The 57,671-nt window shown below is 65.8% G+C and carries 47 protein-coding genes (1 of these 47 cut by a window edge); 33 read left to right on the forward strand and 14 right to left on the reverse strand.

Going from position 1 to position 57,671, the window contains the following annotated elements; all coding sequences use genetic code 11:
- From alr to F3J19_RS20610, 3 genes are all read left to right on the forward strand, one after another.
- Nucleotides 1-287: the end of an alanine racemase gene (gene alr, locus F3J19_RS20600; protein WP_167045179.1), read on the forward strand. 784 nt of this gene lie to the left of the window's left edge; 287 of the gene's 1,071 nt are visible here — the last part of the coding sequence; the start codon falls outside the window, past its left edge; its stop codon occupies nucleotides 285-287.
- A 3-nt stretch (nucleotides 288-290) separates the two neighbouring features.
- On the forward strand, nucleotides 291-1,667 hold the full coding sequence (gene radA, locus F3J19_RS20605) for a DNA repair protein RadA (protein ID WP_167045182.1): 1,377 nt from the start codon (nucleotides 291-293) through the stop codon (nucleotides 1,665-1,667).
- Nucleotides 1,668-1,821: 154 nt separating this feature from the next.
- Nucleotides 1,822-2,100 carry a DUF2866 domain-containing protein gene (locus F3J19_RS20610; protein ID WP_167045185.1) on the forward strand — a complete coding sequence of 93 codons (279 nt, stop codon included), beginning with the start codon at nucleotides 1,822-1,824 and terminating at the stop codon, nucleotides 2,098-2,100.
- A 197-nt stretch (nucleotides 2,101-2,297) separates the two neighbouring features.
- Here the strand turns inward: F3J19_RS20610 and F3J19_RS20615 are convergent, their stop codons facing one another.
- Nucleotides 2,298-3,359 carry a CaiB/BaiF CoA-transferase family protein gene (locus tag F3J19_RS20615; protein WP_167045385.1) on the reverse strand — a complete coding sequence of 354 codons (1,062 nt, stop codon included), beginning with the start codon at nucleotides 3,357-3,359 and terminating at the stop codon, nucleotides 2,298-2,300.
- A gap of 102 nt (nucleotides 3,360-3,461) precedes the next feature.
- Entirely contained in the window at nucleotides 3,462-5,420 is a 1,959-nt protein-coding gene (locus tag F3J19_RS20620; protein WP_167045188.1) for an ATP-binding cassette domain-containing protein, read from the reverse strand.
- A 280-nt stretch (nucleotides 5,421-5,700) separates the two neighbouring features.
- Between F3J19_RS20620 and F3J19_RS20625 the strand changes: the two genes are divergently transcribed.
- Nucleotides 5,701-6,180, forward strand: coding sequence for a glutathione peroxidase (locus F3J19_RS20625; protein WP_167045191.1), 480 nt, complete (start codon nucleotides 5,701-5,703; stop codon nucleotides 6,178-6,180).
- 122 nt (nucleotides 6,181-6,302) lie between these two features.
- Here F3J19_RS20625 and cls read toward each other — a convergent pair whose 3' ends face one another.
- The 6 genes from cls to dapC all read right to left on the reverse strand — a co-directional run bounded on the left by cls (nucleotide 6,303) and on the right by dapC (nucleotide 12,701).
- Nucleotides 6,303-7,793 carry a cardiolipin synthase gene (gene cls / locus F3J19_RS20630; protein ID WP_167045194.1) on the reverse strand — a complete coding sequence of 497 codons (1,491 nt, stop codon included), beginning with the start codon at nucleotides 7,791-7,793 and terminating at the stop codon, nucleotides 6,303-6,305.
- A gap of 225 nt (nucleotides 7,794-8,018) precedes the next feature.
- On the reverse strand, nucleotides 8,019-8,903 hold the full coding sequence (prmB, locus tag F3J19_RS20635) for a 50S ribosomal protein L3 N(5)-glutamine methyltransferase (protein ID WP_167045197.1): 885 nt from the start codon (nucleotides 8,901-8,903) through the stop codon (nucleotides 8,019-8,021).
- Between the two features lie 13 nt (nucleotides 8,904-8,916).
- Nucleotides 8,917-10,056, reverse strand: coding sequence for a succinyl-diaminopimelate desuccinylase (gene dapE / locus F3J19_RS20640; RefSeq protein ID WP_167045200.1), 1,140 nt, complete (start codon nucleotides 10,054-10,056; stop codon nucleotides 8,917-8,919).
- 174 nt (nucleotides 10,057-10,230) lie between these two features.
- On the reverse strand, nucleotides 10,231-10,596 hold the full coding sequence (locus F3J19_RS20645) for an ArsC family reductase (RefSeq protein ID WP_167045203.1): 366 nt from the start codon (nucleotides 10,594-10,596) through the stop codon (nucleotides 10,231-10,233).
- On the reverse strand, nucleotides 10,596-11,423 hold the full coding sequence (dapD, locus tag F3J19_RS20650; RefSeq protein WP_167045225.1) for a 2,3,4,5-tetrahydropyridine-2,6-dicarboxylate N-succinyltransferase: 828 nt from the start codon (nucleotides 11,421-11,423) through the stop codon (nucleotides 10,596-10,598). The genes F3J19_RS20645 and dapD overlap by 1 nt, the downstream gene beginning before the upstream one ends.
- 57 nt (nucleotides 11,424-11,480) lie before the next feature.
- Nucleotides 11,481-12,701: a succinyldiaminopimelate transaminase gene (gene dapC / locus F3J19_RS20655; protein WP_167045228.1), complete on the reverse strand. Its 1,221-nt coding sequence runs from the start codon at nucleotides 12,699-12,701 to the stop codon at nucleotides 11,481-11,483.
- A 369-nt stretch (nucleotides 12,702-13,070) separates the two neighbouring features.
- On the opposite strand from dapC, the gene F3J19_RS20660 reads away from it, so the two are divergent.
- The 5 genes from F3J19_RS20660 (at nucleotide 13,071) to def (ending at nucleotide 22,088) form a co-directional block, all read left to right on the forward strand.
- Nucleotides 13,071-14,006 carry a DMT family transporter gene (locus F3J19_RS20660; protein ID WP_167045231.1) on the forward strand — a complete coding sequence of 312 codons (936 nt, stop codon included), beginning with the start codon at nucleotides 13,071-13,073 and terminating at the stop codon, nucleotides 14,004-14,006.
- A 261-nt stretch (nucleotides 14,007-14,267) separates the two neighbouring features.
- Nucleotides 14,268-17,786, forward strand: a complete 3,519-nt coding sequence (gene smc / locus F3J19_RS20665) for a chromosome segregation protein SMC (protein ID WP_167045234.1) — start codon at nucleotides 14,268-14,270, stop codon at nucleotides 17,784-17,786.
- Nucleotides 17,787-17,899: 113 nt separating this feature from the next.
- Nucleotides 17,900-19,204, forward strand: coding sequence for a cell division protein ZipA C-terminal FtsZ-binding domain-containing protein (locus tag F3J19_RS20670; protein ID WP_167045237.1), 1,305 nt, complete (start codon nucleotides 17,900-17,902; stop codon nucleotides 19,202-19,204).
- Nucleotides 19,205-19,476: 272 nt separating this feature from the next.
- Nucleotides 19,477-21,555, forward strand: a complete 2,079-nt coding sequence (gene ligA, locus F3J19_RS20675; RefSeq protein ID WP_167045240.1) for an NAD-dependent DNA ligase LigA — start codon at nucleotides 19,477-19,479, stop codon at nucleotides 21,553-21,555.
- On the forward strand, nucleotides 21,555-22,088 hold the full coding sequence (gene def, locus F3J19_RS20680; protein WP_167045243.1) for a peptide deformylase: 534 nt from the start codon (nucleotides 21,555-21,557) through the stop codon (nucleotides 22,086-22,088). The genes ligA and def overlap by 1 nt, the downstream gene beginning before the upstream one ends.
- Nucleotides 22,089-22,201: 113 nt before the next feature.
- Here the strand turns inward: def and F3J19_RS33105 are convergent, their stop codons facing one another.
- The 3 genes from F3J19_RS33105 to map all read right to left on the reverse strand — a co-directional run bounded on the left by F3J19_RS33105 (nucleotide 22,202) and on the right by map (nucleotide 28,031).
- Nucleotides 22,202-23,401, reverse strand: a complete 1,200-nt coding sequence (locus F3J19_RS33105; protein ID WP_167045246.1) for a pseudouridine synthase — start codon at nucleotides 23,399-23,401, stop codon at nucleotides 22,202-22,204.
- 1,212 nt (nucleotides 23,402-24,613) lie between these two features.
- Entirely contained in the window at nucleotides 24,614-27,193 is a 2,580-nt protein-coding gene (locus tag F3J19_RS20690) for a [protein-PII] uridylyltransferase (RefSeq protein ID WP_167045249.1), read from the reverse strand.
- Nucleotides 27,194-27,221: 28 nt separating this feature from the next.
- Nucleotides 27,222-28,031 (reverse strand): type I methionyl aminopeptidase, encoded by an 810-nt coding sequence (gene map / locus F3J19_RS20695; RefSeq protein WP_167045252.1) that lies wholly within the window; start codon nucleotides 28,029-28,031, stop codon nucleotides 27,222-27,224.
- 439 nt (nucleotides 28,032-28,470) lie between these two features.
- On the opposite strand from map, the gene rpsB reads away from it, so the two are divergent.
- From rpsB to F3J19_RS20775, 16 genes are all read left to right on the forward strand, one after another.
- A complete protein-coding gene (gene rpsB, locus F3J19_RS20700; RefSeq protein WP_167045255.1) occupies nucleotides 28,471-29,223 on the forward strand; it encodes a 30S ribosomal protein S2 in 753 nt (250 codons plus the stop codon).
- A gap of 217 nt (nucleotides 29,224-29,440) precedes the next feature.
- Nucleotides 29,441-30,322 carry a translation elongation factor Ts gene (gene tsf, locus F3J19_RS20705; protein ID WP_167045388.1) on the forward strand — a complete coding sequence of 294 codons (882 nt, stop codon included), beginning with the start codon at nucleotides 29,441-29,443 and terminating at the stop codon, nucleotides 30,320-30,322.
- A 221-nt stretch (nucleotides 30,323-30,543) separates the two neighbouring features.
- Complete coding sequence (pyrH, locus tag F3J19_RS20710) at nucleotides 30,544-31,257, forward strand: UMP kinase (protein WP_074764243.1); 714 nt, start codon at nucleotides 30,544-30,546, stop codon at nucleotides 31,255-31,257.
- 98 nt (nucleotides 31,258-31,355) lie between these two features.
- The gene (gene frr / locus F3J19_RS20715; protein WP_013089702.1) at nucleotides 31,356-31,916 is read left to right on the forward strand and encodes a ribosome recycling factor; all 561 of its coding nucleotides are present in this window, start codon (nucleotides 31,356-31,358) and stop codon (nucleotides 31,914-31,916) included.
- 62 nt (nucleotides 31,917-31,978) lie between these two features.
- Nucleotides 31,979-32,761: a polyprenyl diphosphate synthase gene (gene uppS / locus F3J19_RS20720; RefSeq protein ID WP_167045258.1), complete on the forward strand. Its 783-nt coding sequence runs from the start codon at nucleotides 31,979-31,981 to the stop codon at nucleotides 32,759-32,761.
- Nucleotides 32,755-33,576 carry a phosphatidate cytidylyltransferase gene (locus F3J19_RS20725; protein WP_167045261.1) on the forward strand — a complete coding sequence of 274 codons (822 nt, stop codon included), beginning with the start codon at nucleotides 32,755-32,757 and terminating at the stop codon, nucleotides 33,574-33,576. The genes uppS and F3J19_RS20725 overlap by 7 nt, the downstream gene beginning before the upstream one ends.
- Nucleotides 33,577-33,586: 10 nt before the next feature.
- Entirely contained in the window at nucleotides 33,587-34,792 is a 1,206-nt protein-coding gene (locus F3J19_RS20730; protein WP_167045264.1) for a 1-deoxy-D-xylulose-5-phosphate reductoisomerase, read from the forward strand.
- A 7-nt stretch (nucleotides 34,793-34,799) separates the two neighbouring features.
- On the forward strand, nucleotides 34,800-36,194 hold the full coding sequence (gene rseP / locus F3J19_RS20735; protein WP_167045267.1) for an RIP metalloprotease RseP: 1,395 nt from the start codon (nucleotides 34,800-34,802) through the stop codon (nucleotides 36,192-36,194).
- A gap of 67 nt (nucleotides 36,195-36,261) precedes the next feature.
- On the forward strand, nucleotides 36,262-38,583 hold the full coding sequence (gene bamA / locus F3J19_RS20740) for an outer membrane protein assembly factor BamA (protein WP_167045270.1): 2,322 nt from the start codon (nucleotides 36,262-36,264) through the stop codon (nucleotides 38,581-38,583).
- A gap of 76 nt (nucleotides 38,584-38,659) precedes the next feature.
- On the forward strand, nucleotides 38,660-39,181 hold the full coding sequence (locus F3J19_RS20745) for an OmpH family outer membrane protein (RefSeq protein ID WP_205193092.1): 522 nt from the start codon (nucleotides 38,660-38,662) through the stop codon (nucleotides 39,179-39,181).
- Between the two features lie 87 nt (nucleotides 39,182-39,268).
- Nucleotides 39,269-40,369, forward strand: a complete 1,101-nt coding sequence (gene lpxD, locus F3J19_RS20750) for a UDP-3-O-(3-hydroxymyristoyl)glucosamine N-acyltransferase (RefSeq protein WP_167045276.1) — start codon at nucleotides 39,269-39,271, stop codon at nucleotides 40,367-40,369.
- A gap of 197 nt (nucleotides 40,370-40,566) precedes the next feature.
- On the forward strand, nucleotides 40,567-41,031 hold the full coding sequence (gene fabZ, locus F3J19_RS20755) for a 3-hydroxyacyl-ACP dehydratase FabZ (RefSeq protein ID WP_006048683.1): 465 nt from the start codon (nucleotides 40,567-40,569) through the stop codon (nucleotides 41,029-41,031).
- 91 nt (nucleotides 41,032-41,122) lie between these two features.
- Entirely contained in the window at nucleotides 41,123-41,911 is a 789-nt protein-coding gene (gene lpxA, locus F3J19_RS20760; protein WP_167045279.1) for an acyl-ACP--UDP-N-acetylglucosamine O-acyltransferase, read from the forward strand.
- A 3-nt stretch (nucleotides 41,912-41,914) separates the two neighbouring features.
- A complete protein-coding gene (gene lpxB / locus F3J19_RS20765) occupies nucleotides 41,915-43,084 on the forward strand; it encodes a lipid-A-disaccharide synthase (protein WP_167045282.1) in 1,170 nt (389 codons plus the stop codon).
- Entirely contained in the window at nucleotides 43,081-43,749 is a 669-nt protein-coding gene (rnhB, locus tag F3J19_RS20770) for a ribonuclease HII (protein ID WP_167045285.1), read from the forward strand. Before lpxB ends, rnhB begins: the two co-directional genes overlap by 4 nt.
- A gap of 263 nt (nucleotides 43,750-44,012) precedes the next feature.
- Nucleotides 44,013-44,801 carry an RNA methyltransferase gene (locus F3J19_RS20775; RefSeq protein WP_167045288.1) on the forward strand — a complete coding sequence of 263 codons (789 nt, stop codon included), beginning with the start codon at nucleotides 44,013-44,015 and terminating at the stop codon, nucleotides 44,799-44,801.
- A 70-nt stretch (nucleotides 44,802-44,871) separates the two neighbouring features.
- Here F3J19_RS20775 and F3J19_RS20780 read toward each other — a convergent pair whose 3' ends face one another.
- The gene (locus tag F3J19_RS20780; protein WP_167045291.1) at nucleotides 44,872-45,687 is read right to left on the reverse strand and encodes a pyruvate, water dikinase regulatory protein; all 816 of its coding nucleotides are present in this window, start codon (nucleotides 45,685-45,687) and stop codon (nucleotides 44,872-44,874) included.
- A gap of 552 nt (nucleotides 45,688-46,239) precedes the next feature.
- Here F3J19_RS20780 and ppsA point away from each other — a divergent pair.
- From ppsA to F3J19_RS20795, 3 genes are all read left to right on the forward strand, one after another.
- Nucleotides 46,240-48,642, forward strand: coding sequence for a phosphoenolpyruvate synthase (gene ppsA / locus F3J19_RS20785; RefSeq protein ID WP_167045294.1), 2,403 nt, complete (start codon nucleotides 46,240-46,242; stop codon nucleotides 48,640-48,642).
- Between the two features lie 184 nt (nucleotides 48,643-48,826).
- Nucleotides 48,827-49,282, forward strand: a complete 456-nt coding sequence (locus F3J19_RS20790) for an NfeD family protein (protein ID WP_167045297.1) — start codon at nucleotides 48,827-48,829, stop codon at nucleotides 49,280-49,282.
- A gap of 150 nt (nucleotides 49,283-49,432) precedes the next feature.
- A complete protein-coding gene (locus F3J19_RS20795; RefSeq protein ID WP_167045299.1) occupies nucleotides 49,433-50,365 on the forward strand; it encodes an SPFH domain-containing protein in 933 nt (310 codons plus the stop codon).
- A gap of 264 nt (nucleotides 50,366-50,629) precedes the next feature.
- Here F3J19_RS20795 and smpB read toward each other — a convergent pair whose 3' ends face one another.
- The gene (gene smpB, locus F3J19_RS20800) at nucleotides 50,630-51,070 is read right to left on the reverse strand and encodes an SsrA-binding protein SmpB (RefSeq protein ID WP_167045315.1); all 441 of its coding nucleotides are present in this window, start codon (nucleotides 51,068-51,070) and stop codon (nucleotides 50,630-50,632) included.
- Between the two features lie 100 nt (nucleotides 51,071-51,170).
- Here smpB and F3J19_RS20805 point away from each other — a divergent pair, with 100 nt between their 5' ends.
- Nucleotides 51,171-51,608 (forward strand): type II toxin-antitoxin system RatA family toxin, encoded by a 438-nt coding sequence (locus F3J19_RS20805; protein WP_167045318.1) that lies wholly within the window; start codon nucleotides 51,171-51,173, stop codon nucleotides 51,606-51,608.
- Nucleotides 51,605-51,937, forward strand: a complete 333-nt coding sequence (locus tag F3J19_RS20810) for an RnfH family protein (protein WP_167045321.1) — start codon at nucleotides 51,605-51,607, stop codon at nucleotides 51,935-51,937. The genes F3J19_RS20805 and F3J19_RS20810 overlap by 4 nt, the downstream gene beginning before the upstream one ends.
- 84 nt (nucleotides 51,938-52,021) lie before the next feature.
- Here F3J19_RS20810 and F3J19_RS20815 read toward each other — a convergent pair whose 3' ends face one another.
- A complete protein-coding gene (locus F3J19_RS20815) occupies nucleotides 52,022-52,999 on the reverse strand; it encodes a DMT family transporter (RefSeq protein WP_167045323.1) in 978 nt (325 codons plus the stop codon).
- A gap of 406 nt (nucleotides 53,000-53,405) precedes the next feature.
- On the opposite strand from F3J19_RS20815, the gene guaB reads away from it, so the two are divergent.
- The 3 genes from guaB to guaA all read left to right on the forward strand — a co-directional run bounded on the left by guaB (nucleotide 53,406) and on the right by guaA (nucleotide 57,457).
- Nucleotides 53,406-54,866, forward strand: coding sequence for an IMP dehydrogenase (gene guaB, locus F3J19_RS20820; RefSeq protein WP_167045326.1), 1,461 nt, complete (start codon nucleotides 53,406-53,408; stop codon nucleotides 54,864-54,866).
- A gap of 6 nt (nucleotides 54,867-54,872) precedes the next feature.
- Nucleotides 54,873-55,637, forward strand: coding sequence for a hypothetical protein (locus tag F3J19_RS20825; protein WP_167045329.1), 765 nt, complete (start codon nucleotides 54,873-54,875; stop codon nucleotides 55,635-55,637).
- Nucleotides 55,638-55,873: 236 nt separating this feature from the next.
- Entirely contained in the window at nucleotides 55,874-57,457 is a 1,584-nt protein-coding gene (guaA, locus tag F3J19_RS20830) for a glutamine-hydrolyzing GMP synthase (protein ID WP_167045332.1), read from the forward strand.
- Nucleotides 57,458-57,671 lie beyond the last annotated feature (214 nt).

A 57,671-nucleotide genomic window follows, 5' to 3' on the forward strand; every position in this document is an offset into this window, starting at 1 on the left:
CCATGCGTATCGGCGTGGTCGCGTGCGGTTACGCGGACGGCTATCCGCGCGTCGCGCCGGAAGGCACGCCGGTGATCGTCGACGGCGTGCGCACGCGGATCGTCGGGCGCGTCTCGATGGACATGCTGACGGTCGACCTCACGCCGGTGCCGACCGCCAACATTGGCTCGCGCGTCGAGCTGTGGGGCACCGCCTTGCCGATCGACGACGTCGCGCAGGCCTGCGGCACGATCGGCTACGAGCTCATGTGCGCGGTCGCGCAGCGTGTGCCGGTCCGTGCGGAGTAACGCGTGGCGAAAGCAAAGACGTTGTACATCTGTAGCGAGTGCGGCGGGCAATCGCCGAAGTGGTCGGGCCAATGCCCGTCGTGTCAGGCGTGGAACACGCTCGTCGAATCGGTGGCCGAGGGGCCGGCCACGCATCGTTTCCAGTCGCTCGCGAAGAGCACGCCGGTGCGCCGTCTCGCGGACATCGAAGCATCCGACGTGCCGCGCTTCACGACCGGCGTCAGCGAATTCGACCGCGTGCTCGGCGGCGGTCTCGTGCCGGGCGGCGTGGTGCTGATCGGCGGCGATCCGGGCATCGGCAAATCGACGCTGCTGCTGCAAGCGCTCGCGGAAATCGCCGCGCACAAACGCGCACTGTATATCAGCGGCGAAGAGTCCGGCGCGCAGATCGCGTTGCGCGCGCAACGGCTCTCGCTGCTCGAACCGGGTTCGACCGCGAGCGAGCTGCAACTGCTCGCGGAAATCCAGCTCGAAAAGATTCAGGCGACGATCGCCGAGCAGCGTCCCGACGTCGCCGTGATCGACTCGATCCAGACCGTCTATTCGGATGCCTTGGCATCGGCACCGGGCTCGGTCGCGCAGGTGCGCGAATGCGCGGCGCAACTGACGCGCATCGCCAAGCAGTCGGGCACGACGATCATCATGGTCGGCCACGTGACCAAGGAAGGCGCGCTCGCGGGCCCGCGCGTGCTCGAACATATCGTCGATACGGTGCTGTACTTCGAGGGCGACACGCACTCGTCGTATCGCCTCGTGCGCGCGATCAAGAACCGCTTCGGCGCGGTCAACGAACTCGGCGTGTTCGCGATGACCGAGCGCGGCTTGCGCGGCGTCGCGAATCCGTCGGCGTTGTTCCTGTCGCAGCACGAGCAGTCGGTGCCGGGCTCGTGCGTGCTGGTCACGCAGGAAGGCACGCGGCCGCTGCTGGTCGAGGTGCAGGCGCTCGTCGATGCGGCTAACGCGCCGAATCCGCGGCGTCTCGCGGTCGGCCTCGAGCAGAACCGTCTCGCGATGCTGCTCGCGGTGCTGCACCGGCATGCGGGCATCGCCTGTTTCGATCAGGACGTGTTCCTCAACGCGGTGGGCGGCGTGAAGATCACCGAGCCCGCCGCCGACCTCGCGGTGCTGCTCGCGATCCATTCGTCGATGCGCAACAAGCCGCTGCCGAAGGGGCTCGTCGTGTTCGGCGAAGTGGGCCTCGCCGGTGAGATCCGGCCGTCGCCGCGCGGCCAGGAGCGTCTGAAGGAAGCGGCCAAGCTCGGTTTCTCGGTCGCGGTGATACCGAAGGCCAACGCGCCGAAACAGCCGATCGAAGGCTTACAGGTCGTTGCGGTCGAACGGATCGAACAGGCCATCGATCGGGTCCGCACGCTCGAATAAACAGGGACTTGCGGCGCGCGGGCGCCGTGGGTGCGCCTTGCATGCCGTAATGCACGGTAAATATCTCGTTCCTGGCTGTAACCTGGCCGCCACGCCTTTTTTCTAAGCTGTAAGGGTCTATGTCTCTTCTGATGCCCGAAAAAAGGATCGCGCTTTGAAACAGTCACATGAAACCGCAGCAGAGCGTTCTATCCAGGTGCGTGGTTGCCGGGTCTCCGCACCGATTCACCAGCCTTGGGGCGGCGCCTGCCGGATCGTCGAATGGATCGACACGGCGGGGCAGATATCGCGGCGGGTGGTGGCCGAGGACGTGACGCCCGCCGAGGTGCGCGCCACGATCAGCCGCCATGTGGAAGGCCGCAAGCATCTGCTGTACGACGACGAGAAGTCGCCGCGTCAGACGCTGCCGAGACAGACGGTGGTGCGGCGTTGAGCGTGGGGTCTGCACGCCTCTTTTGCACGTTTGTATTTCAAGCTTGTTTTCCGCGCCTTGCCTGATGCGTTTGTTCTCGTCATGCGACGGCCGCCGAGGTCCATCGTATTGCGGTATTGCGGTATTGCGGTATTGCGCGAGGCCGCGCATTTGATTCTCGTGGAATCCGTCGCGCAGCCGCCGTGGCGGCATCCGCGCTAACCCGCGAAGTTCTCCCCATCGCTGTCGTTCAGGCCATCGCTTGCCGCCGCATACGCCTGCGGATCGAACAGCGGATGCCGCGCGGCCTCGGCCGCCGTCAACACCGGCGACACGCAGCAGTCGAGCGCTTCGAGCGACTGCATCCATTCCGCTAGCGTGCGCGTGCCGATCACGGCGCCCAGTTCCTCTGTGAGCGCAAGCGCATCCGGACCACCGATCGCCTGACCCAGACTCCAGTGACGCGTCGCCCATTCGGGCCGGTCGAGCGCCATGCACAGCGTTTCCCAGAACTTCAGTTCGAGCGCGCCGACCGCGAGCCAGCGGCCATCGCGTGTGCGATACAGGTTGTAGCAGGGCACGCCGCCGTTGAGCAGGCCGGCGCCGGCGGCGGGCGCCGCGCCCTCGTTGGCGAGCGAGACTTGCGCGATGACGTTGTGCGCATACGAAGCGTGCGTCATCGAGACATCGACGAAGCGGCCTTCGCCGCCGCGCGCCACCTGCCAGAGCGCGGCGAGAATCTGCGTGACGGCGGCGAGTGCGCCGCCGAGCAGGTCGGCGATCTGGAAGTTGGGCAGGATCGGCGTGCCGTCGCGCGCGGCGAGCTGATCGAGCACGCCCGCATAGCTGATGTAATTCAGATCGTGGCCGGCGTGCTGCGCGAACGGACCGCTCGCGCCATAGCCGCTGATCGCGCAATAGACGAGCCGCGGATTCGCCGCGCGCAGCGTCTCGTAGCCGAGGCCGAGACGCTCCATCACGCCGGGCCGGAAGCTCTCGATCAGCACGTCCGCGTCGGCCGCGAGGGCGCGCAGCACATGGCGCCCCGCCTCCGATTTGAGGTCGAGGCGCGTTTCGCGCTTGCCGCGATTGACCATCCGGTAGAACGCGCCGGGCCGTCCCGCGACGCGGTCAGCCGACGATTGCAGCATCGTGCGGGTCGGGTCGCCCGCGCCGGGCGCTTCGATTTTCAGCACGTCGGCGCCGAGTTCGGCGAGCCGCAGCGCGGCCACCGGGCCGGGCAGCAGACGCGTGAGGTCGAGCACGCGCAGTCCTTGCAGCGCCGGGGCCGCCGCCGATGTGGACGATAAGGTGGACGATGAGGTTGCGAATGACAAGGCCAGGCTCCCATCGATGCCGGCGCGGCCCGGCGCTGCGTGCCGCTAGCCGATCTGTTCGAGTTCCTCGTGCGTCTCGAGCCATTCGGCTTCGAGCGTGTCGAGGCGCGCATTCACATCTGCCTGACGGCGGATCGAGTCCGTCAGCTTGCTCTTCTGCTCGGGCTCGTAACTCGCGGGATCGGCGACGAAGGCGTCGAGCGTCGTTTTCTCCGCGTTGAGCGTGTCCATTTCCTTTTCGATCTTCGCGATACGGCTTTGTAGCGGTTTTTTCAGATGCGCCAGCTTCTGCCGCGTTTCCGCTTCGAGACGGCGCTGTTCCTTGCGATTGACGTTGCCGTCGGCATTGCCTGCCGCGCCGTTGGACGCCGCCTCGGCCGCGCCCGAGGCATTCGCCTTCAGCGCCGCGCGCTGCTCGGCCGCATGCTGCAAGAGCCAGTCGCGATAGTCGTCGAGATCGCCGTCGAACTCCTGCAGACGGTGCTTCGCGACCAGCATGAACTGGTCGGTCGTCGCGCGCAGCAGATGGCGGTCGTGCGAGACCAGAATCAGCGTGCCTTCGAATTGCGCGAGCGCCATCGTCAGCGCGTGGCGCGTTTCGAGGTCGAGGTGGTTGGTCGGCTCGTCGAGCAGCAGCAGGTTCGGCTTCTGCCAGATGATCAGCGCGAGCGCGAGGCGCGCTTTTTCGCCGCCAGAGAACGGCGCGATCTTCGCGGTCGCCATGTCGCCGGAAAAATTGAAGCTGCCGAGGAAGTCGCGCAGTTCCTGCTCGCGCGTATCGGGCGCGAGGCGCGCGAGATGCTGCAACGGCGTGTCGTCGGGGCGCAGCGTTTCGAGCTGATGCTGCGCGAAGTAGCCGATGCGCAAGCCCTTGCCTTCGCGCACGTGGCCGGAGAGCGATTCGAGCGTGCCCGCGAGCGTCTTGATGAGCGTCGACTTGCCCTGGCCGTTCGCACCGAGCAGACCGATGCGCTGACCGTTCTGGATCGACAGCATGACGCGCTCGACGATCGGAATCTCGCTGCCGTCTTCGGCGCGATAGCCGCAGCGCACGTCTTCCATGACCATCATCGGATTCGGCGCGGAGTCGGGCGTGCGGAATTCGAACGTGAACGGCGAGGCGACGTGCGCGGGCGCGATCCGCTCCATCTTCTCCAGCGCTTTCACGCGGCTTTGCGCCTGGCGCGCCTTGGTGGCCTGCGCCTTGAAGCGGTTGATATAGCTCTGCAGATGCGCGACCGTGCGCTGCTGCTTTTCGTACGCGCTCTGTTGCAGCGCGATCTGCTGCGCGCGCAGCACTTCGAATTGCGAGTAGTTGCCGCCATAGCGCTTGATCTGCTGGTTTTCCAGATGCAGCGTGACGTTGCAGACCGAATCGAGAAACTCGCGGTCGTGCGAGATCACGATCAGCGTGCCGGCATAGCGGTTGAGCCAGTCTTCGAGCCAGACGATCGCGTCGAGGTCGAGGTGGTTGGTCGGTTCGTCGAGCAGCAGCAGGTCGGAGCGGCACATCAGCGCCTGCGCGAGATTGAGCCGCATGCGCCAGCCGCCCGAGAAGCTGCTGACCGGCTCGCGCGTCTGGTCGAGCGTGAAGCCGAGGCCGAGCAGCAGCGCTTCGGCGCGTGCCGGCGCGGTGTAGCCGTCGGCGTCGGCGAACGCCGCGTGCGCTTCGGCTTCGGCCGCGCCGTCGTGGGCCGCCGAGGCGGCGGCGATGCGCGCTTCGATGTCGCGCAGCGCGGCGTCGCCGTCGAGCGCGTAGGCGAGCGCGGTCTTGTCGACGGCGGGCGTTTCCTGCGCGACGTGCGCGATGCGCCAGGTCGGCGGGATCGAGAAATCGCCGCCGTCCGCGTGCAGCTCGCCGAGCAGCACGGCGAACAGCGTCGATTTGCCCGCGCCGTTCGCGCCGACGAGCCCGGCTTTTTCACCGGGGTTCAGCGTGAACGTGGTGTTGTCGAAAAGCGGCTTGGTGCCGCGCGCGAGGCTGAACTGATTGAAGCGGATCACGACGTGGCCGGCTGAAGAAAACCGCTATTTTAGACTGCCCCGCGTGGCACCGGGCGCATGGCCGCGACGATTCGCGGCGGCGGGGCTTGCCAATGGGGCTCGCCTCGTGCCGCGGTGTGCCGCCGGGCGGCGGCCGCGTATCGCTGTGCGTTGCCGCGTATTGCCGCGCCGCCTCGCGCGGTTCGTCTCGTGTCATGCGCGGCGCAGCCGGCATCGGCCATCCGGCCGACTGTATTCGCGTGTCTTTTGGCATAGACTGACGGCTTTCACGGGAGAGCACATGACATCGATCTATTCGTTTTCGGCGCGCACGCTCGGCGGTGAGGAAGCGAGTCTCGCGACGTATGAGGGTAAGGTTCTGCTGATCGTCAACACCGCGAGCGAGTGCGGCTTCACGCCGCAATACGCGGGCCTGCAGAAGCTCTACGACACCTACGCGGCACGCGGGCTCGCGGTGCTCGGCTTCCCCTGCAACCAGTTCGGCAAGCAGGAGCCGGGCGATGCCGCGCAGATCGGCAGCTTCTGCGAGAAGAACTACAGCGTGACGTTCCCGATGTTCGACAAGATCGAGGTGAACGGCGCCAACGCGCATCCGCTGTTCCGCTATCTGACCGGCGAAGCGCCCGGGCTGCTTGGCCTCGAGGCGATCAAGTGGAATTTCACGAAGTTTCTGATCGGCCGCGACGGCAACGTCGTGAAGCGCTATGCGCCGCTGACCAAGCCCGAGACGATGACCGAGGATATCGAAGCGCTGCTGTGAGCGTGCCGTCGCGCGCTGAGGGTTTGATTTGCGGTTTGATTCGCGGCTCGATTGGCTACTTGATTCGCTGCTCGATTCGCTGCTCGATTCGCGCGGCTTGAGCGTCGCTGGGCACGAGAGGGCTACAGGATCGGCGAAAAGAGTCGCGCCACGTGCATCAGCATGCGCCGCAGCGGGCCGGCCTGACGGTACTCGCTGCGATCGATTTCGCGCGACTCGGCGAAGTCGTCGAGCAGCATCGTTTCGACTTCGAGCGCGAAGCCGCGGTCCACGGTCAGCACCATGATCTCGAAGTTGAGGCGAAACGAGCGGTTGTCGAGATTGGCGCTGCCGATCGCGGCGGCCGCGCTGTCGATCAGCACGACCTTCTGATGCAGGAAGCCGGGCTGATAGCGGAAGATGCGGATGCCCGCGCGCAGCGAGTCGTACGCGTACAGCTTCGAGGCGGCGAACACGACGAGATGATCGCGCCGGCTCGGAATCAGGATGCGCACGTCGACGCCGCGCAGCACCGCGAGCCGCAGTGCGGAGAACACCGCTTCGTCGGGCACGAGATAGGGCGTCGTGATCCAGATCCGCTCGCGCGCCGCGTTGATCGCCTCGACGAAAAAGAGCGAACAGGTTTCCTGCTTGTCGGCGGGGCCGCTCGGCATCACGAGGCAGTGCATGCCGCTCGCGGCGGAGTCGGTGTCAGGGGCCGGCTGGTTCGGGGCGTCGCTTGATACGGCGGCGGGCACGCCGGCCGGCACGTCGAAATCGGGCAGTTGCTGCGTGGCCCAATACCAGTCCTCGATAAAGACGAACTGGATGCTCGCGACCGCCGGGCCGCGCACCTCGATGTGCGTATCGCGCCACGGCGAGAGCGGCGGTTTCGCGCCGAGGTATTCGACGCCGACGTTATGACCGCCGACAAACGCGCGCTCGCCGTCCACCGACACGATCTTGCGGTGATTGCGGAAGTTCAGTTGCAGCCGGTTGACGAAGCGGCGATTCGTCGCGAACGGATGCACCTCGACGCCGGCCGCGCGCAGCGCCGCGATGTAGCGATGCGGCAGATCGAAGCTGCCGATGCTGTCGTACAGGAAATAGACGCGCACGCCTTGTTGCGCCTTCGCGATCAGCGCGTCCTTGAGCATGTCGCCGAGCGCGTCGTCGCGCACGATGAAGAATTGCACGATCACGTAGCGGCGCGCGTTTTCGATCGCCGTGAAGATCGCCTCGAAGGTCGCCGTGCCGTTGACGAGCGTGCGTACGCTGTTGCCCGGCAGAAACGGCATGCCGCCCAGACGCGTGAGCGACTGCACGAGCCGCGCGCCGAGTTGCTGCGTCGGCACGCCCGCCGACGACGACTGCGAGTCCCATATCCGCGGATGCGCGCGCGTGCGCAGCAGTTCGTTCTCGACGCGGCGCGCGTCCGCGTAGCCGGCGAACTTGCTGCGGCCGAGAAACAGGTAGGGGATGAGCGTCAGATACGGCATCGCGACCAGCGACACGGCCCACGCAATCGCGCCTTGCGAGGTGCGCGTGTGGAGAATCGCATGGCAGGCCGCGATGATGCCGAGAATATGGGCAAGGGCAACCAGCGGGCCGACGTGAAGCAGGTCGAATTGCATAAGCTCGCGAATAGTGGGCGAAGCGCTGCGTTTCAGGGCGCGGGAGTGGGTAGCGAGCCCGCTCCGTGATATGCCGCGAATAGGCCGGGCAACGCTTTCAGGCCGGCGTGCCGCGCCATGCGGCGCACCGTGGCGGCAAACCGTTGCCAGCTTGCCTGAAAACCCCGCATGAAACCAGGCTCGGGGCGAGGCTCCGAGCGATGCCAGGCCGACATCATGTCAGGCTCAGACCGGCAAGTCGCAGGCCTGGATCAGGAACACGTTGTCGTCGCCGGCGCTGGTCGGCAGCCATACGAGATCGAGCCCGCCGAATGCCGCCTCGACGTGCTCGCGCTCATTGCCGATCTCGACCACGAGCACGCCGTCGTCGGTCAGCCAGTGGCGTGCCTCGGCGATGATCCGGCGCACGATGTCCATGCCGTCCGCGCCGCCCGCGAGCGCCATTTCTGGCTCGTGCCTGTACTCGGCGGGCAGCGCTTGCATCGAGGTGGCGTTCACGTACGGCGGGTTGCTGATGATCACATCGTAGCGGCGCTCGGCGAGCGGCGCGTACAGATCGCCTTCGAACAGCGCGATGCGCTCGTCGAGGTGGTAGTCCGCCACATTGCGCCTCGCGACTTCGAGCGCGGGCGCGGACAGGTCGACCGCATCGACGTCGGCGTTCGGAAACGCGTGCGCGGCGAGAATCGCGAGGCAGCCGGAGCCGGTGCACAGTTCGAGCACCGCGCCGACCTGCTCGGGGTCTTCCACGTACGGTTGCAGGCCGTCCTGCAGCAGCTCGCCGATGAACGAGCGCGGCACGATCACGCGCTCGTCGACGTGGAAGCGATAGCCGTGCATCCACGCTTCCTGCGTGATGTAGGCGGCCGGCACGCGTTCGGCGGCGCGCCGCTCGATCACCTTGAGCAGCGCGTCGATTTCGGCCGTGGTCAGACGTGCATCGAGGAACGGATCGAGCAGATCGAGCGGCAGATGCAGCGTGTGCAGCACCAGATAAGCGGCTTCGTCGTAGGCATTGGCCGAGCCGTGGCCGAACGACAGTTTGGCCTCGTTAAAGCGCGACACCGCGTAGCGCAGCAGGTCGCGAACGGTGGAAAACGGCAGCGTCATCGTAGGTCCCTCGTTACGCGATCAGTTGTTCGAGCACGCGGCGATACACGTTCTTCAGCGGCTCGATATGGGCGAGTTCGATATGTTCGTCGATCTTGTGGATGCTCGCGTTGAGCGGCCCGAACTCGATCACCTGCTTGCAGATACGCGCGATGAAGCGGCCGTCCGAGGTGCCGCCGGTGGTCGAGAGCTCGGGGTCCACGCCGGTTTCGTCCTTGATCGCCTGCGCGAGCGCGTTCGACAGATCGCCGCGCGGCGTGAGGAACGGCAGGCCGCTCACGGTCCAGTGCAGATCGTAGTCGAGGTCGTGTTTGTCGAGAATCGCATGCACGCGTTGTTGCAGTCCCTCGACGGTGCTGGCGGTCGAGAAGCGGAAGTTGAACATCACGTCCGCATGGCCGGGAATCACGTTGGTCGCACCGGCGCCGCTGTGGACGTTCGAGACCTGCCAGGTGGTCGGCGGGAAGTATTCGTTGCCCTCGTCCCAGTGCTCGGCGACGAGTTCGGCAAGCGCGGGCGCGAGCAGATGCACGGGGTTTTTCGCCAGATGCGGATAGGCGATATGACCTTGCACGCCCTTGACGACGAGCTTGCCCGACATCGAGCCGCGTCGGCCGTTCTTGACCGTGTCGCCGAAACGCACGCTCGACGTCGGCTCGCCGACGATGCAGTAGTCCATGCGCTCGCCGCGTTCCTGCAGCGCTTCGACCACCTTGACGGTGCCGTCGGTGGCGGGGCCTTCCTCGTCGCTTGTGATGAGGAAGGCGATCGAGCCGCGGTGTGCAGGATGCGCCGCGACGAATTCCTCGCTCGCGACCACGAAGCCCGCGATCGACGCTTTCATGTCCGCCGCGCCGCGGCCGTACAGCTTGCCGTCGCGCTGGGTCGGCTCGAACGGCGCCGAGTGCCACTGTTCGAGCGGGCCGGTCGGCACGACGTCGGTATGGCCGGCGAACGCGAGCAGCTTGCCCCCGCTGCCGTCGACGCCGCGCTTGACGGCCCACAGGTTGGTCACGCCGTTGGATTCGATCGTCTCGTGCTCGAAGCCGAGCGCGGCGAGGCGCTCGATCAGAAGACGCTGGCAATGCTGGTCGTCGGGCGTGACGGAAGCGCGGGCGATCAGTTGTTCGGTAAGGGCGAGGGTGCCGGACATGGATTCAGTGCAAACCACTTTGAAATGAAAAAATGCCGGCTGGCGGTGTTTCACCGCAGCCGGCAACAGCCTTGGAACGACGCGGCGCGCGGCCGCGCGTTCGACTACCGGGTGCCCGGTTGTGCCTGGACATGGCGCGTGAGCCTCGGGTAGCCGAGGCAAGCGCCAGCACATTCAGGCAAACAGCGCCGCGTAGTCGTCCGCCGAAAAGCCGAGCGATTTCACGCGCCCGTTGACGACGAGCACGGGCCGCTTGATGACCGACGGCTTGTGGATCATCAAGGTAATGGCGCCCGGCTGCGTTTCCGCAGCCGCCTTCATGTCGTCGGACAGGCCGCGCCACGTCGTGCCGCGGCGGTTCAGCAGCGCGTCGAGCTTGACGTCCTTGAGCCAGTCCTGCACGAGCGGCTCGGTGACGCCGGCCTTCTTGAAGTCGTGAAACTCGAACTCGACGCCGTGCTCTTCGAGCCACACGCGCGCTTTCTTCACGGTGTCGCAGTTCGGAATGCCGTAGACGACGGTTTTGTTGCCGCGCGCCATCAGTCGCCTCGCAGCAACTCGTTCAGGCCGACCTTGGCGCGCGTCCTGGCGTCGACCTTCTTGACGATGACCGCGCAGTACAGGCTGTGCGTGCCGTCCTTCGACGGCAGGTTGCCCGCCACCACGACCGAGCCCGCCGGAATGCGGCCGTACGTGACTTCGCCGGTTTCGCGGTCGTAAATCTTGGTCGACTGGCCGAGGTACACGCCCATCGAGATCACCGAGTTTTCCTCGACGATCACGCCTTCGACGACTTCCGAGCGCGCGCCGATAAAGCAGTTGTCTTCGATGATGACCGGGTTCGCCTGCAGCGGCTCGAGCACGCCGCCGATGCCGACGCCGCCCGACAGGTGCACGTTCTTGCCGATCTGCGCGCACGAGCCGACGGTGGCCCACGTGTCGACCATCGTGCCTTCGTCGACGTAGGCGCCGATGTTGGTGTACGACGGCATCAGCACGACGTTCTTCGCGATGAACGAGCCGCGGCGCGCGATCGCGGGCGGCACCACGCGAAAGCCGGCGGCCGCGAAGTCTTCAGCGGTGTAGTTCGCGAACTTCGAGGGCACCTTGTCGTAGAACTGCGAGTAGCCGCCGGCCGGCATCGGCGCGTTGTCTTCGAGGCGGAACGACAGCAGCACGGCCTTCTTCAGCCACTGGTTGACGACCCAGTCGCCGTCCTTCTTTTCGGCGACGCGCAGCGCGCCTTTATCGAGTTGCTCGATCGCGTGGGCGACGGCTTCGCGCACTTCAGTGGGCGCGGCTTTCGGCGACAGCTCGGCGCGGTTGTCCCAGGCGGTGTCGATGATCTGCTGAAGTTGTTGCGACATAGGCGTGATTTTCTGAAGGGTTGAAGTCTGAAGAAGGGGATGCGGCTCAGGCTGCACTCAGTGGCCGCCGAGCGACCGGCAAAATTCGACGATCCGCTGCGCGCCTTCGGTGCATTCGTCGACATCGGCAACGAGCGCGAGGCGCACGAAATTGCGGCCGGGGTTCACGCCGTGCGCGGTGCGCGCAAGGAACGAGCCCGGCAGGACCGTCACATTATAGTCGGCGTAGAGGCGCCGGGCGAACTCGGTGTCCGAGAGGCCGGTGCGCTCGACGTTGGCCCACAGGTAGAACGCGGCGTCGGGCAGGCGCACGTCGAGCGCCTCGGCGAGCATCGGCGTAACCGTGGTGAACTTCTGCAGGTATTTCGCGCGGTTCTCGCGCACGTGCGTCTCGTCGTTCCAGGCGGCGACGCTCGCGCTCTGGAACACGGTCGAGAGCGCCGCGCCGTGGTACGTGCGATACAGCAGGAAGGCCTTGAGAATCTGCGCGTCGCCGGCGACGAAGCCCGAGCGCATGCCCGGCACGTTCGAGCGCTTCGACAGGCTCGACAGCATGATGAGGCGCTCGAAGCCGCGGCCGAGCCGGTGGGCCGCTTCGAGGCCGCCGAGCGGCGGTTTTGCTTCGTCGAAATAGATTTCCGAGTAGCACTCGTCCGAGGCGATCACGAAGCCGTAGCGGTCCGACAGCGCGAACAGCTCGCGCCAGTCGTCGAGCGTGAGCACGGCGCCGGTCGGATTGCCGGGCGAGCAGACGTAGAGCAGTTGCGTGTGGGCCCAGACCTCGGCGGGCACCGTCGAGTAGTCGCAGGCGAAGTTGCGCGCCGGGTCGCTGTTGACGAAATACGGCTGCGCGCCGCCGAGCAGCGCCGCGCCTTCGTAGATTTGATAGAACGGGTTCGGACAGAGTACGATCGCAGGCTCTCCGCTGGCATCGCGGCGCGGATTCAGCACCGTCTGCGCGAGCGCGAACAGCGCCTCGCGCGAGCCCGACACCGGCAGCACTTCGGTGGCCGGATCGAGCGGCGGCAGGTGATAGCGCCGCGCGACCCATTGCGCGATCGACTCGCGCAGCGGCGCCGAGCCGAGCGTGGCCGGATAGGCGGCGAGGCCGCCGAGCGAATTCACGACGGCCTCGCGGATCAGCGCGGGCGTCGGATGTTTCGGCTCGCCGATGCCGAAGCTGATGTGCGCGAGGCCGGCCGGCGGCGTGACGTCCTTGAAAAGCGCGCGCAGCTTTTCGAACGGATAGGTCTGAAGGGAGTCGAGTAGCGGATTCACGAGCGGGTCGGGCCTGGGCGAAGATGAACGCGGACGGATGGAAAGCCGGGCACGCGCGCCGGAAGACGGGCAGCGCATGAAAAAACGTGTTTCATGCACCCGGCGAGCAGGCCGCGATGGACAGCGACGGCGAAGCGCCGATTATAGCGTGGCATGTCGGCGGCGCGGCGGCCGGCGGGCAAAGCGGGGCGCTCACGGGCGCGGACGGTTTGCGCCGCAACAGGAACGTCGCGAACCCCTTACGGTTCGCGCAACAGAACACGCAGGAACAGCCATGTACGCAGCAATCGCAGCAATGCACGCAGCCATTCACGAGGCCGCCGGACGAAACCGGCGCGCCGCCAGCCGAATCACCCGGAGCCCCGCCGTATGAGCAACTGGCTTCGCAACGGCTGGCCGACCCTCGCGATCATGCTGGGCGCGTCGGTATGGGGCATGGTCTGGTATCCGCTGCGCATGCTGGCCGCGCTCGGCGTGACCGGCAGCGCCGCGAGCGCGCTCACGAGCGGCGCCGGCTGCCTGTTCGTGTTGCTCGTGCGGCGCCGCGCGCTGAAAACGGTGCGCTGGCACTGGCTGCTGCCCGCGCTCGCACTTGCCGCGGGCATCACGAATCTCGGCTTCGTCTGGGGCGCGATCCACGGCCAGGTGATGCGCGTGCTGCTGCTGTTTTATCTGACGCCCGCGTGGACCGCGCTGTTCGCGCACTTCATCCTGCATGAGCGGCTCACGTGGCCGGGCGCGGCGCTCGCCGCGCTGTCGCTCGCCGGGGCGATGGCGATGCTGTGGTCGCCGCGGCTCGGCATTCCGCTGCCCGGCAATCCTGCCGAATGGGCGGGCCTCGCGGGCGGCATGGGCTTCGCGATGAGCAACGTGCTGATCCTGAAGACGAGCCGCGTGCTGCCGGACATGAAGCCCGAAATGCGCACCGCGACGATCTTCGGCGGCGCGGCGCTGCTCGGTGCCTGCGCCGCGCTGTTCGAGCCGATGCCGGCGCCGCCCGCCGGCGCCCATCCCGGCACCGTGGCGTTACTGGTGCTCGGGCTCGGTCTGCTGCTCGCCTCGAACAATATGCTCGTGCAATACGGGCTCGCGCGCGTGCCGGCCAATCGCGCGTCGATCATCATGCTGTTCGAGCTGGTCGTGACGGCGCTTTCGGCGTGGCTCTTCGCGGGCGAGGTGCCGGGCCCGCGCGAATGGGCCGGCGGCGCCTGCATCGTGCTGGCCTCGGTGCTTTCCAGCTGGGTGCATCGCCCGAAGACGGCGCCGCCCGATCCGGCCATCGCGGACATGAGCGCGCCCGGCTAGCGCAACGGCCATCACGATTGCGACGGCCGTGCCGGCTAGCGCGGGGGCGGTAGAAGGCGGTAAGAATCGTCCACGTGCGATGGTATGATTCCCCCTCATTAGCCGGCGCGCGCTCGAACCTGAGTACTCGAGCACATGCAGCCGGCACCCGTATCGCGAAGGCATCGCGAGGATGCACGGCCTGTTCCGCCCCGGCGGCGAACGCTCCGTGCCGCGCCGCGAGCCACCTATCACTTCTCCTTTTCAAACAGCGAAATCGCCGTGCGTCTGACCTCGATCAAACTCGCTGGCTTCAAATCCTTCGTCGATCCCACGCATTTCCAGGTTCCGGGCCAGTTAGTTGGCGTGGTCGGGCCGAACGGGTGCGGCAAATCCAACATCATCGACGCCGTGCGCTGGGTGCTCGGCGAATCGCGTGCCTCCGAGTTGCGCGGCGAGTCGATGCAGGACGTGATCTTCAACGGCTCGACTGCCCGCAAGCCCGGCAGCCGCGCGAGCGTCGAACTCGTGTTCGACAATGCGGACGGCCGCGCCGCCGGCCAGTGGGGCCAGTATGCCGAGATCGCCGTGAAGCGCGTGCTGACGCGCGACGGCACCTCGAGCTACTACATCAACAATCTGCCGGCACGCCGCCGCGACATCCAGGACATCTTCCTCGGCACGGGCCTCGGGCCGCGCGCCTACGCGATCATCGGCCAGGGCATGATCGCGCGGCTGATCGAGGCGAAGCCCGAAGAACTGCGCGTGTTCCTCGAAGAAGCCGCGGGCGTCTCGAAGTACAAGGAACGCCGCCGCGAGACCGAGAACCGTCTGCACGACACGCGTGAGAATCTGACGCGCGTCGAGGACATTGTCCGCGAACTCGGCTCGAACCTCGAAAAGCTCGAGGCGCAGGCGGTCGTCGCGACGCGTTATCGCGAGCTGCAAAGCGACGGCGAGGAAAAGCAGCGTCTGCTGTGGCTGCTGCGCAAGAACGAGGCGGCCGGCGAGCAGCAGCGCCAGCAGCGCGCGATCGAACAGGCACAGATCGACCTCGAGGCGCAAACCGCGAAGCTGCGCGAAGTCGAGGCGGAACTCGAAACGCTGCGCGTCGCGCATTACTCGGCGAGCGATGCGATGCAGGGCGCGCAAGGCGCGCTCTACGAAGCCAACGCCGAGGTGAGCCGGCTCGAAGCGGAGATCCGCTTCATCGTCGAATCGCGCAACCGCGTGCAGGCGCAGATCGCCGCGCTGACTGCGCAGCGCGAGCAATGGCAGGCGCAGGCCGGCAAGGCACAGGACGATATCGCCGACGCCGAGGAGCAACTGGCCGTCGCCGAAGAAAAAGCCGCGCTCGCCGAAGAGGACGCCGCCGCGAAGCACGACGCGCTGCCCGCGCTCGAAGCGCGCTGGCGTGATGCGCAGGCCGAACTGAACACCGAGCGCGGCGGCATCGCGCAAACCGAGCAGGCGCTCAAGCTCGAAGCCGCGCATCAGCGCAATGCCGATCAGCAGTTGCAGCAGTTGCAGCAGCGTCACGAGCGGCTCAAATCGGAAGCGGGCGGTCTCGACGCGCCCGACGAAGCGCAGCTCGAAGAGTTGCGCATGCAGCTCGCCGAGCACGAGGAAATTCTGCACGACGCGCAAGGCCGTCTCGCCGAGGCGCAGGAAACCCTGCCGCGTCTGGATGCCGAGCGCCGCGCCGCGCAGGAGCGCGTGCAGGCCGAAAGCGCGCAGATTCATCAGCTCGACGCGCGTCTCGCCGCGCTCAGGCAATTGCAGGAGAACGTGCAGACCGAGGGCAAGATCCAGCCGTGGCTCGACAGGCACGAACTGGGCGGCCTGCCGCGTCTGTGGAAGAAGCTGCACGTCGAAGCGGGTTGGGAAGCCGCGCTCGAAGCGGTGCTGCGCGAGCGTCTGGCCGCGCTCGAAGTGTCGAACCTCGACTGGGTCAAGGCGTTCGCCACCGACGCGCCGCCCGCCAAGCTCGCCTTCTACGCGCCGCCGGCGGCCAGCCAGGCGGCCGCCGCGCCGGCCGCGCTGCGGCCGTTGCTGGCGCTCGTGCGGATCGACGATGCGGGCATCCGCGCGGTGCTCAACGACTGGCTCGGCCTCACGTTCGTCGCCGACGACCTGCAACAGGCGCTCGCGATGCGCTCGCAACTGCCGGAAGGCGGCGCGTTCGTCGTCAAGGCGGGGCATGTGGTTACGCGCGTCGGCGTGCAGTTGTATGCGGCCGATTCCGAACAGGCCGGCATGCTCGCGCGTCAGCAGGAAATCGAAAACCTCGGCCGCCAGGTGCGCGCGCAGGCGCTGCTCGCCGACGAGGCAAAGGCCGCCGCGATCCGCGCCGAAGCCGCGCATACGCAGGCCGCGCAGGCGCTGAGCGACGCGCGCCAGCAGGCCGAGCGCGCGACGCAGCGTGTCCACGCGTTGCAGATGGACGTGCTCAAGCTCACCCAGGCGCACGAGCGCTACACGCAGCGCAGCACGCAGATTCGCGAGGAACTCGAAGAGATCGCCGCGCAGATCGACGAGCAGCGCGCGCTGCGCGCGGAATCGGAAGCGAATTTCGAGCGTCACGACGGCGAACTCGCCGAGTTGCAGGCGCGCTTCGAGGATCATCAACTGGCGTTCGAAGCACTCGACGAAACGCTCACGAGCGCGCGCGGCGACGTGCGCGACCTCGACCGTGCCGCCACCGATGCGCGCTTTGCCGCGCGCAACATGGCGAACCGCATCGACGAACTGAAGCGCAGCATCCAGGTCGCGCACGAGCAGAGCGAGCGCGTCGCGGGCTCGCTCGAAGACGCGCGCGCCGAACTCGAAACGATCAACGAGCAGACCGCGCATACCGGCCTGCAGGATGCGCTCGACATCCGCACCGCGAAGGAAGAGGCGCTGCGCGCCGCGCGCATCGAACTCGACGACCTCACCTCGAAGCTGCGCGCGGCCGACGAAACGCGCCTGAGCACCGAGCGCGCGCTGCAGCCGCTGCGCGACCGCATCAACGAATTGCAACTGAAGGAACAGGCTGCGCGGATCAACGGCGAGCAGTTCGTCGAGCAACTGGTCGCGGCCGGCGTCGACGAAGCCGAGTTGCAGACGAGGCTCACGCCGGACATGAAGCCGTCGTACCTGCAGGGCGAAGTCACGCGCATCAACAACGCGATCGTCGCGCTCGGGCCCGTCAACATGGCCGCGCTCGACGAACTGAAGGCCGCGACCGAGCGCAAGAGCTTCCTCGATTCGCAGTCGGCCGACCTGACGAGCGCGATCGAAACGCTCGAAGACGCGATCCGCAAGATCGACGCCGAAACGCGCACGCTTCTGCAAAGCACCTTCGACGAAGTGAACCGTCATTTCGGCGAACTGTTCCCGCGTCTGTTCGGCGGCGGTCAGGCCAAGCTCATCATGACCGGCGACGAAATTCTCGATGCCGGCGTGCAGGTGATGGCGCAGCCGCCGGGCAAGAAGAATTCGACGATTCACCTGCTGTCGGGCGGCGAGAAAGCGCTGACCGCGACCGCGCTCGTGTTCGCGATGTTCCAGCTGAATCCGGCGCCGTTCTGTCTGCTCGACGAAGTGGACGCGCCGCTCGACGACGCCAACACCGAGCGTTTCGCGAACCTCGTGCGCGCGATGTCGGACAAGACCCAGTTCCTGTTCATCTCGCACAACAAGATCGCGATGGAAATGGCGCAGCAACTGATCGGCGTGACGATGCAGGAGCAGGGCGTGTCGCGGATCGTCGCGGTCGACATGGAAACGGCGGCCGGTTTCGCCCAGAATATCGTTTAAGTTAAAGCCTGCGCGGGCGTCCGCGTTCAGCGCAGCGGCTTGCAGTGCAAGCCGCGCGGAACGGGCAGCGGACGCAGGGCCGCGCGGATAGAAGAATTGCTGATGGAGCATGCATGGACGAGTTGACACTCGGTTTGATCGGCGCGGGTGCCGTGGTGGTCGGGGGCGTGGTCGTATACAACGCGTGGCAGGGCGCGAAGGTGCGCCGCAAGATGCCGCGGCCCATGCCGGCCGAGACCGCCGAGAGTCTCGCGCGGGACGAGCATGAGGAGCAGAGCCCGTTCATCGAGCCGGCGCGCCCGGTCACGCGGCGCGAACCGACTGTGAATACGGAGGCGGCGGCCGATCCGGCTGCCGCGCGCGTCGAGCCGACGTTCGGCGTGAGCGCCGCGCCGCTCGATACGCCGGCCGATATCCAGGCCGAGACGACCTCGCCGAACGGTTATCCTGCCGCCGAGGGCGAGACCGAAGGCGAGCACGCCGCGGCCCAGGGGCAGGACGGCGAGCGAGCCGCCGAGGCGCCCGCGGCCCAGCCCGCGCCCGCCGCGCAGGAGCGCGTCGAGCCGGTCCTGCCGGCCGCCACGACGATTTCGTCGGCGCCGCCTGCGATCGTCGATCGGCGCATCGACTGCATCGTGCCGATCCGTCTGAACGGCCCGGTGGCCGGCGACAAGGTAATCCCGCTCGCGCAGCGTCTGCGCCGCGCCGGCAGCAAGCCCGTGCATATCGAGGGCAAGCCCGAAGGTGGCGCCTGGGAGCTGCTGCAGAACGGCACGCGCTACGAGGAGCTGCGCGCGGCCGCGCAACTGGCGAACCGCAGCGGCGCGCTGAACGAACTCGAGTTTTCCGAATTCGTGACCGGCGTGCAGCAGTTCGCCGACGCGCTCGACGCGTCGCCCGAATTCCCCGACATGCTCGAAACCGTGGCGATGGCGCGCGAGCTCGACGGCTTTGCCGCGCAGTGCGACGCGCAACTGTCGATCAACGTGCTGTCCGACGGCGCGCCGTGGTCGGCCAACTACGTGCAGGCGGTTGCCTCGCAAGACGGCCTGCTGCTCTCGCGCGACGGCACGCGCTTCGTCAAACTTGATTCGCGGCAAAGCCCGGTGTTCATGCTGCAATTCGGCGACACCAACTTCCTGCGCGACGACCTCACGTACAAGGGCGGCGAGATGATTACGCTCGTGCTCGACGTGCCGGTTGCCGACGAAGACATCCTGCCGTTCCGGCTCATGTGCGATTACGCGAAGTCGCTCGCCGAGCGCATCGGCGGGCGCGTGGTCGACGATGGCCGCCGGCCCTTGCCGGAGAGCGCGCTGCTCGCCATCGAAAAGCAGTTGATGACGCTCTACGCGAAGCTCGAACAGGCCGGCATTCCGGCGGGTTCACCGGCCACGCGGCGGCTGTTCAGCCAGTAAGCCGGCGCGCCATCCGCGTTGGGGCGAGACGGCCGCACGATGTGCGGCCGTTGTCGTTTGCGGCTTGGGCCGCGTGCGGCGATGCGTTGCGCCGGTGTGTGCAGGTGCGGTGGCAGGTACGTGGCAGGTGCGCGGGTCTTGACGGCACCCACGAAGCGCCCGAAGCAGCCATTCGAAGTACCCCTTCGACGCACCCATTCGGCCGATGTAAAGGGGCACGCTTCCTGCGATAATCCAAGGTCTGAATTTCACGTTGAGAAGCGTCCGACAGCATGGCCCGAACTCCCGTCCCCCCTTCTGCAACCAGCGCTCCGGCGGAGCGGGCCGCGTGGCTGCGCGCGGAACTCGAACGCGCGAATTACGCGTACTACGTGCTCGATCAGCCGGACCTGCCCGATGCCGAGTACGACAAGCTGTTCAAGGAACTGGAGGGCATCGAGGCCGAACATCCGGAGCTGATCGTGCCGGATTCGCCGACGCAGCGCGTCGGCGGCGAAGCGGCGAGCGGCTTCGAGCAGGTCGTGCACGATCAGCCGATGCTGTCGCTGAACAACGGTTTCACCGATGAAGACATCGTCGCGTTCGACAAGCGCGTCAGCGACGCGCTCGGCAAGAACGCGAGCGAGCCGCCGGTGCCGGCGGCGCATGTACCCGTCGAATACGCGGCCGAACTGAAGTTCGACGGTCTCGCGATCTCGCTGCGCTATGTCGACGGCGTGTTCGTGCAGGCCTCGACACGCGGCGACGGCACGACCGGCGAGAACGTCACCGGCAACGTCCGCACGATCCGCGCGATTCCGCTGAAGCTCAAGGGCAATCGCGTGCCGCGCGTGCTCGACGTGCGCGGCGAGGTGCTGATGTTCAAGCGCGATTTCGAGCGCCTGAACGAACGGCAGCGCGCGGCCGAACAGCGCGAATTCGCGAACCCGCGCAATGCGGCGGCGGGCAGCTTGCGCCAGCTCGATTCGAAGATCACCGCGCAGCGGCCGCTGTCGTTTTTCGCCTATGGCATCGGCGTGCTCGACGGCATCGAGATGCCGGCCACGCATAGCGAACTGCTCGACTGGTACAAGGAGATGGGCCTGCCGGTCAATAGCGAGCGCGCGGTCGTGCAGGGCGCCGAAGGACTGCTCGGCTTTTTCCACGCGGTCGGCGAGAAGCGCGACACGCTGCCGTACGACATCGACGGCGTGGTCTACAAGGTCAACCGGCGCGACGAACAGGACGCGCTCGGCTTCGTGTCGCGCGCGCCGCGTTTCGCGCTTGCGCACAAATTTCCGGCTCAGGAAGCGCTGACGAAGCTCGTCGCGATCGACGTGCAGGTGGGCCGCACCGGCGCGATCACGCCGGTCGCGCGGCTCGAACCGGTGTTCGTCGGCGGCGCGACAGTTACGAACGCTACGCTGCACAACGAAGACGAAGTGCGCCGCAAGGACATCCGCATCGGCGATACGGTGATCGTGCGGCGTGCCGGCGACGTGATTCCCGAAGTGGTCAGCGCGCTGCTCGACCGGCGCCCGGCCGATGCGAGCGAGTTCGTGATGCCGACGCAGTGCCCGGTGTGCGGCTCCGCCATCGAGCGGCTGCCCGACGAGGCGATTGCGCGCTGCACGGGCGGGCTTTTCTGTCCGGCGCAGCGCAAGCAGGCGCTCTGGCACTTTGCGCAGCGGCGCGCGCTCGATATCGACGGCCTAGGCGAGAAGATCATCGATCAGCTGGTCGAGCAGAATCTCGTGCGCACGCCGGCCGACCTGTTCAATCTCGGTTTCGCGACACTCGCGGAACTCGACCGCTTCGCCGACAAATCGGCGCAGAATCTGCTCGACTCGCTCGAAAAAGCCAAGCACACGACGCTCGCGCGTTTCATTTACGCGCTCGGCATCCGGCACGTCGGCGAATCGACCGCGAAGGATCTCGCGAAGCATTTCGGCTCGCTGACCCCGATCATGGACGCACCGCTCGAAGAACTGCTCGAAGTCAACGACGTCGGGCCGGTGGTCGCGGAATCGCTGCGCCAGTTCTTCGCCGAGGAGCACAACCGCACGGTGATCGAGCAGTTGCGCGCGCCGGGCAAGGTCACGTGGCCCGAGGGGCCGCCCGCGCCGAAGGCGCCGCAGGGCGTGCTGGCCGGGCAGACCGTGGTGCTGACGGGCACGCTGCCGAATCTGTCGCGCGAGAATGCGAAGGACATGCTCGAAGCGGCCGGCGCCAAAGTAGCGGGGTCGGTATCGAAGAAAACCAGTTACGTGGTGGCGGGCGCCGACGCGGGCAGCAAACTTGCGAAGGCCGAGGAACTCGGCATCCCCGTACTCGACGAAGATGGTATGCGCAAGCTCCTGGAGGGGCACTGATGATTCGCGAAATTCTCAAGATGGGCGATCCGCGTCTGTTGCAGATCGCCGAGCCGGTCGATCATTTCGACACGCCCGAGTTGCATGAGCTCGTGAAGGACATGTTTGAGACCATGCACGATGCCAATGGCGCGGGGCTTGCCGCGCCGCAGATCGGCGTCAACCTGCAGGTCGTGATTTTCGGCTTCGGCAAGAACGAACGCTATCCGGACGCGTCGCCGGTGCCGGAGACGGTGCTGATCAACCCGACCATCACGCCGGTTTCGCTCGACATGGAGGAGGGCTGGGAAGGCTGCCTGTCGGTGCCGGGGCTGCGCGGCGCGGTGAGCCGTTTGACGATGATCCGCTATCACGGCTTCGATCAGTTCGGCAATCTGATCGAGCGCGTCGCCGAGGGTTTTCACGCGCGCGTCGTGCAGCACGAATGCGATCACCTGATCGGCAAGCTGTATCCGATGCGGATCACCGATTTCTCGAAGTTCGGTTTTACCGAGATCCTGTTCCCGGACCTCGATCCGAATAGCGACGATTGAGGCTGTATAGCGCGGCGCGGGCGGCGGTTGCGGATTGCGAATAAAGCGTCGCCGGAAACGAAAAACCCCACGCGAAAGGCGTGGGGTTTTCGTTTGCGCGGGCACCCGCGGCGTCAGAACGACTCGTCTTCCGACAGATAGCGCCATTGGCCCGGCGGCAGCGCGCCGAGCACCACGCGGCCCATGCGCACACGCTTGAGGCCGATCACTTCGAGGCCGACCAGCTCGCACATGCGGCGAATCTGGCGCTTGCGGCCTTCGCGCAGCACGAAACGCAACTGCTCGCCGTTCTGCCAGTTCACCTGCGCGGGCTTCAGCTGCACGTCGTCGAGCGACAGGCCGTGGCATAGCAGCGCAAGCTTGTCCGCCGGGAAATGGCTCTCCACGTCGACCGTGTGCTCGCCATAGGCGACGCGCACGAGGTACTCCTTGTCGACATCCGAATGGCCGCCGATCAGCTGTTTCGCGATGCGGCCGTCCTGTGTCAGCACGAGCAGGCCTGTCGAGTCGATGTCGAGCCGTCCGGCCGGCGCGAGCTGGCGCAGATGCGAAACCGCGAAGCGGATGTCCGAGCGGTCGCCTTCCCAACGGTTCTCGGGCGTGACGAGCGTGATGGCCGGCTGATAACCGTCTTCGGCCTGACCCGACACGAGACCGACCGGCTTGTGGATCAGCACCGTCACCTGGCTCGATTGCGCGGCTTCGGCAGCCGGATCGATGTCGATGCGCTGATCCGGGAACACCTTGGTGCCGAGCGTATCGACGCGCTCGCCGTCGACCATGACCCAGCCTTTCTCGATCCATTCGTCGGCTTCGCGGCGCGAACACAGGCCGAGCTTGGACATCAGCTTCGACAGGCGCAGCATGCCCGGCGCGTCTTCCTGGTCGCGACGCGGGCGGCGCGGGGCGTCGCCCTCGGCGGTCGTGTCGAGGTCGTGGTCGTGATGTTCGCTGCGCGTGGCCGAGGCTCGCGCGGCTTTTTCGGGCCTGGCGGCGCGTGCGGGGCGGGCGTCGCTGAAGCGGCGTGTCGCCGACGGCACGGCTTTGTCGAAACCGCGCTCGGCGTTGCGGGCAGGGCGTTCGCCATACTCGCGCTTCGTCGGTGCCCGCTCATCGCGCTCATCGCGCGGCGTGCGCGCCGGACGTTCGGCATAGCCTTCTTTTACGGGCTTGGCGAAGCGGCGCTCGCCGCGCTCGAACGTGCCGCGCTCGCCTTCGAAGCGGCGCGGGCCTTCGCCGTCGCGGCGGGCCGGCGAACCGGCACGGTCGCTGCCGAAACGGGGGCGGTCGGACGCATCGCGTTCGCGTCGCATCGGACGATCGTCGCGGGCTCTGCCTTCCGGCGCGCGGCCGGCGTTGTCCGCGCGTGAACCGCCGAATGGGCGGCGTTCGCCGTCATCGCGGCGCGGCGGGCGGTCGCCGAAACTGCGCGGGGCGCGACCCGTGCTGCCTTCGAACCGACGCGGTGCGCGTTCGGCACGATCACCGGCGTCGCGGCGGGGACCGCGCTCGCTACGATCGCTCGCACCTTCGAAGCGGCGAGGAGCCCGTTCGGAGCGCTCACCGCTGCTTTCAAATCGACGCGGCGCACGTTCGGCACGATCGCTGGCGTCGCGGCGGGGGCCACGCTCACCGCGATCGCTCGCACCGTCGAATCGGCGTGGAGCCCGTTCGGTGCGCTCACCGCTGCCTTCGAAGCGACGCGGTGCACGTTCGGCACGATCGCCGGCGTCGCGGCGGGGACCACGCTCGCCACGATCGCTCGCGCCTTCGAATCGGCGCGGAGCCCGTTCAGTGCGTTCACCACTGCCTTCAAATCGACGTGGTGCACGTTCGGCACGATCGCCGGCGTCGCGGCGGGGACCACGCTCACCGCGATCGCTCGCGCCTTCGAATCGGCGCGGAGCCCGTTCAGTGCGTTCACCACTGCCTTCAAATCGACGTGGTGCACGTTCAGCACGATCGCCGACGTCGCGGCGGGGACCACGCTCACCGCGATCGCTCGCGCCTTCGAATCGGCGTGGAGCCCGTTCGGTGCGCTCACCGCTGCCTTCGAAGCGACGCGGTGCACGTTCGGCACGATCGCCGGCGTCGCGGCGGGGACCACGCTCGCCACGATCGCTCGCGCCTTCGAATCGGCGCGGAGCCCGTTCAGTGCGTTCGCCACTGCCTTCAAATCGACGCGGTGCGCGTTCAGCACGCTCGCCCGCACCCTCAAACCGGCGCGGCGCCCGTTCACCCTCGCTACGACGCGGCCCACCGGCCCCTCCCGCATTGCGCTCGCGCGCAAAAGATCCTTCGGCCCGCGGCGCACGCGCGCCGCCCGCTGCGGGCTTGCCGCCAACCGGCCGCTTGCCGCCCGTCGCCGCGGCGCCTTCGCGCGCCGCGCCGAAACCGGCCGCTGCGGGTTTTGGTCCCGCCGGGCGCGTCGGTTTGCGGGCCGACGGGCTGCCGGAACGCACAGGGGCGCGTTCGGACGAAGCCGGCCGCGGATGCTTGGCTGTTAACTTGGTTCGCATGAAATCTCACACTGCGATCGCGCGCAGCAACTCGGTTTCGACCTGAATTTGCAGGCGGTTGTCCGACAGGCCGTGCCCTTCGAGCAGAAACACGTCCTCGACGCGTTCGCCGAGCGTATTGATCCGCGCCGAGGCGACGCCGACCCGGTGCTCGGCCAGCACGCGCGCGATCGAATAAAGAAGGCCCGGCCGGTCGTTCGCCGACACGGACAGGATGTAGTATTGGCCGCGCTCGTCGGCCCGCAGGTCGACGCGCGGCGTGATCGGGAAGGTGCGCGACAGGCGCGAGAGCCGGCCTTTCGACGGCCCCGGCAGCAGCGTGCCGTGGCCCGCGAGCCGCGCGGTCAGTTCCTGCTCGACCAGATTGGCGATGTCGCGGTAGTGCACGTCCTCTTCGGTGTGCGCGACGAGGAAGTTGTCGAGCGCATAGCCGTGACGCGTCGTGCTCACGCGCGCATCGAGCACCGACAGGCCGTTGCGGTCGAAATACGCGCAGATGCCCGCGAACAGATCGGGCTGGTCCTTCACGTAGACGAGCACCTGCAAAGCCTCGCCGATCGGCGACGGCCGCGCGCGCACGAGCGGCGTCGGCGTTTCGACGTGACGGTACAGCACGCGCGTCTGCCATGCGATATCGGCCGCGTCGTGGCGCAGGAAGTAGCCGACGTCGAGCTTGTCCCACAGCGCGCGTTGCGCGCCTTCCGGCACGGTTTCGAGACGCAGCAGCGCAAGCGCTTCTTCCTGCCGCGACTTCAGTTCCGAATGCGCATCGGGCCGCGCGCCGCCGAGCACGGCGAGTGTGGCGCGGTAGAGGTCTTCGAGCAGCTTGCCTTTCCACGTATTCCAGACCTTCGGGCTGGTGCCGCGGATATCGGCCACGGTCAGCAGATAGAGCGCGGTGAGGCGCCGCTCGGTGCCGACCAGTTCGGCAAAGCGCTTGATCACTTCGGGGTCGCTCGTGTCCTGCTTTTGCGCGACCTGGCTCATCGTCAGATGCTGCTGCACGAGCCAGACGACCAGGTTCTCGTCCTCGCCGTCGATCTCGTGCTGACGGCAGAAGCGCCGCGCGTCGACCATGCCGAGCGTCGAGTGATCGCCGCCGCGGCCCTTGGCGATGTCGTGAAACAGCGCCGCCACGTACAGCACCCACGGCCGGTCGAAGTTCGCGATCAACTGGCTGCAGAACGGATATTCGTGCACGTGCTCGGCGACCGCGAAGCGGCGCAGATTGCGCAGCACCATCAGGATGTGCTGATCGACCGTGTAGACGTGATAGAGGTCATGCTGCATCTGCCCGACGATGCGGCGGAAATTCAGCAGATAGCGCCCGAGCACGCTGGTCTGGTTCATGAGCCGCAGCGCGTGCGTGATGCCGGCCGGCTGTTTGAGGATAGCCATGAAGAGCCGGCGGTTCTCCGGATCGCGCCGCCAGTGCTGGTCCATCACGTCGCGCGCGTTGTAGATCGCGCGCAGCGTGCGCGCCGACAGGCCCTTCACGCCGGGCGTCTGCTCGTACAGCAGGAACGCTTCGAGGATCGAGTTCGGCTCGCGCTGGAACACGTCGTCGGCGGCGATTTCGAGCATGCCCTGTTTTTCGACGAAGCGCGCCGACAGCACGCGCGTGATGCCGCTCGTGCTCGGGAACAACTGCGCCTCGACGTTCTGGATCAGGATCGTTGCGAGTTGCGTGACGGCCTTCGCGGCCCAGTAGTAGCGGCGCATCAGCTGTTCGCTCGCGCGCTTGGTCGCGGTCGGCTTGTAGCCGAAGCTTTCGGCGACGGGCGTCTGCAGGTCGAACACGAGAATGTCCTGGCGGCGCCCGGCGGTCACGTGCAGCCGGGCGCGCAGCGCCTTCAGGAAGCCCTCGTTGCGGCGCAGCTCGCGCGCCTCGCGCTCGGTGATAAGCCCGCGCGCTTCGAGTTCGCGCCAGCTGCTGCCGAAGCCGGCCGCCCGCGTGATCCACAGGATCAGCTGCAGGTCGCGCAGCCCGCCCGGGCTCTCCTTGATGTTCGGTTCGAGCGCGTAGGGCGTGTCCTGAAATTTCGCGTGGCGCTGGCGCATTTCGAGCACCTTCGCCGTGAAGAACGCCTTCGGGTCGAGCGCCTCGCGGTAGCGCGCCGCGAAGTCGTCGAACAGCGCGGCGCTGCCGGTGATGCGCCGCGCTTCGAGCAGCGAGGTGCGCACGGTGACGTCGTTGGCCGCTTCCTCGAGGCATTGCGACACGCTGCGCACGCTGCTGCCGAGTTCGAGCCCGAGATCCCACGCGAGGCTGATGAAGCGCTCGATGCGTGCTTCGGCATGCTCGAGCGGCGCGTCGGGCAGCAAGACCAGAATGTCGATGTCGGAATGCGGCGCCAGCTCGCCGCGTCCATAGCCGCCGACCGCGACGAGCGCGAACTCGCCGGGCAGCTCGCAGGTCTCCCAGGCGGCGCGCAGCGAGCCGTCGGTGGCGCGCGCGAGGGCGGCCATCAGCGCGTCGACGTTGGTGGCCGTCCGGAAGCGCTCCAGCAACTGGGCTTTGGCCACTTTGTAGTCCGCCTTGAGCGACGTGGCATGGGATGGGGTGACGGCTGGAACGCTGCTCATTGGCGGGCGGCGGTGAGGGCGGGCCCGCTCAGGCGGTCGCGGCGACGACGGGCGGCCGCGCGGGCGTGCCGGCCGACACGGTCAGCACGTCGTAGCCGGTTTCCGTGACGAGCACCGTGTGTTCCCACTGCGCCGACAGGCTGCGGTCGCGAGTCTTGACGGTCCAATGATCCGGCATCGTGCGGATGTCGCGGCGGCCCGCGTTGATCATCGGCTCGATCGTGAAGATCATGCCGGCCTGCAGTTCGATGCCGGTGCCGGGGCGGCCGTAGTGCAGGATCTGCGGGTCTTCGTGGAACACGGTGCCGATGCCGTGGCCGCAATATTCGCGCACCACGCTGTAGCCGAGGCCTTCGGCGTGCTTCTGGATCGCATAGCCGATGTCGCCGAGATGCGCGCCGGGGCGCACCTGGTCGATGCCGAGCCACATGCATTCGAAGGTGGCCTGCACGAGGCGCTTCGCCATGATCGAGCCTTCGCCGACGATGAACATGCGGCTCGTGTCGCCGAAATAGCCTTCCTTGATGACGGTGATGTCGATGTTGAGCGCGTCGCCGTTCTTGAGCGCCTTGTCGCCCGGAATGCCGTGGCAGATCACGTCGTTGACGGAAATGCAGGTGGCTTTCGGATAGGGCGGGTAGCCGGGCGGCTGGTAATTGAGCGGCGCGGGAACGGTGCCCTGTTCCTTCAGCATGTATTCGTGACAGAGGCGGTCGAGTTCGCCCGTCGTGACGCCGGCCTTGACGAACGGCGTGATGTAGTCGAGCACTTCGCTGGCGAGCCGGCAAGCGACGCGCATCTGTGCGATATCGTGGTCGTTTTTGAGGGTAATAGCCATGAGTCGGGCCTGAAATGCGATTTATTGCGGGATTATCGCACCATATTCCGGCTGCCGCAGGCTTTTGCAAGCGGGCGGGGCGTTTTGCGGGCGCCCCGTGCGATCTTCCGCCGATGGGCGGCGAGGCCGGCGGCGGCCATCGGCGCGGGTTGAGTCGGTCGATAGTCGCGTGCTATAATCTTCGGCTAAGTCGATCCACGCCCAGTTTTTATTGCATTGACGCGAGTCATGTGAATGATGCAAATAAGGGTGGGGCGGGAAAGGCTTCTCGCGGCGCTGGTTGCTTGTGCCGCGGGTGAGAAAGTAGTTAGTGCAAAAGCAGTGCAGGCAACTCATTCGCAAGCCGGCGCATCCAGGGTGTCGCCGCGTTCCAGCCGGAAGAAGGCGGGCGCGGCCGATGCGGCAGCCGGCTTAAGACCCAACCCTCGTGGAGAATTTCATGGCAGTTACGATGCGTCAAATGCTGGAAGCCGGTGTCCATTTCGGCCACCAAACGCGCTTCTGGAACCCGAAGATGGCCCCTTTCATTTTCGGTCATCGCAACAAGATTCACATCATCAACCTCGAAAAGACGCTGCCGATGTACAACGACGCGCTGAAGTACGCGCGTCAGCTGGCATCGAACCGCGGCACGATCCTGTTCGTCGGCACGAAGCGTCAATCGCGCGACACGATCGCCCAGGAAGCGCAGCGCGCCGGTATGCCGTTCGTCAACGCGCGCTGGCTCGGCGGCATGCTGACCAACTTCAAGACGCTGAAGGTTTCGATCAAGCGCCTGAAGGACATGGAAGCGGCGCTGGAAGCCGGTGAAACCGAGCGCATGAGCAAGAAGGAAGCGCTGCTATTCGAACGCGAAATGGCCAAGCTGCAAAAGTCGATCGGCGGCGTGAAGGACATGGGCGGCATTCCGGACGCGATCTTCGTCGTCGACGTCGGCTACCACAAGATTGCCGTGACCGAAGCGAACAAGCTCGGCATTCCGGTTATCGCCGTGGTCGATACGAACCACTCGCCGGAAGGCGTGGACTACGTGATCCCGGGTAACGACGACGCCAGCAAGGCCGTCGCACTGTACGCGGCTGGCGTGGCCGACGCGATCCTCGAAGGCCGTGCGAACGCGGTCAACGAAGTGGTCCAGGCTGCCCGCGGCGGTGACGGCGACGAGTTCGTCGAGGTCAACGGAGAAGCGTAAAGCTGCCCCGTGTCCGGCAAAAAAGGGGGCTTCTTACAGGCCCCCTTTTTTTAAGCCGCGACGCCTGTAACAAGCGTTGTAACAGGCATCTGGCAGAGTGCTTCAGGCGGCGCCTCGCGCGTCGCTCGCAAAAATTCGCGAAAACGCTGAAACGAATTCCTGCCGCCGGCATCGAAATGCGGGCGGCGTGTGACAGACAGAACCCAAGGAGCAAATGATGGCGGCAATTACCGCAAGCATGGTTGCAGAACTGCGCGCAAAGACCGACGCGCCGATGATGGAATGCAAGAAGGCACTGACGGAAGCCGACGGCGATCTGGCGCGCGCTGAAGAACTGCTGCGCGTGAAGCTCGGCAACAAGGCGAGCAAGGCGGCATCGCGCGTGACGGCTGAAGGCGTCGTCGCCTCGTTCATCAACGGCAACGCTGGTTCGCTCGTCGAACTGAACTGCGAAACCGACTTCGTTTCGAAGAACGACGACTTCCTCGCTTTCTCGAAGAAGGTTGCGGAACTGGTCGCAACGCAGAACCCGGCTGACGTCGCCGCGCTGTCGGCACTGCCGCTCGACGGCTCGACCGTCGACGCGGTGCGCCTCGCGCTGGTCGGCAAGATCGGCGAAAACCTGTCGATCCGCCGCTTCGAGCGCTTCGATACCGCCAACAAGCTGGCCGCGTATCTGCACGGCACGCGCATCGGCGTGCTGGTCGAGTACACCGGCGCGGACGAGCAGGTCGGCAAGGATGTCGCTATGCACATCGCCGCCATGAAGCCGGTTTCGCTGTCGTCGAACGACGTGCCGGCGGACCTGATCGCCAAGGAACGCAGCATCGCTGAGCAGAAGGCCGCCGAATCGGGCAAGCCGGCTGAAATCGTCGCGAAGATGGTCGACGGTAGCGTGCAGAAGTACCTGAAGGAAGTGTCGCTGCTGAATCAGACGTTCGTGAAGAACGACAAGCAGACGATCGAACAGATGCTGAAGGCGGCGAATTCGAGCGTGCAGAAGTTCGCGCTGTTCGTGGTCGGCGAAGGCATCGAGAAAAAGCAGGACGACTTCGCCGCGGAAGTGGCCGCCCAGGTCGCTGCTGCAAAGCAACAATAAGCCTTACCTAAGCTTCATAGCCGTACCGTTGGACCCGCGGCGAAGCAGGACTTCGCCGCGCTCGGCGGCGCCGCAAGGCCGTGCACGGGTTGACCCCCGCCGCGCGGCCGCCGCCGGCGAACCCCAGGGTTCGTCAATTTGGCGGCGCTTGCCCGAATCAGCGTTTCACCCCTACATTAGTCCCTTGTTGTTGCCCTGTTCTGCGCGATCTGGATACCTCTATGCCCACTGCCTATAAACGCGTCCTGCTCAAACTCTCCGGTGAAGCTCTGATGGGCGACGATGCCTTCGGCATCAATCGCGCGACCATCGAACGAATGGTGGCGGACGTGGCCGAAGTGGTTCGTCTCGGAACGCAGCTGGCCGTGGTGATCGGCGGCGGCAATATTTTCCGTGGCGTCGCCGGCGGCGCGGCGGGCATGGACCGCGCGACGGCCGACTACATGGGCATGCTGGCCACGATGATGAACGCGCTGGCGCTGCAGGACGCGATGCGCCACGCCGGTATCGAGGCGCGCGTGCAGTCGGCGTTGCGCATGGATCAGGTCGTCGAGCCGTACATCCGGCCCCGCGCGATCCGCCAGCTCGAGGAAGGCAGGGTCGTGATCTTCGCGGCCGGCACCGGCAACCCGTTCTTCACGACCGACACGGCGGCCGCGCTGCGCGGCTCGGAAATCGGCGCGGAAGTGGTGCTGAAGGCCACCAAGGTGGACGGTGTCTATTCGGCCGATCCGAAGAAGGATCCGAGCGCGACCCGTTACACCACGATCAGCTTCGACGAAGCGATCGGCCGCAATCTGCAGGTGATGGACGCGACGGCATTCGCGCTGTGCCGCGACCAGAAGCTGCCGATCCGCGTGTTTTCGATCGTCAAGCCGGGTGCGCTCAAGCGCATCGTACAAGGTGAGGACGAGGGCACCCTCGTCCACGTGTAAACTTCGTTTTACGTTACGTGGGCTTTGACGCGAGCCCGGGCCGCCGCATCGCGCGTGCCGGGCGGCTCGCACCGTTTTGAAGGTTCGGAGGTTTAAAAATGTCTGTGGCTGATATCAGGAAGGGCGCGGAGCAGAAGATGCAGCGCTCGATCGACGCGTTCAAGAACGACCTGTCGAAGATCCGCACGGGCCGTGCGCACACGGGCCTGCTCGATCATATCCAGTGCGACTACTATGGCTCGCCGGTGCCGATTTCGCAGGTTGCGAACCTCACGCTGATCGACGCGCGTACGATTGGCGTGCAGCCGTGGGAAAAGAAGATGGTCCAGGTCGTCGAAAAGGCGATCCGCGAGTCGGACCTGGGTCTGAACCCGGCCACTCACGGCGACGTGATCCGCGTGCCGATGCCTGCGCTGACCGAAGAGCGCCGCCGCGAACTGACCAAGGTCGTGCGCAGCGAAGCGGAAACCGCCAAGGTGGCCGTGCGCAATCTGCGCCGTGACGCCAACGAGCAACTGAAGAAGCTCGTCAAGGACAAGGAAATTTCCGAAGACGACGAGCGCCGCGCGGGTGACGACGTCCAGAAGCTGACGGACAAGTTCGTCGCCGAAATCGACAAGCTCGTCACGACGAAAGAAGCCGAGATCATGACGGTCTGACGCCGTTCGGCTCAGTCCCTTCTGGTTTCCACTTCTTTACTGGCATTACTGTCCCGACGGCCATGACCTATACCAGCTCAACCGTGCGCGTGCCTGAAGTCGCCGCGGTGCCGCGACATATCGCGATCATCATGGATGGCAACGGCCGTTGGGCCACCAAGCGGCGTCTGCCGCGCGTGGCGGGCCATACGCGCGGCGTCGACGCGGTGCGCTCGGCCGTCGAGGCGTGCGCGCAGCGGGGCGTCGAATATCTGACGCTGTTCGCCTTCAGTTCGGAGAACTGGCGCCGCCCGAACGAAGAGGTGTCGTTCCTGATGCGCCTCTTCGTCACCGCGCTCGAGCGCGAGATCGGCAAGCTGCACGCGAATGGCATCCGCCTGCGCGTGGTCGGCGATCTCGAGCGTTTCGACGTGAGAATTCGCGACCTGATCAGGCGCGCGGAAACCAAGACCGCGCGCAACACCCGTCTCACGCTGACCATCGCCGCGAACTACGGCGGCCGCTGGGACATCATGCAGGCCACCCGCAAGCTCGCCGAGCAGTCGGCGGCGGCGGGCAAGCCGGTCGAGGTGAACGAAGACTCGTTCGCCGAGCATCTGTCGATGGCCTACGCGCCCGAGCCCGATCTCTTCATCCGTACCGGCGGCGAGCGCCGCGTCAGCAATTTCCTGCTGTGGCAGCTGGCCTACACCGAGTTCTATTTCACCGACACGTTCTGGCCGGATTTCGACGCCGACGCGCTCGCTCATGCCATCGCCTCGTACGGCGATCGCGAGCGCCGCTTCGGCCGTACCAGCGCCCAGCTCGAGCCGCAATCGCAGAACGTCGATTCGCTTCCATGCTAAAGACCCGTGTCATCACGGCGATCGTCCTGCTGGCCGTGTTCCTGCCTGTCACGCTGTTCGCGCCGGTCGGCGCGTTCGGCGCGCTGATCGCTTTCGTCGTCGTGTTCGCCGCGTGGGAGTGGGCGCGCCTGCTCAAGGTCGGCGGCGCCGGCCCGGTGGTCTACGCGCTGCTGGCGGCGCTCGCGCTGGTCGCGAGCACGCGGCTCGGCACGGGCATCGCGGAGGCCCGTTCGCTTTTCAAGGCCGCCGCGATCTTCTGGGTGATCGCCGGTCCGTTCGTGCTGCTGCGCAAGCCCGCGCTCGCGCAGGGCGCATGGCGCACCTTTCTGTTTCTTGCCGGCATTGTCGGATTCGTCGCGTGCTGGCATGCTCTCGTCGCCGCGCGCATGCAAGGCGTGCCGTTCGTGCTGTCGCTGCTGCTGCTGGTATGGCTCGCCGATATCGGCGCATACTTCTCGGGAAAGGCTTTCGGGAAACACAAGCTGGCGCCGGCCATCAGTCCGGGTAAAACCTGGGAGGGCGCGATCGGCGGCTGGCTGCTGGTCATGATCGTCGCGGCGGCGGCGGTCTTTTTGCACGCGTTCGAGCCAACCCTGTATTCTGCGCTGCTGGCGCAATGGGGCGCCGTGCGCACCGTGCTCGCACTGACCTTGCTGGTGGCCTTCAGCGTGGTCGGCGACCTGTTCGAATCGATGCTGAAGCGCCAGGCCGGCGTGAAGGACTCGAGCGGTTTGCTGCCGGGCCACGGCGGCGTGCTCGACCGCATCGACGCATTATTGCCGGTGCTGCCGCTTGCCATGCTGCTGCTCGGCTAGAGAAAGAGATATGCAAAAACGTCTGACATTGCTCGGTTCCACGGGCTCGATTGGAGACAGTACGCTCGACGTCGTCGCGCGCCATCCCGAGCGTTTTTCGATTTACGCGCTGTCCGCGCATCGCAACGGCGACAAGCTCGTCGAGCAATGCTTGCGCTTTGCGCCCGAAGTGGCGGTGGTCGGCGATGCCGACACGGCCGCCAAGGTCGCCGCACGGCTGCGCGAAGCGGGCAGCAGGACCGAGGTCGCCTACGGGCCGCAAGCGCTCGTCGACGTCGCAAAGAGCGACGGTTGCGATACGGTGGTGGCGGCGATCGTCGGCGCGGCCGGTCTCGCGCCGAGCCTTGCCGCGGCGCGCGCGGGCAAGCGCATCCTGCTGGCGAACAAGGAAGCGCTGGTGATGTCCGGCGCGATCTTCATGGACGCGGTGCGCGACCACGGCGCGGTGCTGCTGCCGGTCGACAGCGAACACAACGCGATTTTCCAATGCCTGCCGCACGAGGCATCGCAGCATGGCGGCGTCTCGAAGATCATCCTGACCGCGTCGGGCGGGCCGTTCCGCACGCGCGAGCGGGCCACGCTCGTCGACGTGACGCCTGACGAAGCCTGCAAGCACCCGAACTGGGTAATGGGCCGCAAGATTTCGGTCGATTCGGCCACGATGATGAACAAGGGTCTCGAAGTGATCGAGGCGCATTGGCTGTTCAACCTGCCGGGCGAGCGCATCGAGGTGCTGATCCATCCGCAGAGCGTGATCCATTCGCTCGTGTCGTACGTGGACGGCTCGGTGCTCGCGCAACTCGGCAACCCCGACATGCGCACGCCGATCGCGCATGCGCTCGCGTTCCCCGAGCGCGTCGATTCGGGCGTCGCGCAGCTCGATCTCGCCCAGATCGCCTCGCTGTCGTTCGAAAAACCCGACTACGCGCGCTTCCCGTGCCTCGCGCTCGCGATGAAGGCGCTCGCGGAGGGCGGCATCGCCAGCGCCGCGCTCAATGCCGCGAACGAGATCGCGGTGGAAGCGTTCCTCGCGCGCCGCATCGGCTTCATGGCGATCGCCGAGGTGGTCGACTCGGTGCTCTCCGCGTTGCCGAACCGCAGCGCGCACGCGCTCGACGACGTCATCGAGGCGGACGCCGCCGCGCGCCGCGCCGCGGCCGCATTCATCGCGCGCCTGCCCGACGGCGCCCGTCGCACGGAACGCGCCGTCCAGTGAGGCGTTCATGAACCTGCTGATCGAACTGCTCGCTTTCGCGGTTGCGATTGGCGTACTCGTGGTGGTCCACGAGTACGGGCATTACAGCGTCGCGCGTTTGTGCGGCGTGAAGGTGCTGCGTTTTTCGATCGGCTTCGGCAAGCCGCTGGTCCAGTGGGTGAGCCCGAAGACGGGCACCGAGTGGACGATTGCCGCGTTGCCGCTCGGCGGTTACGTGAAGATGCTCGACGAGCGCGAGACGGGCGCTGCGGCGATTCCCGCCGCGGATTTACCGCATGCGTTCAACCGGCAGTCGGTGTGGCGGCGCTTTGCGATCGTCGCGGCGGGGCCGGTCGCCAATTTCCTGCTCGCCATCGTCCTGTTTGCGCTGGTGTTCGCCACCGGCGTGACGGAACCGTCGGCCGTGCTCGCGACGCCCGCGCCGAATACGCCGGCCGCACTGGCCGGCTTCGAGGGCGGCGAGACGATCGTCGGCGTGCGCGCGGACGGCGCCGATCAGACCGAGCCGGTGCGCTCCTGGTCGGATCTGCGCTGGAAGCTGCTCGGCGCCGCGTTCGATCACAAGCACATCGTGCTCGTCGCGAAGGACGCGCACGGCACGTCCGATTTCCCGATGGACCTGCGCGGCCTCGCCGAGAAGGACGTCGACGACGATTTCATGTCGCACCTCGGCTTCGAGCCCGGCGGCGGCAAGCTTACGGTGGCCGGTATCCAGGCGGGCAGCGCGGCGCAGAAGGCCGGGCTCGTCACGGGCGACCGGCTGCGCGCGATCGACGGCACGCCGGCCGATAATGCCGCGGCCTTCATTGCTTATGTAAAATCGCACGCCGGCGAACCGCTCAGGCTGCAGGTGGAGCGCGGCGGCCGCGGCGGTCATGCGGCGGGCACCCTCGACGAGCTCAGTATCGTGCCGCAGTTGCAGCGCGACGCGGCGACTGGCCAGCAGATCGGCCGCATCGGCGCCGAACTGGCGACCCAGGTGCCGTCGATCGAGGTGCGCTACGGGCCGCTCGAAAGCCTGCGGCTCGGCGCGCGCCGCACGTGGGACCTCGCGGTGTACTCGGTGCGCATGTTCGGGCGGATGATCGTCGGCGAGGCGTCGCTGAAGAACCTGTCGGGTCCCGTGACGATCGCCGACTACGCGGGAAAGAGCGCGCGCCTGGGGCCTTCGGCGTTCCTGTCGTTCCTCGCCCTTGTCAGCATCAGTCTCGGTGTGCTGAACCTGCTACCGATTCCGGTATTGGACGGGGGGCATCTGTTATATTATTTGGTTGAAGCTGTAACCGGTAAAGTTGTCTCTGATCGTTGGCAACTCGTTTTTCAGAGGGCGGGTCTCGCCTGCATCGTCGCGCTGTCGGCGATTGCGCTGTTCAACGATCTGGCTCGTTTAATCCATTTTTAAAGTGTCCGGCGGCGTTCTCGAGGGCGGCCGCCCGGCCTGATGCAGCTATACACACTGGGGAAGCACGTTGTTTAAACCTCATCGCTTTGGTCCGAAGACGGTTATAGCCGCGGCGTTCGCCGCGCATGGGCTGGTTGCTCACGCAACGACGCCCTTCGTGGTGCAAGACATTCGCATTGAGGGATTGCAACGCGTCGAACCCGGTACGGTGTTCGCGTATCTGCCCATCAAGCAAGGCGATACCTTTAGCGACGACAAGGCGTCCGAAGCAATTCGCGCGCTCTATGCGACCGGCTTCTTCAACGACGTCAAGATCGCGACCGAGGGCAACGTCGTCATCGTGCAGGTGCAGGAGCGTCCCGCGATCGGCACGATCGACTTCGCCGGCATTCACGAGTTCGAGAAGGACAACCTGACCAAGGCGCTGCGCGCGGTCGGGCTGTCGCAAGGCCGCTACTTCGACAAGGCGCTCGTCGACAAGGCCGAGCAGGAGCTGAAGCGTCAGTATCTGACGCGCGGCTACTACGCGGCCGAAGTCACCACCACGATCACGCCGATCGACCGCAATCGCGTCGCGGTGCTGTTCTCGGTGGCCGAAGGTCCGAGCGCGAAGATCCGCCAGATCAACTTCATCGGCAACAAGGCGTTCAGCACCGGCACGCTGCGCGACGAAATGCAGCTGTCCACGCCGAACTGGTTCTCGTGGTACACCAAGAACGACCTGTACGCGAAAGACAAGCTCACCGGCGACCTCGAGAACATCCGTTCGTACTACCTGAATCGCGGCTACCTCGAGTTCAGCATCGAATCGACCCAGGTGTCGATCACGCCGGACAAGAAGGACATGTACCTGACGGTCACGCTGCACGAAGGCCAGCCGTACACGATTTCGAACATCCGCCTCGCCGGCAATCTGCTCGACCGCGAAGCGGAACTCAAGAAGCTGATCAAGATCAAGCCGGGCGACCGCTTCTCGGCCGAAAAGCTGCAGGCCACCACGAAGGCGATCGTCGACAAGCTCGGCGAATACGGCTATGCGTTCGCCACCGTCAATGCGCAGCCGCAGATCGACCAGAACAACCACACGGTCGACCTCACGCTGCAGGTGGACCCGAGCCGCCGCGTCTATGTGCGCCGCATCAACGTGGTCGGCAACACGCGTACGCGCGACGAAGTGGTGCGCCGCGAAATGCGCCAGCTCGAAAGCTCGTGGTTCGATTCGAACCGCCTCGCGCTGTCGAAGGACCGTATCAACCGTCTCGGCTACTTCACCGACGTCGACGTGACTACGGTGCCAGTGGAAGGCACGCCCGACCAGGTGGACATCGACGTCAAGGTTGCCGAAAAGCCGACCGGCGCGATCACGCTCGGCGCGGGTTTCTCGTCGACGGACAAGGTGGTGCTGTCGGCCGGTGTCTCGCAGGACAACGTGTTCGGTTCGGGCACGAGCCTGTCGGTGAACGTCAATACCGCGAAGACGTACCGCACGCTGACGGTCACGCAGGTCGATCCGTACTTCACGGTCGATGGCATCAAGCGCATTACCGACGTCTACTACCGCACGTATCAGCCGCTGTACTACTCGACCGATTCGAGCTTCAAGATCGTTACGGCCGGTGCCGACCTGAAGTTCGGTATTCCGTTCTCGGAAGTCGACACGGTGTATTTCGGCGCGGGCTTCGAGCAGAACCAGCTCGACATCGACTCGAACACGCCGCAAAGCTATATCGACTACGTGAACGAGTTCGGCCGCGTGTCGAACAACGTCCCGCTGACGGTCGGCTGGTCGCGTGATGCGCGCGACAGCGCGCTGGTGCCGAGCCGCGGCTACTTCACGCAGGCGAACGCCGAATACGGCACGCCGATCGGCGGCACGCAGTACTACAAGGCCGACATCAACGCGCAGTACTATTACTCGTTCGCGCGCGGCTTCGTGCTGGGCTTCAACTTCCAGGGCGGCTACGGTAACGGCCTCGGCGGCAAGCCTTACCCGATTTTCAAGAACTACTACGCGGGCGGTATCGGTTCGGTGCGGGGCTACGAGCCGAGCTCGCTCGGTCCGCGCGACGGCAAGACCAACGATCCGATCGGCGGCTCGAAGATGCTCGTCGGCAACGTCGAACTGACGTTCCCGCTGCCGGGCACCGGCTACGACCGCACGCTGCGTGTGTTCACATTCCTTGACGGCGGTAACGTCTGGGGCCAGGCAAGCTGTACGTCGAGCGGCTGCGCGAGCACCGGCGCGAACGGCCTGCGCTACGGCTACGGCGTGGGTCTCGCGTGGATTTCGCCGATCGGCCCGCTCAAGCTGAGCCTCGGCTTCCCGCTTATCAAGCATGAAGGCGACCAGTATCAGAAGTTCCAGTTCCAGATCGGGACGGCGTTCTGATCGCGCGGCGGGCGGTTCCGGCCGCGATCGGTTTCCGGCGGCGGCCCGGCCAAACTACGGTATCGAGAGGATGACTTTGCTAACCGGTATGTTTTCGAAACGTGTAGCGTGCGCATTGGCGCTGGCCATGACCTTGGGAGTCGGGGTTGCGCATGCGCAGGAGGCGAGGATCGCCGCGGTGAATTCCGACCGTATCCTGCGCGAATCGGCGGCGGCAAAGGCCGCACAGCTCAAGCTCGAAGCCGAATTCGCGAAGCGCGACAAGGATCTCGCCGACATGGCGCAGAAGCTCAAGTCGATGTCCGATGCGCTCGACAAGAACGGCGCGTCGATGTCGGCGGCCGACCGCGCGCAGAAGCAGCGCGATCTGTCGCAGCTCGACTCGGACTTCCAGCGCAAGCAGCGCGAGTTCCGCGAAGACCTCAACCAGCGCCGCAACGAAGAACTCGCGGCGGTGCTCGATCGCGCGAACAAGGTCATCAAGCAGATCGCCGAGACGCAGCACTACGATCTGATCGTGCAGGAAGCGGTGTACGTGAGCCCGCGCATCGATATCACCGACCAGGTGCTGAAGGCGCTGGCGGCATCGGGCAACTAACGGTCATCGCGTGGCGCATGGCCGTGAGCCTGCGCCGGCGCGTGTCCGCCGATGGCTTGGATTGAACAGGTAGGAGACAGGATAGGCATGGCATTTACGCTCGAGGACATCGTCCGGCGGTTCGGCGGTGAAGTAGTCGGAAACGGTTCGCAGCGCGTGGGCAGTCTTGCGCCGCTCGATCAGGCGGGCCCGGACCAGTTGGCGTTCCTCGCCAATCCGAAGTATCTGTCGCAGGTCGAAACGACCCGTGCGGGCGCGGTGCTGATCAATGCCGGCGACCTCGCGAAGCTGGCTTCGCCCGATGGCCGTAATTTCATCGTCACGCCGAATCCGTACGCTTACTTCGCGCGCATTGCCCAGACCTTCATCGACCTCGCCACGCCGAAAGCGGCGCCCGGCGTGCATCCGAGCGCAACGATCGATGCCTCGGCCCAGGTCGCCGCGAGCGCGGTGATCGGTCCGCGCGTCACGGTCGAAGCCGGCGCGGTGATTAGGGAGCACGTGCGGCTCGACGCCAATGTGGTGATCGGCCGCGGCACGCGCGTCGGCGCCCACTCGCATCTGTATCCGAACGTCACGGTCTACCACGGCTGTCAGCTCGGCGAGCGCGTGATCGTGCACGCGGGTGCCGTGATCGGCTCGGACGGGTTCGGCTTCGCGCCGGATTTTGTCGGCGAGGGCGAGGCGCGCACCGGCAGCTGGGTGAAGATTCCGCAGGTCGGCGGCGTGTCGGTCGCGAACGACGTCGAAATCGGCGCGAACACGACGATCGACCGCGGTGCGATGGCCGACACGATCATCGAGGAGTGCGTGAAGATCGACAACCTCGTGCAGATCGGCCACAACTGCAAGGTCGGCGCATACACGGTCATCGCGGGCTGCGCGGGTATCGCGGGCAGCACGACGATCGGCCGTCACTGCATGATCGGCGGCGCGGTCGGCATTGCCGGGCACGTCACGCTGGCCGACTACGTGATCGTCACGGCGAAGTCGGGCGTTTCGAAGTCGCTGCCGAAGCCCGGCATCTACACGAGTGCGTTCCCGGCCGTGAATCACGCGGACTGGAACAGGAGCGCGGCGCTGCTGCGCAATATCGACAAGCTGCGCGACCGCATCAAGGCGCTCGAAAGCGCCGCCGCAGACAAGACCGGCGGCGCGACAGGCGAGGCCGCGGGCAATCCGCTCTAAGAAATCCCGGCGGCGCGCCGGCACCGCGTAAAATAGCGGGCGAGCATCATGAAGCAGAGCCGGTTGCCGTGACCGGGCGGCAGGGCCGCCGCCCTGGTCGCAGCGGACCTCGCGGGCGCCGGCCGCGCGCGTTTTCAACCTACCTGCACCAGCATCCGCAGTCATCATCGCGCATTCAACGCGTGAGCAGAAACACCATGAGCACCGAAAAAATCAATCTCGACATTCATAAGATTCTCACGCTGCTGCCGCATCGTTATCCGATCCTGCTGGTCGACCGGGTGCTCGAACTCGAACCGCACAAGAGCATCAAAGCGTTGAAGAACGTGTCGATCAATGAGCCGTATTTCCAGGGACATTTCCCGACGCGGCCGGTGATGCCAGGCGTGCTGATTCTCGAAGCGCTCGCGCAGACCGCGGCGCTGCTGACGTTCTCGGAAGAGCCGAGCGATCCGTCGAACACGCTGTACCTGTTCGTCGGCATCGACAACGCGCGTTTCAAGCGCGTGGTGGAGCCGGGCGATCAGCTGATCCTGAACTGCACGTTCGAGCGTCACATGCGCGGCATCTGGAAGTTCAAGGCGCGTGCCGAAGTGGATGGAGTCGTGGCGGCGGAAGCCGATCTGATGTGCGCGGTGCGGCACACGGACAAGGACGCCTGAGCCGTTCGGCGGGCACGCGGCGGCGCGATTCGCGCGGCCGGTCCGTGGCACGCCCATCCAGACAACGCAACAGAATCAGAAGCGAGGACGCATGAGCAGGATTCATCCCACTGCGATCATCGAAGCGGGCGCGCAACTCGACGAATCCGTCGAAGTCGGCCCCTATGCCGTGATCGGCGCACACGTGACGATCGGCGCGCGCAGCACGGTCGGTTCGCACAGCGTGATCGAAGGCCACACCACGATCGGCGAAGACAACCGCATCGGCCATTACGCATCGGTCGGCGGCCGTCCGCAGGACATGAAGTACAAGGATGAGCCGACGCGACTCGTGATCGGCAACCGCAACACGATCCGCGAATTCACGACGATCCATACCGGCACGGTGCAGGACGCGGGCGTCACGACGCTCGGCGACGACAACTGGATCATGGCCTATGTGCATATCGGCCACGACTGCCACGTCGGCAGCAACGTGATCCTGTCGAGCAACGCGCAGATGGCCGGCCACGTGACGATCGGCGACCACGCGATCATCGGCGGCATGTCGGGCGTGCACCAGTTCGTGCGCATCGGCGCGCACTCGATGCTCGGCGGCGCGTCGGCGCTCGTGCAGGACGTCCCGCCATACGTGATCGCCGCGGGCAACAAGGCGGAGCCGCACGGCATCAACGTCGAAGGCCTGCGCCGCCGCGGCTTCTCGGCCGATGCGATCTCGGTGCTGCGCACGGCGTATCGCGTGCTGTACAAGAACGGCCTGTCGCTCGAAGAGGCGAAGGTGCAACTGCGCGAACTCGCCGCCGCCGGCGGCGACGGCGACGCTCCGGTGCAGACGCTGCTCGCGTTCGTCGAAGCGTCGCAGCGCGGCATCATCCGCTAGACGATGGCGTTGCAACCCAGCCCGCTGCGCGTCGCGATGGTGGCCGGCGAGCCGTCCGGCGATCTGCTCGCTGCGTCGCTGCTCGACGGCCTCGCAAGCCGCCTGCCGGACGGCACGCAGTACTACGGCATCGGCGGTCCGCGCATGATGGCCGCGGGCTTCGACGCGCACTGGCCGATGGAAAAGCTTACGGTGCGCGGTTACGTCGAAGCGCTGCGGCACATTCCCGAAATCCTAGGCATTCGCAATGAACTGAAGCGCCAGCTGCTCGCCGAGCCGCCGTCGGTGTTCGTCGGCGTCGACGCGCCCGATTTCAACTTCGGGCTCGAACATGCGCTGCGCGACGCCGGCATTCCGACCGTGCACTTCGTCTGTCCGTCCATCTGGGCGTGGCGCGGCGGGCGCATCAAGAAAATCGCCAAGGCGGTCGACCACATGCTGTGCGTGTTCCCGTTCGAAACGGCGCTGCTCGAAAAATCGGGCGTCGCGGCATCGTACGTGGGGCATCCGCTGGCCGACCAGATTCCGCTTGAACCCGACACGCTCGGCGCGCGCCGCACGCTCGGTCTTGCCGAAAGCGGTCCGGTGATCGCGGTATTGCCCGGCAGCCGGCGCTCCGAGATCGACCTGATCGGCCCGACGTTCTTCGCGGCGATGGAGATGATGCAGCACCAGGAGCCCGGCGTGCGCTTCGTGATGCCGGCGGCCACGCCCGCGTTGCGCGCGCAGCTGCAGCCGCTCGTCGAGGCGCATCCGGGCCTCGCGCTGACCATCACCGAAGGCCAGTCGCAGCTCGCGATGACGGCCGCCGACGCGATCCTCGTGAAGAGCGGCACCGTCACGCTCGAAGCCGCGCTGCTGAAAAAGCCGATGGTCATTTCCTACAAGGTGCCCTGGCTGACCGGCCAGATCATGCGCCGCCAGGGCTATCTGCCGTACGTCGGCCTGCCGAACATTCTGGCGGGGCGCTTCGTGGTGCCCGAGATCCTGCAGCACTTCGCGACGCCGCAGGCGCTCGCCGAGGCGACGCTGAAACAGCTGCGCGACGAGTCCAACCGGCGCACGTTGACGGAAATCTTCACGGAGATGCACCACGTGCTGAAGCAGAACACGGCGCAGCGGGCGGCGGAAGTCGTGGCGAGCGTCGTCGACCGGCGGGCGGGGCGGGCATGAGCACGGCACGCGTGCCGCGCCGCAAGACCACGGCCCAGGCGGGCCTGAACTTCGAGAGCGCGGACGACATCGTCTGCGGCGTCGACGAAGCCGGGCGCGGGCCGCTCGCGGGCCCGGTCGTGGCGGCGGCGGTAATTTTCGATCCGGACAAGCCGATGATTCGCGGTCTCGACGATTCGAAGGCGCTTACCGCGAAAAAGCGCGAGGCGCTGTACGACAAGATCGTCGAGCGGGCGCTCGCCTACTGCATCGCATCGGCAACGGTCGAGGAAATCGACTCGCTGAACATCCTGCACGCGACGATGCTCGCGATGAAGCGCGCGGTGGAGGGGCTGTCGGTCGTGCCGACGCTCGTGAGGATCGACGGCAACCGCTGCCCGACGCTCGCCATGCGCGCCGAAGCGGTGATCGGCGGCGATGCGCTCGTCAAAAGCATTTCGGCCGCGTCGATTCTCGCCAAGGTTACGCGCGACCGCATGCTGCTCGAACTGCATGAGGCCTATCCCGTCTACGGTTTCGACGCGCATGCCGGTTACGGCACGCCGCAGCATCTGGCGGCGCTGCGCGAGCATGGGCCTTGCGAGCATCATCGGCGTTCGTTCGCGCCGGTGCGCGAGGCGTATCAGCGATTCGGCACGGGTGTCGTTGTTGTGCCGGTGCGCTGATCCATCCACGGCGGCGCAGGTCGGCGCAAGCGCGATGCCCGGCAAGACACCTGGCTAATTCGCTGCTGTATGAAGTACCGCATGAACGCGGCACGGGCGTCGCGTGAATAACCGCATTTCGGAAGGCACCGGGATGATGCCTAGGTACCGCCTGGGTACTTCCTGAGCGCCTTTCAGGCGCTGCTTGTTGAGCACGGCATAAAATACGGCCGGCGCTCTCGCGCTATCCACTCTTTTTCCATTTTTCTTCGCCTTCGCTGCCTGTGAAAGCCATCACCTCGCGGGACAATCCGCTCTACAAGCGCCTGAAGGCACTGGCCGGCTCGACGCATCAACAGCGCCGCAGCGGCCATGCGCTGCTCGAAGGTTTTCATCTCGCGAGCGCGTATCTCGACGTCGCCGGTCAGCCGGAACTGTGCATCGTCACCGACGGCGCGCTGCGTCACGACGAAGCGCAGGCCATCGTGTCGCGCATCGAGGATCACCGGCTCGTCACGCTGCCGGATGCGCTGTTCGGCCAGCTCTCGAACGTCGTGCATGGCATCGGCATTCTGCTGCTGGTCGAGAAGCTCGATACGCCGCTGCCCGAGCGTGTCGATCAGAACTGCCTCGTGCTCGACGGCGTGCAGGATGCGGGCAACGTCGGCTCGATTCTGCGCAGCGCGGCGGCGGCGGGCATCGGGCAGGTGTTTTGTGCGCCCGGCACGGCGTACGCGTGGTCTTCGAAGGTGCTGCGCTCGGGCATGGGCGCGCATTTCCTGCTGCACATTCACGAGGACGTCGACACGAACGCGCTGATCGAACGTCTCGCGGTGCCGATCGTCATCACCGATTCGCATGGCGCCGAGGCGATCTACGATTGCGATCTGGGTGGACCGCTCGCGTGGGTGTTCGGCAATGAAGGGGCGGGCGTGTCGCAGGCCTGGCGCGATGCCGTGTCGCTGCGCGTGACGATTCCGCAGCCGGGCGGGATGGAGTCGCTGAACGTGGCCGCGGCGGCGGCTGTCTGCGTATTCGAGCAGTGCCGTCAGCGGCGCGGGCGGAAGGCGTAGGCGAGGGCGGCGCCGGGCGGTTGCGGGCAAGCCCCGCACTGGCGCCATGCCGCCGCCACGGCGCTCAATATCAATAAGACGAGCGGTCCAGCTTGATCTCCTGCAGGATCGTCGTCGCGATCTCCTCGATCGACTTGTGCGTCGACGACAGCCACTTGATCCCCTCACGCCGCATCATCGCTTCGGCCTCGTTGATTTCGTAGCGGCAGTTTTCCAGTGCCGCGTACTTGCTGCCCGGCCGCCGCTCGTTGCGGATCTCCGACAGCCGCTGCGGATCGATCGACAACCCGAACATCTTCTGCCGATGTTCGAGCAGCGGCGTCGGCAGCTTGCCGCGTTCGAAGTCCTCGGGAATCAGCGGATAGTTCGCCGCCTTCACGCCGTACTGCATCGCGAGATAAAGGCTCGTCGGCGTCTTGCCGCTGCGCGATACGCCGACGAGGATCACGTCCGCGTCGGCGAGATTGCGGTTCGATTGACCGTCGTCGTGCGCGAGCGAGAAGTTGATCGCTTCGATCCGGTTCTTGTACTCCTCGGTGTCGGCGTTCTGGTGGCCGCGGCCCATCGCGTGGCTCGACTTCAGTTCGAGCTCCTGCTCGAGCGGCTCGACGAAGGTCTGGAACATGTCGAGCACGAGCGCATTCGAGCCCTTGACGATTTTGTTCGACGAACTGTCGACGAGCGTCGTGAAGACGATTGCACGGCGGCCTTCCTGCACGACCGCCTCGTTGATCTTTTCGAGCGTCGCGTAGGCCTTCTCGGTCGAATCGACGAAAGGCACGCGAACCAGGCGGAATTTCTGGTCGAACTGGGAGAGGATCGAATGCGCGAAGGTTTCGGCAGTAATCCCGGTACCGTCTGAGACGATGAATACGGTGGGCGGCATCAGTGGGGCTTTGAACGTGAGCGGCAAACGGGCCGGGAAGCGTGAGCGGTAAAGCGCGCCCGAATCGAACCGCGCCGCCGCGGGGCGGCGCTCCGGCGGCTGAACCGCGGCGGCCGGCGCAGAGTCTGCCAGTACCACGGCCTCGGGCGGGAAGCGGCGCAGCCTCGCAAAAGCCCGCAGGCCAGGGCCGGGCGCGATTCGAGGCGCAATTCTCGTCCGACTGCCACATTTCAGGAGTCGGCACGGTAGAATAGCGGCAACCTGTTGGATAAGCAATTGCAGGCGATTGGCGTCTAACTCACCGCGAACGGTCGACCAACGCCGCGCTATCCGCCGCGAATGGGCGCTGAACACGGGAGATCGGGCGGCAAGTCCGCTCAATCGTGTGTTTTATCGAGCATCCGCGCGCAGCACGCATGGGGCCGCACGCTCCCGATATCGCGATTGCTTCTCCAACAGGTTGTGCAAGGCACGGGGTCGAGCTTCCAATGGGCCGCCCGTGTTCAAGCCCACTTGCACAGCCGTGAATTTCTTTCACACTTAGGGGCTTGTATGACTAACGCAGTTACCGTCGCAAAGGACAAGGCGTATGTAGTTCCGTTCGAGCAGTTGCGGATGACCGATGTCGAAATCGTCGGCGGCAAGAACGCGTCGCTGGGCGAGATGATCAGCCAGCTCGCCGAAGCCGGTGTGCGCGTGCCGACCGGTTTCGCCACCACGGCGCTGGCTTTCCGCGACTTCCTGCAGCACAACAATCTGACCGAACGCATCGCCAAACGTCTCGAAACACTCGACGTCGACGACGTGAAGGCGCTCGCCGAAGCGGGCAAGGAGATCCGTCAATGGATCGTCGACGCGCCGCTGCAGCCGCAGCTCGAGGCTGACATTCGCGCAGGGTTCGACACGCTGCAAAAGAGCTCGCCCGAAGAGCTCTCGTTTGCCGTGCGTTCGTCCGCGACCGCGGAAGACCTGCCCGATGCCTCGTTCGCCGGTCAGCAGGAAAGCTACCTCAACGTGGTCGGCATCGACGACGTGCTCGACCGCATGAAGCACGTGTTCGCGTCGCTGTACAACGACCGTGCGATCTCCTATCGTGTCCACAAGGGCTTCACGCACGCTGAAGTCGCGTTGTCGGCGGGCGTGCAGCGCATGGTGCGCTCGGACGTCGGCGCGGCGGGCGTGATGTTTACGCTCGATACCGAATCGGGCTTCAAGGACGCGGTCTTCATCACGTCGAGCTATGGCCTCGGCGAGACCGTCGTGCAAGGCGCCGTGAATCCGGACGAGTTCTATGTCTTCAAGACCACGCTCGCGCAGGGCAAGTACCCGATCATCCGCCGCTCGATCGGCTCGAAGCTCATCAAGATGGAATTCACGAAGGCCGGTGAGCCGGGCCGCGTGAAGACCGTCGATGTGCCGCACGAGCAGCGTAACCGTTTCTCGATCACCGACGAAGACGTGATCGAGCTCGCGAAGTACGCGGTCATTATCGAGAAGCACTACCAGCGTCCGATGGACATCGAGTGGGGCAAGGACGGCCGCGACGGCAAGATCTTCATCCTGCAGGCGCGTCCGGAAACGGTGAAGAGCCAGGGCGTGGGCAAGGCCGAGCAGCGCTTCAAGCTGAAGGGCCAGTCGAACGTGATCGCCACGGGCCGCGCGATCGGCCAGAAGATCGGCGCGGGTCCCGTGCGCGTGATCCACGATCCGTCGGAAATGGACCGTGTGCAGCCGGGCGACGTGCTCGTCGCCGACATGACCGACCCGAACTGGGAACCGGTCATGAAGCGCGCCTCGGCGATCGTCACGAACCGGGGCGGGCGCACCTGCCACGCGGCGATCATCGCGCGTGAATTGGGCGTGCCGGCCGTGGTCGGCTGCGGCGACGCGACCGACGTGCTGAAGGACGGCGCGCTCGTCACCGTGTCGTGCGCGGAAGGCGACGAAGGCAAGATCTACGACGGTCTGCTCGAAACCGAAGTCACCGAAGTGCAGCGCGGCGAACTGCCGCCGATTCCGGTGAAGATCATGATGAACGTCGGCAACCCGCAGCTCGCCTTCGACTTCTCGCAACTGCCGAACGCAGGCGTGGGTCTCGCGCGGCTCGAATTCATCATCAACAACAACATCGGCGTGCATCCGAAGGCGATCCTCGAATACCCGAACGTCGATCAGGACCTGAAGAAGGCGGTCGAAAGCGTCGCGCGCGGTCACGCGTCGCCGCGCGCGTTCTACGTCGACAAGCTGACCGAAGGCATCGCGACGATCGCGGCGGCGTTCTATCCGAAGCCCGTCATCGTGCGTATGTCCGACTTCAAGTCGAACGAGTACAAGAAGCTGATCGGCGGTTCGCGCTACGAGCCGGACGAGGAAAACCCGATGCTCGGCTTCCGCGGCGCGTCGCGCTATATCGCGGAAGACTTCGCCGAAGCGTTCCAGATGGAATGCGTCGCGCTGAAGAAGGTGCGTGAAGAGATGGGCCTCGACAACGTCGAGATCATGGTGCCGTTCGTGCGTACGCTGAAGCAGGCGGAGCGCGTGGTCGGGCTGCTCGAGAAGTTCGGCCTGAAGCGCGGCGAGAAGGGCCTGCGCCTCATCATGATGTGCGAAGTGCCGTCGAATGCGATCCTCGCCGAAGAGTTCCTGCAGTACTTCGACGGCTTCTCGATCGGCTCGAACGACCTCACGCAGCTCACGCTCGGCCTCGACCGCGACTCGGGCATGGAACTGCTCGCCGTCGATTTCGACGAGCGCGATCCGGCGGTCAAGTTTATGCTGAAGCGCGCGATCGAAACCTGCCTGCGTCTGAACAAGTACGTCGGCATCTGCGGCCAGGGGCCGTCGGATCATCCGGACTTCGCGCAATGGCTGACGGACGAAGGCATCAAGTCGATCTCGCTGAACCCCGACACGATCATCGAGACGTGGCAGCAACTGGCGAAGTCGAAGCAGTAAGCGGCGAAGCCGTGCAGGCCGCCTGTCGGGCGGCGTGCACGGTGTGAGTTGCAGCGCGAGTTATGGCGCGAGCTGCGACGAATCGGCAACGCGCGGACATGCGCGGTAGCGCCCGTTGAACACGCCCGCTTCGTGCTATAAACACCCCGGTAGATCCGGGGTGTTTTGCTTTGTGGAGGTCGCCGTGGCGCCTGGTGGACTGTTCTGGTGGATCGGGGCGGGTGTGCTTGTCGTGCTGGAGCTGATGAGCGGCACCTTCTATCTGTTGATGATCGCGCTCGGCTGTGTCGCGGCGGCCTTGGCGCATATTGCCGGCGCGGCCGCCGACGCGCAGTTCGCGATCGCCGCGGTGGTCGCGCTCGCGGCAGTCGTGCTGCTGCGGCGCTCGCGTTTCGGCCGGCGCAAGCGCGAACAGGCGTCGCGCAACCCCGACGTCAATCTCGATATCGGTCAGACGCTGAACGTGCCGGCGTGGCACGAGCGCCGGGCGCGCGCGACCTATCGCGGTGCGGCATGGGACGTCGAACTGGCCGAGGGCGAGCCCGAAGATGCGCAGGTCTACGAGATCCGGGAGTTGCGCGGTAGCCGCCTGATCGTCGTGGCGAGCCGTTCGCAGCCTGCCGGCGCACCGGCGGCCTGAGGGGCGATTGCCATGCGGGGCAATGCGGGCCCGCGAATCTCACTGACAGATCAGCATCAGAAGCATCAGCATCAAAAATATCAGCATCAAAAAACGCCGGCGCATTAACCTGCGTAGAACGATTCAAACCACGGACCGGAGGGTAGCAACATGGATTCAACCATCGTCGGGGCGGTGCTGCTGATCGTCGTGATCGTGCTTGCATCGCAGACCATCAAGATCGTGCCGCAGCAGCATGCGTGGGTGCTCGAGCGCCTCGGCCGTTATCATGCGACGCTGACGCCGGGCTTGAGCTTCGCGTTTCCGTTCGTCGACCGGGTCGCCTATAAGCACGTGCTGAAGGAAATCCCGCTCGAAGTGCCGAGCCAGGTGTGTATCACGCGCGACAACACGCAGTTGCAGGTCGACGGCGTGCTGTACTTTCAGGTCACCGATCCGATGAAGGCGTCCTACGGGTCGAGCAATTTCGTGTTCGCGATCACGCAGCTTTCGCAGACCACGCTGCGCTCGGTCATCGGCAAGCTCGAACTCGACAAGACCTTTGAAGAGCGCGATTTCATCAACCACAGCATCGTGTCGTCGCTCGATGAAGCGGCGGCGAACTGGGGCGTGAAAGTGCTGCGCTACGAGATCAAGGACCTGACGCCGCCCAAGGAGATTCTTCACGCGATGCAGGCGCAGATCACCGCCGAGCGCGAGAAGCGCGCGCTGATCGCGGCGTCGGAGGGGCGCAAGCAGGAGCAGATCAACATCGCATCGGGCGGGCGCGAGGCGGCGATCCAGAAGTCCGAGGGCGAACGGCAGGCGGCGATCAACCAGGCGCAGGGGCAGGCGGCGGCGATTCTGGCCGTGGCCGAGGCCAACTCGCAGGCGATCCAGAAGATCGCGGCGGCGATCCAGTCGAACGGCGGGATGGAGGCCGTGAATCTGAAGGTGGCGGAGCAGTATGTGAATGCGTTCGCGAATCTGGCGAAGCAGGGCACGACGCTGATCGTGCCGGGCGATATGTCGAACATGAGTTCGATGATCGCGTCGGCGCTGACGATCGTGAACAAGGGCAAGGGCGGGCCCGCTTCGGCCTAGCGGGAGTCAGGAGCAGGCACTGGGAGAACTGGCGGTTTCCCGCAAAAAAATGGCCAGCAATCATCGGGATGCGGGCCATTTTCCTGTTGCGGATTCTCAGCCTTGCTGAAGGCGGGGCGCCGGTGCGCGCGGGGCGGTTGACAAGGCAGCACATGAAGCCGCGAACGAATCGGCAAATGAAGCGGTGAATGAAGCCGGCGCGCCGAAGCCGCGCCGCAGCACAGTCTTTACATGGGCGCAGGTGGCGCGACCGTGCGCCCACGCTCACGAACGCATCAAACGCGCCTTTTCGCGCTCCCAGTCGCGCTTTTTCTCGGTCTCGCGCTTGTCGTGCAGCTTCTTGCCCTTGGCGAGGCCGATCTCGCATTTGACGCGGCCGTTCTTGTAGTGAAAATTGAGCGGCACGAGCGTATAGCCGCGCTGTTCGACCTTGCCGATCAGCTTGCTGATTTCTTCGCTATGCAAAAGCAGCTTGCGCGTGCGGACCGGATCCGGGTGGATGTGCGTCGACGCTTCGGGCAACGGGCTGATGTGCGTGCCGATCAGAAACAGCTCGCCGTTGCGGATCACCACGTAGCCTTCCTTGATCTGGCCGCGCCCGGCGCGCAAGGCCTTGACCTCCCATCCTTCGAGCACGAGTCCGGCTTCGTAGCGCTCCTCGACCGAGTAGTCGAAGAAGGCTTTTCTGTTGTCGATAATGCTCATGAATGGAAAGCGCTCAACTCGTTTAAAATCACGATTTTAGCAAAGCGGGGCAAGGAAAGCCCGCCGCGCTCGTCCACCCTTGCCACGCGTTGTTCAATTTATGGCAGATGTCCAGAAAACCGTGTTGATTCGCCATTCGGCGGAACAGATGTTCGACCTCGTCACCGACGTCGCCGATTACCCCAATTTCCTGCCCTGGTGCGGGGGCGTCGAAATTCGCCGCCAGGACGAAACCGGCATGGAGGCGCGGATCGACATCAACTTCAAGGGCATCAAGCAGCATTTTGCGACGCGCAACTCGATGGAGCGGCCCACGCGCATCGACATGGAATTCGCCGACGGCCCGTTTCGCAAGTTCACCGGCTTCTGGCGCTTCACGCCGCTGCGTGCTGATGCGTGCAAGATCGAATTCGCGCTGCACTACGAATTCACCAGCATCCTGCTCGAAAAAATCATCGGCCCGGTGTTCAATCACATCGCCAATACGTTCGTCGAATCTTTCGTGAAGCGCGCCGATCAGCGCTACGGCAAGGCATGAGCGCGCGGCTGTCGGTTGAAGTCTGCTACGCGCTGGCCGAAGCGCAAACGCTGATTCCGGTCGAGCTGCCCGAGGGCGCGACGCTGCAGCAGGCGATCGACGCGAGCGGCATTCTGCGGCGTTTCCCGTCGATCGATCTCGCCACGCAGAAGGTGGGCGTGTTCGGCAAGCTCAGGCCGCTCGACACGGTGCTCGCCGATCATGACCGCGTCGAAATCTACCGGCCGCTGCTCGTGGACCCGAAGGTGTCGCGCCAGCGCCGCGTCGAGAAGACGCGCAAGGCGGGCTCGATCGAAGGGCGCCGCTGGCTGAACAAGGATTCGCGTTAGGCGAGGGCGGCGGCGTGCGCCCGGCAAGGCGTTATCGCCGTCCCTGTATCGCTGTTCCTGTATCGCGGCGGTGCGCGCTTTTTCTCAATGCGCCGAAGCCTGCGCCTTGTCCTCGATAGGCGTCGTTCCGGACGCATCGCCGTCCGAATGCCGGCGCACCGACCAGCAGACTCCCGCCACGAGCAGCAGGATCGCCGCCAGTTCGAGCGGCCGCGGCAGGCGCTGGTCGTAAATGAACGCGTAGAGCAGCGCGAACAGCGTCTCGAACACGATCATCTGGCCGGACAGCGTGAGCGGCAGCCGTTTCGCCGCGGCGTTCCACAGGCCGTTGCCGAGCCACGACGCGCCGACCGCGAGCGCGAGATTGAGCAGCCAGAACGTGTGCCAGCGCGCGGGCGCCGGTTCGCCGAGCGGACCGCCCGACGGCAGCACCGCAATCACGAGCCACAGCGTCGCGCCGAGCGCGCCCGTCACGACACCCCACAGCACCGACCACTCGTTGCCGCTGAAATGCGTCTGACGCTGCAGATAGCGGGCGTTTTCGACCGCGAACCACGTCCAGCAGACGAGCGCGCCGACCGCGCAGGCGACGCCGATAAGCCGTGTCGCGACGCTCACCGGCGTGGCGGCCGCCGCCGTGAACACGTCGACGTTGATGCAGACGATGCCCGCCGTCACGGTCGCGAGCGGCCAGACGAGGCGCGCAAGCGGCACCGCGCCGTGATCGCGCCGGCCCATCAGCGTGACCGTGACCGGCAGCACGCCGACGATCAGCGATGCCGGCGCGATGCCGATCAGGTGGACCGCCGCCGTCAGCAGCAGGTAATAGGCGATATTGCCGACGAGCGCGAGCTTGACGAGCGCGATCAGGTCTTCGCGAGCGAGGCGTTGGGCGAGCGAGCGCGCCGTCGGCAGCACGGCGACCAGCGAAACGAGGCCGTACATCGTGTAGCGGCCCGCGACGATCAGCAGCGGCGAAAAGTCGGGCAGCACGCGCGGCACCAGAAAGATCATGCCCCATAAGGCCCCGGCCATTACCCCATATGCCACACCGCGCTGCATCGACTGCCCCTGCAAGAAAACTGGAATGGTCCGCAGAATAGCCGTTCGGCGGGGGGGCGTCTTGTTCGATCCTGCACTCGGGCGGTCGAGAGCCGTTTTGGGTCGTTCGGGACCGTTGCGGGCTGGCGGGCGGTTTTTTCGGCACGCTTGCGCCGGTTGCTCCGTTCGCTTCGATCGTTTCGCACAGCTCAGGCTGCCGAGGCCATTCGCCGCTACCCGCCGTTTCCCCCTCGCGTGCCTGTGAACGCACAAACGAAACCCGATTGAAACCGGCGCGAACGGGCAAGCGAAATGACCGGCCCCGGAAACCGGAAAAAATCGCCTGAAATTCGCTAAGCTGCTGTTCGCGCAGTGAAATCCGGGGAGGTATCGCGTATAATTCGCTTTTGCGCCTATAGGATTTGCCATGCGTCTGATCCAAACAGCACTCACGTTCGATGACGTGCTCCTCGTCCCGGCCTTTTCCGACGTTCTGCCGCGCGACACCAGCCTCAAGACCCGGCTGACCCGCAACATCTCCCTCAACATGCCGCTCGTGTCCGCCGCGATGGACACCGTTACCGAAGCTCGCCTCGCCATTGCCATGGCGCAAATGGGCGGCGTCGGCATCATTCACAAGAACCTCACGCCGGCCGAGCAGGCGCGCGAGGTCGCCAAGGTCAAGCGTTTCGAGTCGGGCGTGGTGCGTGATCCAATCACGGTGCCGCCGCAAATGAAGGTGCGCGACGTGATCGCGCTGTCGCGCCAGCATGGCATTTCCGGCTTCCCGGTCGTCGAAGGCGCGCAACTGATCGGCATCGTCACGAACCGCGACCTGCGCTTCGAGGAGCGTCTGGACGAGCCGGTGCGCAGCATCATGACGCCGCGCGAGCGCCTCGTTACCGTCAGGGAAGGCACACCGCTCGCCGAAGCGAAGGCGCTCATGCACCACCACCGCCTCGAGCGCGTGCTCGTCGTCAACGACGCGTTCGAGCTGCGCGGCCTGATGACCGTCAAGGACATCACGAAGCAGACCGAGCACCCGGACGCATGCAAGGACGAACACGGCAAGCTGCGCGCGGGCGCGGCGGTCGGCGTCGGCGCGGACAACGAAGAGCGCGTCGAGCTGCTCGTGCAGGCCGGCGTCGACGTGATCGTCGTCGATACCGCGCACGGCCACAGCAAGGGCGTGCTCGAGCGCGTCAAGTGGGTCAAGCAGAACTTCCCGCACGTCGAGGTGATCGGCGGCAACATCGCGACGGCAGCGGCCGCGAAGGCGCTCGTCGAGCACGGCGCGGACGGCGTCAAGGTCGGTATCGGCCCGGGTTCGATCTGCACGACGCGGATCGTCGCCGGCGTTGGCGTGCCGCAGGTCACCGCAATCTCCAACGTCTCCGAAGCGCTGCGAGGCACGGGCGTGCCGGTCATCGCCGACGGCGGCGTGCGCTTCTCGGGCGACGTCAGCAAGGCGCTGGCGGCGGGCGCGAGCGCGGTCATGATGGGCAGCATGTTCGCCGGCACCGAAGAAGCGCCGGGCGAAGTGTTCCTGTACCAGGGCCGCCAGTACAAGTCCTACCGCGGCATGGGCTCGGTCGGTGCGATGAAGGACGGCGCCGCGGACCGCTACTTCCAGGACAACTCGGCGAATATCGACAAGCTCGTGCCGGAAGGCATCGAAGGGCGCGTCGCCTACAAGGGCTCGGTCAATGCGATCCTGTTCCAGCTGATCGGCGGCGTGCGCGCGAGCATGGGTTATTGCGGCTGCCGCACCATCGCCGAGATGAACGAGAAGGCCGAGTTCGTGCAGATTACCGGCGCGGGCCTGCGCGAGTCGCACGTGCACGACGTGCAGATCACCAAGGAAGCGCCCAACTATCACGTGGACTAAACGCCCATGAAGCCATTGCTGCGCGTTGTACTGATCCTCGATGCGTTGTTGCTGCTGGCGTTCGGCCTGCTGTTCCTGCTGACGCCGTGGACTTCGCTGTACAACGCGCTGCAACTGGTGCAAACGCAGCCGGCGTTGATCGGCCAGGCGTTCGGCGTCGCGCTGATCGGGCTTGCGTGGCTCGCGGTGCATGCGTCGTTCGACGGGGCGATGACGTCGACGGTCGCGAAGGTGGTCGGCCATGTGCACTGGCTGACCGGCGTGCTGATGCTGGTCTGGTTGCTGGGCCTGCGTTCGCCGTCGCTGACGGGCTTCGGGCAGATCGTCTCGGTGCTGGCCGGTGTCGTGCTGGTGCTGATCGGCCTGGGCGGCGTGCGGTTGGCGGGCGCGGTGCGGCGGCGCGAGAAGGGGATCGTTGCCAATTCCTCTTCGGGCAAAGCCGATAAACGAGCCGACAAGCGTGCCGACAGGCAGGCGGAGAAAGAGGCCGGCAGCGAAGCCGCACGGCGGCGCGATCTCGAACGTGACAGCGTGCGCGAGCCCGGTGTCTCGGCGGGCTTTCCGGCCTATCGCGCCGAGCCGGTCATCGAGCCTGTGATGCCGGCCACGCGGCCCGTCAATCCCGCGGCTGCCGCATCCGCCACATCGCCTGCCACGCCGGCCGCCGCATCGGCCGGTGGTGCCGCAAGCGCCGTCAATCCCGGCGCGGCTGCACCGGGCGACGCCCGCAGCGACGCGTCCGGCACGTCCCGGCCGCCGTTTCATGGCTGACGCGCCGCGCGCCACGCCGTCCGCCGAAGCTACCGGGTTTCGTTCGCGCGCGCCGCAGGCTGCCGGCAAAGGCGTTGGCCGTGCCAGGGTGTTTTGCAGTGCGCTCCATCGTGGTGTTTCATGTTCGCGTCGCGGTTCCGCCGCTGTTGCGCGGATCGCCTTGAACGCTTTGAATTCGACGCCGCGCCTCGCGCGCGGCATTCCGTATCCGCTCACTTCTGATTCCGTCCGCTGCCATGCATGACAAGATCCTGATCCTCGACTTCGGTTCGCAAGTCACCCAACTGATTGCACGTCGCGTTCGCGAAGCCAACGTGTATTCGGAAATCCATCCGTACGACGTCGACGCGTCGTTTATCCGCGACTTCGCGCCGAAGGGCGTGATTCTCTCGGGCGGCCCGAGCTCGGTCACCGAGGACGACACGCCGCGCGTGCCGCAAGCCGTGTTCGAACTCGGCGTGCCGGTGCTCGGCATCTGCTACGGCATGCAGGCGATGGCCCAGCAGCTCGGCGGCAAGGTCGACATCGGCCATCTGCGCGAATTCGGCTACGCCGAAGTGCGCGCGCGCAACCATACGAGCCTGCTCGAAGGCATCAGCGATTTCACCACGCCCGAAGGCCACGGCATGCTCAAGGTGTGGATGAGCCACGGCGATAAGGTGCTCGAAATGCCGCCGGGCTTCGCGCTGATGGCATCGACGGAGTCGTGCCCGATCGCCGCGATGGCCGACGAACAGCGCCGCTTCTACGGCCTGCAATGGCACCCGGAAGTCACGCACACGGTGCAGGGCCGCGCGATGCTCGAACGCTTCGTGCTGCAGATCTGCGGCGCGAAGGCCGATTGGGAAATGGGCCACTACATCGACGAAGCCGTCGCGAAGATTCGCGAGCAGGTCGGCAACGAGCACGTCATTCTGGGGCTGTCGGGCGGCGTGGATTCGTCGGTGGCGGCGGCGCTGCTGCATCGCGCGATCGGTAATCAGCTGACCTGCGTGTTCGTCGATCATGGTCTGTTGCGCCTGAACGAAGCCGAGCAGGTGATGGCGCTGTTCGCCGATCACCTCGGCGTGAAGGTGATCCACGTCGACGCGAGCGAGGCGTTCCTCGGCAAGCTCGCCGGCGTGACCGATCCGGAAGCGAAGCGCAAGATCATCGGCGCGGAATTCGTCGAGGTGTTCCAGGCCGAGGCCGGCAAGCTGACCGATGCGAAGTGGCTCGCGCAAGGCACGATCTATCCGGACGTGATCGAGTCGGCGGGCAAGGGCAAGAAGGCCGCGCAGACGATCAAGAGCCACCACAACGTGGGCGGCCTGCCCGAGACGCTGAACCTGAAGCTGCTCGAACCGTTGCGCGAACTGTTCAAGGACGAAGTGCGCGAACTCGGCGTGAAGCTCGGTTTGCCGCATTCGATGGTGTATCGCCATCCGTTCCCGGGCCCAGGCCTCGGCGTGCGGATTCTCGGCGAAGTGAAGCGCGATTTCGCGGACCTGCTGCGCCGCGCGGACGCGATTTTCATCGAGACGCTGCGCAACACCATCGACAAGGAAACCGGCAAGTCCTGGTACGACCTGACGAGCCAGGCGTTCGCGGTGTTCCTGCCGGTGAAGAGCGTCGGCGTGATGGGCGACGGGCGTACTTACGAGTACGTGGTCGCGCTGCGCGCGGTGCAGACGCTCGACTTCATGACCGCGCACTGGGCGCATCTGCCGCATGAACTGCTTGGGCACGTGTCGAACCGGATCATTAACGAGGTGCGGGGGATTAACCGGGTTGTTTATGACATATCGGGGAAGCCGCCGGCGACGATTGAGTGGGAGTAAATCAAAATGTTCTGCAGCAGTCTGCAGAACTCCAGGTTCTCCTTCTTTTCCCTACAAAATCAAGGGTTTATTGACCAGTGGGGTCTAATGGGGACTGACAACAGCTGAGCGCTACCGGCGGTATGTTTGACGGTATAGCATTTTGCTCTGCGGACGATCCAACGCGATACCGTCACGACGCTTGACGGTATCAGGTGACGGTATCAGTTCACGG

This window comes from Burkholderia sp. Ax-1724, from assembly GCF_011752995.1.
Classification (GTDB): Bacteria; Pseudomonadota; Gammaproteobacteria; order Burkholderiales; family Burkholderiaceae; genus Paraburkholderia.

Coding starts and splice junctions, on each gene's coding strand:
- lpxA (WP_167045279.1), top strand. CDS start 41,123: ATGAGCAGGATTCATCCCACTGCGATCATCGAAGCGGGCGCGCAACTC.
- F3J19_RS20670 (WP_167045237.1), top strand. CDS start 17,900: ATGGACGAGTTGACACTCGGTTTGATCGGCGCGGGTGCCGTGGTGGTC.
- F3J19_RS20810 (WP_167045321.1), top strand. CDS start 51,605: ATGAGCGCGCGGCTGTCGGTTGAAGTCTGCTACGCGCTGGCCGAAGCG.
- dapE (WP_167045200.1), bottom strand. CDS start 10,056: ATGTCCGGCACCCTCGCCCTTACCGAACAACTGATCGCCCGCGCTTCC.
- ppsA (WP_167045294.1), top strand. CDS start 46,240: ATGACTAACGCAGTTACCGTCGCAAAGGACAAGGCGTATGTAGTTCCG.
- F3J19_RS20645 (WP_167045203.1), bottom strand. CDS start 10,596: ATGGCGCGCGGCAACAAAACCGTCGTCTACGGCATTCCGAACTGCGAC.
- def (WP_167045243.1), top strand. CDS start 21,555: ATGATTCGCGAAATTCTCAAGATGGGCGATCCGCGTCTGTTGCAGATC.
- tsf (WP_167045388.1), top strand. CDS start 29,441: ATGGCGGCAATTACCGCAAGCATGGTTGCAGAACTGCGCGCAAAGACC.
- ligA (WP_167045240.1), top strand. CDS start 19,477: ATGGCCCGAACTCCCGTCCCCCCTTCTGCAACCAGCGCTCCGGCGGAG.
- lpxD (WP_167045276.1), top strand. CDS start 39,269: ATGGCATTTACGCTCGAGGACATCGTCCGGCGGTTCGGCGGTGAAGTA.
- guaB (WP_167045326.1), top strand. CDS start 53,406: ATGCGTCTGATCCAAACAGCACTCACGTTCGATGACGTGCTCCTCGTC.
- uppS (WP_167045258.1), top strand. CDS start 31,979: ATGACCTATACCAGCTCAACCGTGCGCGTGCCTGAAGTCGCCGCGGTG.
- F3J19_RS20690 (WP_167045249.1), bottom strand. CDS start 27,193: ATGAGCAGCGTTCCAGCCGTCACCCCATCCCATGCCACGTCGCTCAAG.
- F3J19_RS20815 (WP_167045323.1), bottom strand. CDS start 52,999: ATGCAGCGCGGTGTGGCATATGGGGTAATGGCCGGGGCCTTATGGGGC.
- lpxB (WP_167045282.1), top strand. CDS start 41,915: ATGGCGTTGCAACCCAGCCCGCTGCGCGTCGCGATGGTGGCCGGCGAG.
- pyrH (WP_074764243.1), top strand. CDS start 30,544: ATGCCCACTGCCTATAAACGCGTCCTGCTCAAACTCTCCGGTGAAGCT.
- F3J19_RS20795 (WP_167045299.1), top strand. CDS start 49,433: ATGGATTCAACCATCGTCGGGGCGGTGCTGCTGATCGTCGTGATCGTG.
- dapD (WP_167045225.1), bottom strand. CDS start 11,423: ATGTCGCAACAACTTCAGCAGATCATCGACACCGCCTGGGACAACCGC.
- cls (WP_167045194.1), bottom strand. CDS start 7,793: ATGCAATTCGACCTGCTTCACGTCGGCCCGCTGGTTGCCCTTGCCCAT.
- F3J19_RS20825 (WP_167045329.1), top strand. CDS start 54,873: ATGAAGCCATTGCTGCGCGTTGTACTGATCCTCGATGCGTTGTTGCTG.
- F3J19_RS20780 (WP_167045291.1), bottom strand. CDS start 45,687: ATGCCGCCCACCGTATTCATCGTCTCAGACGGTACCGGGATTACTGCC.
- F3J19_RS20725 (WP_167045261.1), top strand. CDS start 32,755: ATGCTAAAGACCCGTGTCATCACGGCGATCGTCCTGCTGGCCGTGTTC.
- fabZ (WP_006048683.1), top strand. CDS start 40,567: ATGAGCACCGAAAAAATCAATCTCGACATTCATAAGATTCTCACGCTG.
- rseP (WP_167045267.1), top strand. CDS start 34,800: ATGAACCTGCTGATCGAACTGCTCGCTTTCGCGGTTGCGATTGGCGTA.
- rpsB (WP_167045255.1), top strand. CDS start 28,471: ATGGCAGTTACGATGCGTCAAATGCTGGAAGCCGGTGTCCATTTCGGC.
- F3J19_RS20625 (WP_167045191.1), top strand. CDS start 5,701: ATGACATCGATCTATTCGTTTTCGGCGCGCACGCTCGGCGGTGAGGAA.
- guaA (WP_167045332.1), top strand. CDS start 55,874: ATGCATGACAAGATCCTGATCCTCGACTTCGGTTCGCAAGTCACCCAA.
- rnhB (WP_167045285.1), top strand. CDS start 43,081: ATGAGCACGGCACGCGTGCCGCGCCGCAAGACCACGGCCCAGGCGGGC.
- frr (WP_013089702.1), top strand. CDS start 31,356: ATGTCTGTGGCTGATATCAGGAAGGGCGCGGAGCAGAAGATGCAGCGC.
- F3J19_RS20805 (WP_167045318.1), top strand. CDS start 51,171: ATGGCAGATGTCCAGAAAACCGTGTTGATTCGCCATTCGGCGGAACAG.
- prmB (WP_167045197.1), bottom strand. CDS start 8,903: ATGACGCTGCCGTTTTCCACCGTTCGCGACCTGCTGCGCTACGCGGTG.
- F3J19_RS33105 (WP_167045246.1), bottom strand. CDS start 23,401: ATGCGACGCGAACGCGATGCGTCCGACCGCCCCCGTTTCGGCAGCGAC.
- F3J19_RS20730 (WP_167045264.1), top strand. CDS start 33,587: ATGCAAAAACGTCTGACATTGCTCGGTTCCACGGGCTCGATTGGAGAC.
- F3J19_RS20660 (WP_167045231.1), top strand. CDS start 13,071: ATGAGCAACTGGCTTCGCAACGGCTGGCCGACCCTCGCGATCATGCTG.
- map (WP_167045252.1), bottom strand. CDS start 28,031: ATGGCTATTACCCTCAAAAACGACCACGATATCGCACAGATGCGCGTC.
- smpB (WP_167045315.1), bottom strand. CDS start 51,070: ATGAGCATTATCGACAACAGAAAAGCCTTCTTCGACTACTCGGTCGAG.